44 protein-coding genes and 3 pseudogenes are annotated in these 43,444 nt (G+C 65.5%); 14 read left to right on the plus strand and 33 right to left on the minus strand.

Going from position 1 to position 43,444, the window contains the following annotated elements:
* Nucleotides 1–567, minus strand: a pseudogene (locus ACRDTL_RS01900) (hypothetical protein); the annotation flags it as partial.
* A complete protein-coding gene (locus ACRDTL_RS01905; protein WP_431505035.1) occupies nt 567–1,700 on the minus strand; it encodes a phosphotransferase family protein in 1,134 nt (377 codons plus the stop codon). The pseudogene ACRDTL_RS01900 and the gene ACRDTL_RS01905, both read right to left, overlap by 1 nt.
* 46 nt (nt 1,701–1,746) lie before the next feature.
* Here ACRDTL_RS01905 and ACRDTL_RS01910 point away from each other — a divergent pair, with 46 nt between their 5' ends.
* Genes ACRDTL_RS01910 through ACRDTL_RS01920 form a run of 3 tightly spaced genes read left to right on the plus strand, consistent with a single transcriptional unit; the run spans nt 1,747 to nt 3,901 of the window.
* Nucleotides 1,747–2,349: a TetR/AcrR family transcriptional regulator gene (locus ACRDTL_RS01910; protein WP_431505036.1), complete on the plus strand. Its 603-nt coding sequence runs from the start codon at nt 1,747–1,749 to the stop codon at nt 2,347–2,349.
* A gap of 5 nt (nt 2,350–2,354) precedes the next feature.
* Complete coding sequence (locus ACRDTL_RS01915) at nt 2,355–3,032, plus strand: PIG-L deacetylase family protein (protein WP_431505037.1); 678 nt, start codon at nt 2,355–2,357, stop codon at nt 3,030–3,032.
* Nucleotides 3,029–3,901: an SDR family NAD(P)-dependent oxidoreductase gene (locus tag ACRDTL_RS01920; protein ID WP_431505038.1), complete on the plus strand. Its 873-nt coding sequence runs from the start codon at nt 3,029–3,031 to the stop codon at nt 3,899–3,901. Before ACRDTL_RS01915 ends, ACRDTL_RS01920 begins: the two co-directional genes overlap by 4 nt.
* Here ACRDTL_RS01920 and ACRDTL_RS01925 read toward each other — a convergent pair.
* The gene (locus ACRDTL_RS01925; RefSeq protein WP_431505039.1) at nt 3,898–4,503 is read right to left on the minus strand and encodes a class I SAM-dependent methyltransferase; all 606 of its coding nucleotides are present in this window, start codon (nt 4,501–4,503) and stop codon (nt 3,898–3,900) included. The two genes, ACRDTL_RS01920 and ACRDTL_RS01925, sit on opposite strands and share 4 nt — an antisense overlap.
* A 275-nt stretch (nt 4,504–4,778) precedes the next feature.
* Nucleotides 4,779–4,928 carry a hypothetical protein gene (locus ACRDTL_RS01930; RefSeq protein WP_431505040.1) on the minus strand — a complete coding sequence of 50 codons (150 nt, stop codon included), beginning with the start codon at nt 4,926–4,928 and terminating at the stop codon, nt 4,779–4,781.
* 52 nt (nt 4,929–4,980) lie between these two features.
* Here ACRDTL_RS01930 and ACRDTL_RS01935 point away from each other — a divergent pair, with 52 nt between their 5' ends.
* Both ACRDTL_RS01935 and tnpB read left to right on the plus strand, forming a co-directional pair.
* On the plus strand, nt 4,981–5,547 hold the full coding sequence (locus tag ACRDTL_RS01935) for an IS607 family transposase (RefSeq protein ID WP_431505041.1): 567 nt from the start codon (nt 4,981–4,983) through the stop codon (nt 5,545–5,547).
* A pseudogene (tnpB, locus tag ACRDTL_RS01940) lies at nt 5,547–6,945 on the plus strand (IS607 family element RNA-guided endonuclease TnpB). Before ACRDTL_RS01935 ends, tnpB begins: the two are co-directional and overlap by 1 nt.
* A gap of 233 nt (nt 6,946–7,178) precedes the next feature.
* Here tnpB and ACRDTL_RS01945 read toward each other — a convergent pair.
* Nucleotides 7,179–8,516, minus strand: a complete 1,338-nt coding sequence (locus tag ACRDTL_RS01945) for an aminotransferase class I/II-fold pyridoxal phosphate-dependent enzyme (RefSeq protein ID WP_431505042.1) — start codon at nt 8,514–8,516, stop codon at nt 7,179–7,181.
* A 39-nt stretch (nt 8,517–8,555) separates the two neighbouring features.
* On the opposite strand from ACRDTL_RS01945, the gene ACRDTL_RS01950 reads away from it, so the two are divergent.
* Nucleotides 8,556–9,233 carry a pyridoxamine 5'-phosphate oxidase family protein gene (locus tag ACRDTL_RS01950; protein WP_431505043.1) on the plus strand — a complete coding sequence of 226 codons (678 nt, stop codon included), beginning with the start codon at nt 8,556–8,558 and terminating at the stop codon, nt 9,231–9,233.
* 22 nt (nt 9,234–9,255) lie between these two features.
* Complete coding sequence (locus ACRDTL_RS01955) at nt 9,256–9,714, plus strand: SRPBCC family protein (protein ID WP_431505044.1); 459 nt, start codon at nt 9,256–9,258, stop codon at nt 9,712–9,714.
* A gap of 62 nt (nt 9,715–9,776) precedes the next feature.
* Here the strand turns inward: ACRDTL_RS01955 and ACRDTL_RS01960 are convergent, their stop codons facing one another.
* A complete protein-coding gene (locus ACRDTL_RS01960) occupies nt 9,777–10,169 on the minus strand; it encodes a type II toxin-antitoxin system VapC family toxin (protein ID WP_431505073.1) in 393 nt (130 codons plus the stop codon).
* On the minus strand, nt 10,166–10,423 hold the full coding sequence (locus ACRDTL_RS01965) for a CopG family transcriptional regulator (protein ID WP_431505045.1): 258 nt from the start codon (nt 10,421–10,423) through the stop codon (nt 10,166–10,168). The genes ACRDTL_RS01960 and ACRDTL_RS01965 overlap by 4 nt, the downstream gene beginning before the upstream one ends.
* Before the next feature lie 238 nt (nt 10,424–10,661).
* Between ACRDTL_RS01965 and ACRDTL_RS01970 the strand changes: the two genes are divergently transcribed.
* The 5 genes from ACRDTL_RS01970 to ACRDTL_RS01990 are packed head-to-tail and all read left to right on the plus strand — an operon-like array spanning nt 10,662 to nt 14,772.
* Complete coding sequence (locus ACRDTL_RS01970; RefSeq protein WP_431505046.1) at nt 10,662–11,603, plus strand: DUF4129 domain-containing protein; 942 nt, start codon at nt 10,662–10,664, stop codon at nt 11,601–11,603.
* Nucleotides 11,600–12,082 carry a hypothetical protein gene (locus ACRDTL_RS01975; RefSeq protein ID WP_431505047.1) on the plus strand — a complete coding sequence of 161 codons (483 nt, stop codon included), beginning with the start codon at nt 11,600–11,602 and terminating at the stop codon, nt 12,080–12,082. The genes ACRDTL_RS01970 and ACRDTL_RS01975 overlap by 4 nt, the downstream gene beginning before the upstream one ends.
* Nucleotides 12,079–13,047, plus strand: coding sequence for an AAA family ATPase (locus ACRDTL_RS01980; protein WP_431505048.1), 969 nt, complete (start codon nt 12,079–12,081; stop codon nt 13,045–13,047). Before ACRDTL_RS01975 ends, ACRDTL_RS01980 begins: the two co-directional genes overlap by 4 nt.
* A gap of 13 nt (nt 13,048–13,060) precedes the next feature.
* Nucleotides 13,061–14,320: a DUF58 domain-containing protein gene (locus tag ACRDTL_RS01985; protein ID WP_431505049.1), complete on the plus strand. Its 1,260-nt coding sequence runs from the start codon at nt 13,061–13,063 to the stop codon at nt 14,318–14,320.
* Between the two features lie 47 nt (nt 14,321–14,367).
* On the plus strand, nt 14,368–14,772 hold the full coding sequence (locus tag ACRDTL_RS01990) for a hypothetical protein (RefSeq protein WP_431505074.1): 405 nt from the start codon (nt 14,368–14,370) through the stop codon (nt 14,770–14,772).
* A 15-nt stretch (nt 14,773–14,787) separates the two neighbouring features.
* On the opposite strand, the gene ACRDTL_RS01995 is transcribed toward ACRDTL_RS01990, so the two are convergent.
* The 5 genes from ACRDTL_RS01995 to ACRDTL_RS02015 all read right to left on the minus strand — a co-directional run bounded on the left by ACRDTL_RS01995 (nt 14,788) and on the right by ACRDTL_RS02015 (nt 21,098).
* Nucleotides 14,788–15,900 (minus strand): NDMA-dependent alcohol dehydrogenase, encoded by a 1,113-nt coding sequence (locus ACRDTL_RS01995; protein WP_431505050.1) that lies wholly within the window; start codon nt 15,898–15,900, stop codon nt 14,788–14,790.
* A gap of 128 nt (nt 15,901–16,028) precedes the next feature.
* Nucleotides 16,029–17,297: an amidohydrolase family protein gene (locus tag ACRDTL_RS02000; protein WP_431505051.1), complete on the minus strand. Its 1,269-nt coding sequence runs from the start codon at nt 17,295–17,297 to the stop codon at nt 16,029–16,031.
* A gap of 14 nt (nt 17,298–17,311) precedes the next feature.
* Complete coding sequence (locus tag ACRDTL_RS02005) at nt 17,312–18,085, minus strand: class II aldolase/adducin family protein (protein ID WP_431505052.1); 774 nt, start codon at nt 18,083–18,085, stop codon at nt 17,312–17,314.
* Nucleotides 18,072–19,673 (minus strand): AMP-binding protein, encoded by a 1,602-nt coding sequence (locus tag ACRDTL_RS02010; protein ID WP_431505053.1) that lies wholly within the window; start codon nt 19,671–19,673, stop codon nt 18,072–18,074. Before ACRDTL_RS02010 ends, ACRDTL_RS02005 begins: the two co-directional genes overlap by 14 nt.
* A gap of 42 nt (nt 19,674–19,715) precedes the next feature.
* Nucleotides 19,716–21,098, minus strand: coding sequence for a 13E12 repeat family protein (locus ACRDTL_RS02015; RefSeq protein WP_431505054.1), 1,383 nt, complete (start codon nt 21,096–21,098; stop codon nt 19,716–19,718).
* A 524-nt stretch (nt 21,099–21,622) separates the two neighbouring features.
* Between ACRDTL_RS02015 and ACRDTL_RS02020 the strand changes: the two genes are divergently transcribed.
* Complete coding sequence (locus ACRDTL_RS02020; RefSeq protein WP_431505055.1) at nt 21,623–22,633, plus strand: histidine phosphatase family protein; 1,011 nt, start codon at nt 21,623–21,625, stop codon at nt 22,631–22,633.
* Nucleotides 22,634–22,646: 13 nt separating this feature from the next.
* On the opposite strand, the gene ACRDTL_RS02025 is transcribed toward ACRDTL_RS02020, so the two are convergent.
* The 18 genes from ACRDTL_RS02025 to ACRDTL_RS02110 all read right to left on the minus strand — a co-directional run bounded on the left by ACRDTL_RS02025 (nt 22,647) and on the right by ACRDTL_RS02110 (nt 40,545).
* Nucleotides 22,647–23,420: an enoyl-CoA hydratase gene (locus ACRDTL_RS02025; protein ID WP_431505056.1), complete on the minus strand. Its 774-nt coding sequence runs from the start codon at nt 23,418–23,420 to the stop codon at nt 22,647–22,649.
* A 5-nt stretch (nt 23,421–23,425) separates the two neighbouring features.
* A complete protein-coding gene (gene nuoN / locus ACRDTL_RS02030) occupies nt 23,426–25,015 on the minus strand; it encodes an NADH-quinone oxidoreductase subunit NuoN (RefSeq protein ID WP_431505057.1) in 1,590 nt (529 codons plus the stop codon).
* The gene (locus tag ACRDTL_RS02035) at nt 25,012–26,565 is read right to left on the minus strand and encodes an NADH-quinone oxidoreductase subunit M (RefSeq protein WP_431505058.1); all 1,554 of its coding nucleotides are present in this window, start codon (nt 26,563–26,565) and stop codon (nt 25,012–25,014) included. Before ACRDTL_RS02035 ends, nuoN begins: the two co-directional genes overlap by 4 nt.
* On the minus strand, nt 26,559–28,454 hold the full coding sequence (gene nuoL / locus ACRDTL_RS02040; protein WP_431505059.1) for an NADH-quinone oxidoreductase subunit L: 1,896 nt from the start codon (nt 28,452–28,454) through the stop codon (nt 26,559–26,561). Before nuoL ends, ACRDTL_RS02035 begins: the two co-directional genes overlap by 7 nt.
* Before the next feature lie 10 nt (nt 28,455–28,464).
* Nucleotides 28,465–28,764, minus strand: a complete 300-nt coding sequence (gene nuoK, locus ACRDTL_RS02045) for an NADH-quinone oxidoreductase subunit NuoK (protein WP_431505060.1) — start codon at nt 28,762–28,764, stop codon at nt 28,465–28,467.
* Nucleotides 28,761–29,576 carry an NADH-quinone oxidoreductase subunit J gene (locus ACRDTL_RS02050; protein WP_431505061.1) on the minus strand — a complete coding sequence of 272 codons (816 nt, stop codon included), beginning with the start codon at nt 29,574–29,576 and terminating at the stop codon, nt 28,761–28,763. Before ACRDTL_RS02050 ends, nuoK begins: the two co-directional genes overlap by 4 nt.
* Complete coding sequence (gene nuoI / locus ACRDTL_RS02055; RefSeq protein ID WP_431505062.1) at nt 29,576–30,142, minus strand: NADH-quinone oxidoreductase subunit NuoI; 567 nt, start codon at nt 30,140–30,142, stop codon at nt 29,576–29,578. The genes ACRDTL_RS02050 and nuoI overlap by 1 nt, the downstream gene beginning before the upstream one ends.
* Entirely contained in the window at nt 30,135–31,379 is a 1,245-nt protein-coding gene (gene nuoH / locus ACRDTL_RS02060) for an NADH-quinone oxidoreductase subunit NuoH (RefSeq protein ID WP_431505063.1), read from the minus strand. The genes nuoI and nuoH overlap by 8 nt, the downstream gene beginning before the upstream one ends.
* On the minus strand, nt 31,372–33,735 hold the full coding sequence (locus tag ACRDTL_RS02065) for an NADH-quinone oxidoreductase subunit G (RefSeq protein ID WP_431505075.1): 2,364 nt from the start codon (nt 33,733–33,735) through the stop codon (nt 31,372–31,374). The genes nuoH and ACRDTL_RS02065 overlap by 8 nt, the downstream gene beginning before the upstream one ends.
* 20 nt (nt 33,736–33,755) lie before the next feature.
* Complete coding sequence (gene nuoF, locus ACRDTL_RS02070; RefSeq protein WP_431505064.1) at nt 33,756–35,087, minus strand: NADH-quinone oxidoreductase subunit NuoF; 1,332 nt, start codon at nt 35,085–35,087, stop codon at nt 33,756–33,758.
* Nucleotides 35,084–35,851 carry an NADH-quinone oxidoreductase subunit NuoE gene (nuoE, locus tag ACRDTL_RS02075; protein ID WP_431505076.1) on the minus strand — a complete coding sequence of 256 codons (768 nt, stop codon included), beginning with the start codon at nt 35,849–35,851 and terminating at the stop codon, nt 35,084–35,086. The genes nuoF and nuoE overlap by 4 nt, the downstream gene beginning before the upstream one ends.
* A gap of 35 nt (nt 35,852–35,886) precedes the next feature.
* Nucleotides 35,887–37,218, minus strand: a complete 1,332-nt coding sequence (nuoD, locus tag ACRDTL_RS02080) for an NADH dehydrogenase (quinone) subunit D (protein WP_431505065.1) — start codon at nt 37,216–37,218, stop codon at nt 35,887–35,889.
* On the minus strand, nt 37,218–37,922 hold the full coding sequence (locus ACRDTL_RS02085) for an NADH-quinone oxidoreductase subunit C (RefSeq protein ID WP_431505077.1): 705 nt from the start codon (nt 37,920–37,922) through the stop codon (nt 37,218–37,220). The genes nuoD and ACRDTL_RS02085 overlap by 1 nt, the downstream gene beginning before the upstream one ends.
* On the minus strand, nt 37,910–38,464 hold the full coding sequence (locus tag ACRDTL_RS02090) for a NuoB/complex I 20 kDa subunit family protein (protein ID WP_431505066.1): 555 nt from the start codon (nt 38,462–38,464) through the stop codon (nt 37,910–37,912). The genes ACRDTL_RS02085 and ACRDTL_RS02090 overlap by 13 nt, the downstream gene beginning before the upstream one ends.
* A gap of 8 nt (nt 38,465–38,472) precedes the next feature.
* Nucleotides 38,473–38,850, minus strand: a complete 378-nt coding sequence (locus ACRDTL_RS02095) for an NADH-quinone oxidoreductase subunit A (protein ID WP_431505067.1) — start codon at nt 38,848–38,850, stop codon at nt 38,473–38,475.
* A 212-nt stretch (nt 38,851–39,062) separates the two neighbouring features.
* Nucleotides 39,063–39,461, minus strand: a complete 399-nt coding sequence (locus ACRDTL_RS02100) for a hypothetical protein (RefSeq protein ID WP_431505068.1) — start codon at nt 39,459–39,461, stop codon at nt 39,063–39,065.
* Nucleotides 39,462–39,474: 13 nt separating this feature from the next.
* The gene (locus tag ACRDTL_RS02105; RefSeq protein ID WP_431505069.1) at nt 39,475–40,008 is read right to left on the minus strand and encodes a YceI family protein; all 534 of its coding nucleotides are present in this window, start codon (nt 40,006–40,008) and stop codon (nt 39,475–39,477) included.
* Between the two features lie 138 nt (nt 40,009–40,146).
* Nucleotides 40,147–40,545 (minus strand): nuclear transport factor 2 family protein, encoded by a 399-nt coding sequence (locus ACRDTL_RS02110; RefSeq protein WP_431505070.1) that lies wholly within the window; start codon nt 40,543–40,545, stop codon nt 40,147–40,149.
* 167 nt (nt 40,546–40,712) lie between these two features.
* Between ACRDTL_RS02110 and ACRDTL_RS02115 the strand changes: the two genes are divergently transcribed.
* On the plus strand, nt 40,713–41,402 hold the full coding sequence (locus tag ACRDTL_RS02115) for a hypothetical protein (protein ID WP_431505071.1): 690 nt from the start codon (nt 40,713–40,715) through the stop codon (nt 41,400–41,402).
* 21 nt (nt 41,403–41,423) lie between these two features.
* Here the strand turns inward: ACRDTL_RS02115 and ACRDTL_RS02120 are convergent, their stop codons facing one another.
* The 3 genes and pseudogenes from ACRDTL_RS02120 to ACRDTL_RS02130 all read right to left on the minus strand — a co-directional run.
* Nucleotides 41,424–41,774 carry a DUF6285 domain-containing protein gene (locus tag ACRDTL_RS02120; RefSeq protein WP_431505072.1) on the minus strand — a complete coding sequence of 117 codons (351 nt, stop codon included), beginning with the start codon at nt 41,772–41,774 and terminating at the stop codon, nt 41,424–41,426.
* Complete coding sequence (locus ACRDTL_RS02125) at nt 41,771–42,727, minus strand: phosphotransferase family protein (protein WP_431505078.1); 957 nt, start codon at nt 42,725–42,727, stop codon at nt 41,771–41,773. The genes ACRDTL_RS02120 and ACRDTL_RS02125 overlap by 4 nt, the downstream gene beginning before the upstream one ends.
* 17 nt (nt 42,728–42,744) lie before the next feature.
* Nucleotides 42,745–43,444 (minus strand): annotated as a pseudogene (locus ACRDTL_RS02130) (acyl-CoA dehydrogenase); the annotation flags it as partial.

A 43,444-nucleotide genomic window follows, 5' to 3' on the forward strand; every position in this document is an offset into this window, starting at 1 on the left:
CCCCCCCCCCGATTCGGGTTCGCCGACCGGCCGGATACCCCAAGATCGGTCACGACTGCCGATCCAGGTCGCCGGGTCGACGGCGATCTCCTTGCCGTCGAGCATGATTCGCCCGCGCCAGGCGCCCAGCTGAGCGAAGCGCTGCGCGTTCAGCGTCACCCGATTGCCGGACCGCAATACGTGCGGCTGCTCCTGCACCACGTCGAACAGCCCGTCCCAGGACAAGTCGACGGCAATGCCCTCGGTTTCTTCGAGGATCACCCGCAGCTTGTGCAGCGGCTCACTGACCTCGATCCGGTATCCGCCGACGTGCTGGTTCAGCCGGTCCTGGTCGATGGCGTCGGACAGGTGCACCGCGGTCTGGACATCGCCGCGGCGGATCAGCACGAACGCGTCTTTGACGCCGAGGTTGGGGTAATAGCCGATGCCGGTGATCAGGAAGATGTCGCCGGTGCGGTCGTGGGCGTTGAGGTAGGCGCGGTCGTAGAAATTGCGGTCCGACGATCCCGGCCAGGCGATCGGCTGCGGCAGCTGATGTACCGGGAACTCGTCGAGCGGTCCGAGCATCAATCTTCTCCTATAAGTCTTTTCAGCAATACGGCATGGTAGAACAGCGATCCGACGTCGTCGGGCTTCTCCAGCTCGCCGAAGTGCACCCGGCGCGCGCCGGTCCGCATGAACACGCACGCCCACATCACGCCCGAATACACGTAAAACCACTGCAGATCACCGAGTTCCACGCCGGTGAGCTCGTGGTACGTGGCGCGCACGTCGTCCTCGCGCATCACGCCGGGCAGCCCCGGCAGTGTCGCCAGGCCGGCGAGTTCCTGAAACACCATGTGCGCGAAGATGGCCCACGCCACGTCGAGTTCGCGCGGCCCCAATGTCACCATCTCCCAGTCCAGCACCGCCACCGGTTTGAAGTCGCGGTAGAGCACGTTGCCCACCCGGGCATCGCCCCAACACAGCACCGGCCGGCTGGCGTCCGCTTCGTGCGGCCAGTGCGCCTCCAGCCAGTCGAAGGTGCGTTCCAGCAGCGGGGAGCGGCCGATATCGGGGACCGCGAAGTCGTACCAGGACCGCACCCACCCGAAATGCCGGCGCAGCGCGGTGCCCCCGGCCTGCCCCTCGGACAGGAAACCAAATGTCTTTTCCGCATCAGGAATCGAGTGCAACTTGGCCAGCACCTCGATCGTGGCGTCCTGCAGTTCGCGCTGGCGTTCGGCGGGCGCATCGGCGAACCAGTTGTTGCCGAAGGTGTACGGCATGAGGTCGGGCGGTACGACGCCCTCGACGTGGTCCATCAAAAAGAACGGCTTGCCCAGCACCTCGCCGGTGGTCTCGATCCAGCGCACCGGCGGCACGGACACGTCGGTGAGTTCGCCGACCCGGCGCATCACCTCGAATTGGTGGTCGAGGCGGTACGACGGGAACACCGGCACGTCCTCGGCGGTGGGAGCGACCCGCGCCACCCAGCGCTGCTCGACCGGGTTGCCGCCGTCGTCCCAGCGGCCGGTCAGGATGATCGTCTCCGACGACATCCCGGTGGCGTCGATGCCGCTTTCCACGGTCACCTGCGGTGTCACCCCGCCGGGCAGAACGGTGGAGAGCCATCGCGACATCACCGCCGGCAAGGTGGTGATGTCCCGGCTGGAGCGTTGCAGTCGGCCGATGTCGGTGACAGCGGGTTCGGTGGCCACAGACGCCTCCTTTTCGTGAGGCAATTACGATACGTTAGGTAGCGTTATGAAAGCAGACCCGTCTTCGGTTGACAAGGCCCCCGGCGCCGGCCGGCCCCGGGATCCGCGTATCGACGCTGCCATATTGTCGGCGACCGCGGAGCTGCTGGTACAAATCGGCTATTCCAACCTCACTCTGGCCGCGGTCGCCGAACGCGCCGGGACGACGAAGACGGCGCTGTACCGCCGCTGGTCGAGCAAGGCCGAGCTGGTGCACGAGGCCGCGTTCCCGGTGGCGCCCACCGCGCTGGTTCGACCGGCCGGCGACATGGCCGCCGATGTGCGGGCGATGATCGCGGCCACCCGCGACGTGTTCACCAGTCCGGTGGTGCGCGCCGCGCTACCGGGGCTGGTCGCCGACATGACCGCCGACTGGAAGCTCAACGCCCGGGTGATGTCGCGCTTCGCGGATCTGTTCGCCGCCGTGCGATTGCGGTTGCGTGCGGCCATCGACCGCGGCGGGGTGCACCCGGATGTCGACCCGGACCGGTTGATCGAGTTGATCGGGGGAGCGACCTTGCTACGGCTGCTGTTGCGTCCGGATGAAGCACTCGACGACGCCTGGGTGGATCAGACCGCCGCGATCGTCGTGCACGGCGTGATGTCATAACAGCCATGCCCGAACCGCACTCGTTTCCGGAGGACTGGCGCAGCGCGCTGGTCCTGGTCCCGCACCCCGACGACCCCGAATACGGCATGGCCGCCGCGGTGGCGAAATGGACGGCGGCGGGCAAAACGGTGCGCTACGCGCTGGCCTGCCGCGGTCAGGCCGGTATCGCGGGCATGTCGCCAGCGGAGGCCGGGCCAGTGCGGGAGGCCGAGCAACGCCGGGCGGCGGCGATCGTCGGAGTGGTAGACGTCGACTTCTGGGACTTTCCGGACAGCAATATCCGCAACACACCTGAGCTGCGCGCCCAGATCGCGTCGGTGATCGGCGAGGTCGTTCCCGATGTGGTGGTGACGATTTATGGTGGGCCACAGTTTGCGCCGGGCGCGCCGAATCAGCGCGATCACATTGAGTTCGCGGCTGCGGTCACCGCGGCCTACGACGAACTGTCCGACCCGCCCCGCTGGCTGTTTCAAGGCGGACCCGAGCCCACCCATGTCGAGGCGGTGGACCTTTACATCGATGTCGCGGTCGACGCGCTGGCCGCCCACGAAAAGTACCTTTCGGTGCTTGACCCGCATACCTCGGTGCGCGAGCAGGCTCAGCAGGTGATCGACATGACAACGCCCACGGAGTCCGGGGGCAGGGTAGCGGGATTCATCTGTGAACGGAGCGCGGCGCGATGACGACAGCACTTGACGGCCGGGCGGCAATCGTCACCGGCGCCAGTCGCGGGCTTGGCCGGGTGATCGCGCTGGCGCTCGCCGCCGAGGGCGCGGCGGTGGCCGTGGCCGGGCGCACCGAACAGGTTTGGGACGAGCGACTGCCCGGCACCATCGGCGAGACCGTCGCCGACATCGAGGCGGCCGGCGGGCGGGCGGTGCCCATCCGCGCCGACCTTCTCGACCGCGACGACATCGTCCGGCTGGTCACCGAGACTCGAGATGCTCTGGGCCCCATCACGATTCTGGTCAACAATGCGGCGTTCACCGCACCCGGCCGGCCACCCAAACCCGGTGACGACGCGCGTGCCAAGTCGGCCAAATCAGCGTCGGGCGCGGCCAAACTGGGCTGGCCGCCGCTGCTGGGCACACCGCTGGCCGCGTATCGGCGGCACTTCGAGATCTCGGTGTTCGCCGCCTACGAGCTGATGCAACTCACCTGCCCCGACATGATCGCGGCGGGTTTCGGCTCGATCATCAACATCACCTCGGTCGCGTCGCGGCTGCCCGGCGACGGGCCGTACGCCGACCGCAGTGGCGGCGTGCTGCCCGGTTACGGCGGAGCCAAGGCAGCGCTGGAGCACCTGACCTGGTGTGCGGCCTTTGATCTGCAGGGCCACAACATCGCGGTGAACGCGCTGTCACCGTCCAAACCGATACTGACACCGGGACTTTCGTACTACGCTCGCGAGTTCGACGAGGTGTCCTCGGCCGAGGAATTCGCGAAGGCAGCGGTGGAACTGGCGTTGGTAGACGCAGGCGAGGTCACCGGGCGCACAATCGGTCATTTGCAGGTACTCGACGGCAGCTTCCGGCCAGACGATCGCCGCTAAGCCGGCTTGGTCGCGGTCACCGCGTTGATGATCGGTGTGTACAACCGATGCCACCGCGGGGAGCAAAAGCCGGCCCGCAGTAAAAGCCGAGTGGCCCGGCGCCGGGTGCGAGCTTTGCCTCGGCGGGTGGTGAGCAGCGTCGGCGTCAGCCACCGGGAGAACTGGTCGACGAGCACCAGGCTGCCGCCCGGGCGTAGTGCCCGGGCGCATTCAGCAAGTCCGGCTTGCTGATCGGACCAATGATCGAACGACGTCGTGCTGACGATGAGGTCGAACGTCTCGTCGGAGTAGTCGAGGTGTTCTGCCACCCCGTGAGCAAACGTGAGCCGATCGTCGGTTGCCGAAGCGGTTGCGGCGCTGGCCATGTGCGGAGCAGCATCGATACCGGCAAGTCGTTCTGCAGTGGGGTAACGGCCGGCCAGCTCTCGGAGCAGATAACCTGTCCCGCAGCCCACGTCGAGCAGACGGTGGGGAGCGGGAGCGGTGGCCACAGCGAGAGCGGCGGTGCGGTTGGCGATCTCGTGATGCAGCCTGCCCCGCCAGCCGCGGTCGTATCCGGCGGCACGATCGTCGAACGCGGCGACGTCCCGATATGACGGCACAGAGTCAGGGTAGTGTCGACCGACCTCCACGTCGATCACATTCCAACGATCGCCGATCACGGGATCCCCGCTGGAGTCACGGGCGTCCAACCGAGCTCCCGTTTGGCCTTGGCGTTGGATAGCGGTAGCCAGGCCTGCCCGAAAGCTGCGGCGACGTAGGGGGCGACGAGTCCGATCAGTCCGTTCGGGATCGTCAACGGCGGTGGCCGCTTCGTACGGGCAGCGAGATCGCGTGCGTAGTCGCCGAAAGACCGTGGTTGGTCGTCGACGATGCTCTAAATCTGTCCGCCGCGGCCGTGGTCGAGTGCTGCGGCAGTCGCGCGGGCGACATCGCTGATCTCCACCCACGACAACACACCGTTTCCGCTGGGCACCGGTAGCGCCCACCACTTTGCGAAGCGGGCCATCATCTCGCTATGCGGCACGCCCGGACCGATAGAAGATGCCGTATCGCAGCACGATTCCCTCGGTGTTGCTGTGCTCGCCTCGGTTGGTGTGAATCGGCATACCGCTTATCGCTGGTTTCGTGAGGGGACATTGCCGGTGCCCGCGGAGCGGGTTGGCCGGTTGATCCTGGTCAAGACGGCTGGTTCGCCATCGGGCTCGGCGGCAACGGTGGTGGTGTATGCGCGGGTGTGCAGCCATGATCAGCGCTCGGATCTGGATCGGCAGGTGGCCCGCCTGACCGCGTGGGCCACTGGGTGTGACCTGGAGGTGGGCCAGGTGGTATGCGAGGTCGGTTCCGGCTTGAACGGTAAGCGGCCCAAGCTGCGGCGCATTTTGTCGGACCCTGATGCGAGGGTGATCGTTGTGGAGCATCGCGACCGGCTGGCGCGCTTCGGGGTGGAGCATCTGGAGGCGGCGTTGTCGGCGCAGGGCCGCAGGATTGTGGTCGCTGATCCCGGTGAGACCACTGATGATCTGGTGCGCGACATGATCGAGGTGTTGACGTCGATGTGCGCGCGGTTGTATGGGCGCCGGGGTGCCCGAAGCCGGGCGATGCGTGCGGTGACGGCGATCAAGCGTGAGCCGGGGGCGGCCTGATGATTGTGGCGCTGCGCACCCGCGGGCAGGCCGCGAAGGTAGCGGAGCTGACCGGCGGTGCGCAGCTGCCGGGCACGCCGAAGCCTGATGGCGGGGTGGCGTTGTCGCGGTATGTGGATGTGGGGGCGGATTTCGAGACGCATCGGGCGGCGGTGGAGTCGGTGTCGGTGCTGTTTGAGCTGTTCGACGGGGACGCCGAGGGTTATTCCGGTAGTGGGAAGTTGGGTGCGAAACTGCCCACCGGGTGGCTAGTCACCGCGGCGAAGTTCGAGGTCGAATGGCCCTGTGATGAGGATCGAGCCGGGTTGGTGCGGTCGCATTTCGGTGCCCGCCGCAAAGCGTTTAACTGGGGCCTGGACCGGGTGAAAGCTGACCTCGACGCGAAATCGGCTGATCCGGAACATGAGTCGGTGGGCTGGGATCTCGGGTCGCTGCGAAAAGCGTGGAACCGCGCTAAGGAGGAGGTGGCGCCGTGGTGGGCCACCAACAGCAAGGAGTGCTACTCGGCGGGTTTGGCCGATCTTGCCCGGGCACTGAATAACTGGAGCGCCAGCAAGAACGGCACCCGTAAAGGCCGGCGGGTGGGTTTCCCGCAGTTCCAATCGGCGCGACGCGATCCGGGCCGGGTGCGGTTCACGACCGGCGCCATGCGGGTAGAGGATGACCGCCGCACCATTACGGTGCCGGTCATCGGCGCCCTGCGGGCCAAGGAGAACACCCACCGCGTGCAACGCCATGTCGCATCGGGGCGCGCCCGCATCCTGAACATGACCCTGTCCCAGCGGTGGGGCCGGTTGTTCGTCTCAGTCGGCTACGCACTACGCACCCCAGATACCGTAAGCACGCCGATGTGGGCGGCGGTGCGCGCTGGGGTGGATCTGGGCGTGCGCACGCTGGCCACCGTCGCCACAATCGACCCCACTACCGGCGTGGAAACGATTGTCGAGTATGAGAATCCAGCCCCGCTTAAGGCGACATTTGCCGCCAGGCGTAGGGCTGGTCGTGAACTTTCCCGCCGTATCCCCGGATCGCATGGTCATACGCTGGTTCCCGTCCAGCCAGATCCATCACGGCTGCACCACCGAAGACGGCTCCCCGTGCCGTCTGCAAGGTAAAGGCCGCATCGACAAACACCTCATCTGCCCGCAGACAGGTGAAGTCGTCGACCGTGATCACAACGCTGCTTTGAATCTCCGTGACTGGCCGGATTACGCCAGTCGTGGTCCAGTCGGGACCACGGCCCCATCGGTACCCGGGCCAACCACACCCGTGGTTGGTACAGGCCATGGCACCGACGCCGGATCAACCGGTGCCGGCGGAGCGTCTGTAAGACCCCGCCCACGCGGGGCCGGATGCGGAGAGGCCCAAACCCCAACCCCGCAAGGGGACGCCACATGAGTGCAACTCAAACACACTCAACGGCAACGGTGTCGTAGAAGGTGCCCGGCGCGCGCCGGCAGCATGAACAACCCGAGAAGGTCGAGTAAACCCCGAAGGCGATCAGGACCCCGACCACGAACCGTGAACGGGTCGGCATCGGTGTCGTCGTCATAGGGTGGCCCTAGCCGCTGACTGGCAACCGCTTACCACTTCGAGTGCGGAGCTGCCGGTGCAGCTGAATAAGCAGCCGGTTAGACGCTGGCCCGCCCGACAGCATGTACCGCATCGGCGACTGCGTCGGCGAGCGAATCGACCTCGGCAGCGGCGAGATCCGAAATGGTGATCCGAATTCCCGGCGGCGTGCTGATCCTGAATCGGGTCCCCGGGGCGGCCGCCCACCCTGCACCCAACAGCCGGGTGATCACCATTGTTTCGTCGGGCACCGGAATCCAGACGTTGAGGCCGGATCGACCGTGGGCGGTCACGCCGCGGTCGGCCAGCGCCGACTGCAGCAGCCCGCGGTTGCGAGCGTAGGTGGCTTCGGCCTTGTGTACCAGGCGCGTTGCCGCAGTGTCGCGCCACAAGCTGAGAGCCAATTCCTGGAGCAGGTGGCTAACCCAGCCCGGGCCGAGCCGCAGCCGGCCGTGCACCCGCTCGACCGTGCGGCGGTCGCCGGCGAGGACTGCCAGCCTCAGGTCGGGACCGTACGCCTTGGACGCCGACCGCACGAACGCCCAGTGGTGCGTCGACGCGGTCAAGGTGTGCAGCGGTGCCCCGGCGATACCGGCGCAGTGGTCGTCTTCGACCAGCAGCAGCTCGTCGGCACGGTCAGCCATCAGCCGGCGCAGGTCGGCTGCCCGCTCAGCGGAGATCGCCGCGCCGGTCGGATTTTGGGCGCGAGCGGTCACCACCACCGCCCGCACGCCGCGGTGCAGCGCCCGGGCCACATCAGCGGCCACCGGCCCGTCATCGTCGACCCGTACCGGCTCGGTCGAAAGCCCCAGCGCGGCAAGCAAGTCCAGGAGATTCGCCCACCCGGGGTCTTCGACCGCCACCCGGTCACCGGGCCGTAGGTGGGCAGTGAGCACGCGCTCGGTGCCATCGAGGGCCCCGGCGGTCGCAGCGAGGTGCTCAGCCGGAACACCCTCGGCGGTCAAAGACATCCGGGCGTGCTCGGCCAGCTCGGGTGACATGGCGGGTTCCCCATACAGCAGCGGGGCGCGCCGCTGCCGCGAACCGGTATGTGGAAGCCGCGCGCGGCCGATCGGCAGCAGAGCCGGATCCGGGTTGCCGGTCGAGAGGTCGCGCACCCCTTCGGGGATGGCCAGCCCGCGCAGGGATCGCGGTGTGGTCGCCGGCCGATCCCGCACCCGCGTGCCGCGCCGACCGGCGGTCTCGACCGCTCCGCGATCGCGCAGCAGCCGGTATGCGGCGGCGACAGTGTTGGGGTTGACGCCGAGTCGACCGGCGAGCTGTCGAATCGGGGGCAGTTCGGCGCCGGGTGCCAGCGCCCCCGCCGAGATGGCCTCCTCGACGTCGGTTGCTATCGCCTCGGCGCCCGCGCCCTGTATGGTGTATTGCACTGGCACGTATTAAAGTATGTACTATTACAAATCTGGAGGCAACCGTTGTATGCACCGGCGAGCCCACCGCAGGCCTACCCGGCAACAGTAGGCAGCACGCCCACCCGCCACCGCGAACGTGCCCGCTACGATCGCGCAACCGTGCACCAGATCCTCGATGAAGCGCTGATCTGTCACCTGGGCTACCTCAATGCCGGTCGCCCGGTGGTGCTGCCGACGACACATGCCCGGGTGGGCGAGACCTTGTTTCTGCACGGGTCCACGGGCAGCGGTCCGATGCTTGCCGTGTCACGCTCGGGCCTGCCCGTCTGCGTCACGGTAACCCTGGTCGACGGTCTGGTGCTGGCCCGCGCGGCCATGCACCATTCGCTGAACTACCGGTCGGTCGTCGTGCTGGGTACTGCGCACCTTGTCCAGGACCCGGCGGGGAAGCGGCGCGCTCTTGCAGCACTTCTCGACCACGTGGCACCCGGGCGGGCCGCCGACAGCAGACCACCGAATTCGCGCGAATTGGCCGCAACCGCAGTGCTGGCGCTCGATCTCGTCGAAGTCTCCGCCAAGGTGCGTGGCGGCGGACCGGTCGATGACGCCGAGGACGTCGCGTTGCCGCACTGGGCCGGTGTCGTGCCGCTGGGTCTCGCGACCGGAAGTCCGGTGTCGGCCGACGACCTTGACCCGGCCATCCCGCCGCCGGATTATCTCCGGGCCTACCGCAGGCCTTGACGGGTGATGCTTCAATTAACCCGTGGTCGACGACACCGACGTTCCTCAAGTGGTGAGCGCGAGCCGCGACATCGCCGCAGCAGCGCAACGAATCTTCGAGCTGATCGCTGACCCAGCACAACAACCGCGATGGGACGGCAACGACAATCTCGCCGAAGCTGCAGCGGGGCAACGTGTCACGAGCGTCGGTGATGTGTTCATCATGAAACTCACGCTCGGCAGCATCCGCGAAAACCACGTCGTGGAGTTCGACGAGGCCCGTCGCATCGCCTGGCGTCCGTCCGAGCCGGGTCGACGACCGCCGGGGCACCTGTGGCGCTGGGAGCTCGAACCCGTGGACGACACCCATACCAGGGTGACGCACACCTACGACTGGTCACGATTGACCGACCAGAACCGCATCCCACGCGCCCGTCGCACGACAGCGGACAGGCTACGGGCATCGCTGGATCGGCTCGCCGAGATCGCCGAGCGCGGCTGATCGCGCGAAGGGGTTGGGTCTGTAGTCCCATCGGGCCGAGAAACGAAGCGTCACAGGTCCGGTCACTGCCTTGTCGTCACCGCAAACGGTGGTTGCAAATGCTCGAACATAGGGAAATGCCCCACGTTAAGGGTTGCCAGTTGCAGCCCCTGCACGTCGGCAGTTGCAGCGATGAGATAGTCGCCAAGTCCGATCCTATTGTGGCTGCGACGATACCGACGCATCATGTCACCGGCACGGCGAGCGATTATTTCGGTTGCCGGCTCCACGCGAAAAGCTGTGAGCAGCCGCCACACTTCGCGTCGCTCGACGCTCCGCATGCCGCCGATGAGTTCGGCGATCGATACCACACTGATTGTGAGGGGTCCGTTCTTCCGGGCGCTGATAAGCCAATCGCGGGCGGCGGCGATACCCCGTAAATGTGCGATCAGCACATCGGAGTCGACAAGGATCATGAAGATTTGCGCCACGTTCGAGCGAGGTGCTCCTCACGGCCGCCCGGGCGGCGTACCGGCTCCTCGACGTCGCGAAGAGCACCGAACGAATTGTCGATCGCGATGAAGTCCGATGCCAGATTATCGTCGGCACTCGTGAGGGCACGGTTCAGCAGTTGGCGGATGAGTTCCGCGCGCGACACGCCTTGTTGTTGCGCCAACGTGTCGAGGCTTGCCGTCTGCTCCTCGGCGAGGTAGATGTTGGTGCGCTTCATACATCACAACATACATCATCAGATTAGCTTGCGTTTGCTCTAACGCGGCTGACCTGGCCCTGCACGCTTTCTCGGCCAGCCGCGCGGAGCCATGCCCGACGAGGAATACATCGCGGAGTGGACGGCAATGCTCGCCAGCCGTATCGAATCGCTGCGGTAGCGGCGCGGGAGGCCCACGTGCCAGGATGAGCAAACGAAATGCCGCGCCGGCGGCAGGCAACCGGTCGAATGGTGTGCCATGCCCGTGATCGACAAGGCGACAGGCCGCGTGGTCGCCGTGCTCGTGCTCTTGGTCGTTATTGGTGCATGTTTGCGCGGCTATCTGCCCGGGGTTGCGCGTGCGGCGCGACAGGAACCGCCTCGCAGTTCGGCGTCGCTGGTGTACGTTGTGGCGCTGCTCAGCATCTCGCTGGTGATCGTCGGCATAGCCGTCATAGCCCGGTTGCGCGATCCGCGCAGGGCGCCCGCCGCCGCTGGCCTGCCCGAACGCAGATTTGGTGGCGGCGTGGGCCGGCCGGGCTGGCGAGTGTTGCTGGTCGCAGCGGGTGTGCTCGTCGCGTGGCTGCTGCTGGTGTGGCTGCTGGCGCACTTCATCGTGCCGCACGAGATCGGCCAGCCGCCGGGCGGGACCGCACCCACGACGCCGCCACCGGGAACCGGCACCAGCCCACCACCAGAGCCGCGCGACTCGGGCGGGAACCGGGACGTGCTGGGCTATCTCATCGCTATCTCGGTGGGGCTGCTTGTGCTGATTGTCGTCGGCATCGTTACCGCTATGCGCAGACGCCGCAACGCAATCCCGCGCATCACCGCAGCCGAACCGTCCACCCCGTCGAGGCCCGCGGGCACCTCCGAAACCCTGGCGCGCGCGGCGGAAGTCGGGCTGGCCGAGATCGGGGATCTCAGCCGCGAGCCACGGGCGGCGATCATCGCCTGCTACGCGGCGATGGAGCGCGAGTTGGCGCATATTCCCGAGGCCGCCCCCCAGGACTTCGACACCCCAACCGAGGTGCTGGCCCGTGCCGTCGAGCACCGCGCGCTGCATGCGGACAACGCTGCCCGGCTGGTCAAACTGTTCACCGAAGCGCGGTTCAGTTCGCACGTGATGACCGAGGAGCATCGTGAGATCGCGGTGGGTGTGCTGCAGCTGGTCCTCGCCGAGTTGCGGAGCGTCGTATGAAAAAGCTTGTGGTCCTGAGCGTTCTTATCGTTCTCAGCGCAGAACTGGCCGCGTTGTCGCTGCACGACCGCCGCTTCGTGTTGTGGGCATCAGGTGCGGCAGCGGCGTCCGCGTTATTCAGCGTTCGCCGGTTCGTCGGCCATGACGACGAATCGGCGCCGGCCGCGACCCAGAACCCCCTGGAGGATTCGCTGCGCAGCTGGCTGTCTCGAACCGAGACGCTGATCCACTGGTCGGAATCCACCCGATCGGACTGGGACCGTCACCTGCGACCGGTTCTTGCGCGCCGGTTCGAAATAACCACGGGCCAAAGACAGGCCAAAGACCCGGTGGCGTTCTCCGCGACCGGGCGAATGCTCTTCGGCTCGCAATTATGGGCGTGGGTGGATCCGAACAATGTCGCGCAAACCGGTGGACGTGAGCCCGGGCCGGGGCGGACGGCTCTTGAGCAGATTCTGGAACGGTTGGAGCAGGTATGACGATGCCGGCTGAGGCCACCACGGCCCGCTGCGAGGCAGTACTCGACGAAATCGAACGTGTCGTGGTCGGAAAGCGGTCCGCGCTCACGTTGATCCTCACCACCGTGCTCGCGCGCGGGCATGTGCTCATCGAGGATCTGCCCGGCCTGGGCAAGACGCTGATCGCCCGATCCTTCGCGGCCGCGCTCGGACTCGGGTTCACACGTGCGCAATTCACACCGGATCTGCTGCCGGCGGATTTACTCGGCTCAACCATCTACGACATGCAATCCGGACGCTTCGAGTTCCGTCCCGGGCCGATCTTCACCAACCTGCTGCTCGCCGATGAGATCAACCGGACGCCGCCCAAAACCCAAGCGGCGCTGCTTGAGGCGATGGGTGAGAGCCAGGTGAGCATCGACGGCGAAACACACCGACTCCCAACACCTTTCATCGTGTTGGCCACCGACAATCCAATCGAGTACGAAGGTACTTACCCGCTGCCGGAGGCCCAGCTCGACCGGTTCGCGATCCGGCTCGAAATTCGCTATCTCTCCGAGCGCGACGAGACTTCCATGCTGCGCCGCCGGCTGGACCGGGGATCTACCGAGCCGACGGTGAACCAAGTCGTCGACGCCCACGACCTGCTGGCCATGCGCGAATCGGTGGAGCAGGTCAGCGTCCACGAAGACGTCCTGCACTACGTGGTCTCACTGGCCGCGGCGACCCGGCATCATCCGCAGGTCGCGGTGGGCGTCAGTCCACGGGCGGAGCTCGACCTCGTCCAGCTCGCCCGTGCCCGCGCCCTGCTCCTTGGCCGTGATTATGTGATCCCCGAAGACGTCAAGGCGCTGGCCACTCCTGCCGTGGCGCATCGGATCACCCTGCGCCCGGAGATGTGGGTGCGCAAAATCCAGGGATCTGACGTCATCGAGGAGCTGTTGCGGCGCTTGCCGGTTCCGCGGGCGCATGGAGGCGGTCAGTGAGCGGCGTAGCGGCGTGATCGAAACCCGTGAAGTCGTCCTGCATTGGCGCGCGTCAGCGTTGACGCGGGCGATAGCCACCGCTGCCGGAGTAGCGCTGGTCGCTGCGCTGATCGGGTCCCGATGGCAGCTGATCGCGTTCGCCGCGCCGCTGATCGGCGTGTTGTGTTCGATCAGCTGGCAGCGACCCCTACCGAAGGTGAACGTGCACGCAGAGCCGGGTGTGCAACGGTGCTTTGAAGGCGAGCAGACGCAACTGGCCCTGTGGGCCACTGCGGAAAACCGCGGCGTCGCAATGAAGCTGGGACTGTCGGCGGTTGACGGGATGCGGCTGGACTTTCTTGACCGGACTTCTGCTCACCGATACACCATCGCCGCTACAGCCGAGCGTTGGGGCCGTTATCCCATCCGGGCCACGGTCGATGTCGTCGCACACGGCGGGTTACTGACCGGAACGGGAACGGTCGACGCCGCTGAGATCACGGTGTTTCCGACGGCCCCACCACAATCGACGGCAATTCCGCAGACCGAGCTGCTCGATCGGTTGGGCACCCATCTCACCCGGCACATCGGCAGCGGTGTCGAGTTCGCCGATATTCGGGCCTATGTTCCCGGTGACCAGTTGCGCGCCATCAACTGGTCGGTGAGCGCCCGGCGCGGCAGCCTGCATGTGACCGAACGCTTGACCGACCGCGCCGCCGATGTGGTGGTGCTCATCGACACCTATCCGCAGCCCTCGGGTCCGGCGACGGAAGCCACCGAACGGACGGTGCGGGGTGCGGCGCAGGTGGTGCAGACGGCGCTGCGCCGCGGTGATCGGGCCGGCATCGTCGCGCTCGGCGGTCGCCAGCCCCGGTGGCTGGGCGCTGACATCGGGCAGCGGCAGTTCTATCGGGTGCTCGACACGGTGCTCGGTGCCGGCAGTCCAGAACCGGCATTCGAAACCACCACCGGGACACTGGCGCCGCGCGCAGCCGTTCCGCCAGGTGCGATCGTCGTCGCATTTTCCACGCTGCTGGACACCGAGTTCGCGCTGGCGCTGATCGACTTGCGCAAACGTGGCCACGTCGTGATGGCGGTGGATGTCCTGCAAGGCTCTCCGCTCGAGGCTCAGCAGGATCGGTTGATCGCGCGGATGTGGGCGTTGCAGAGGTCAGCCATGTATCGCGACATGGCCACCATCGGCGTCGACGTGCTGGCCTGGCAGGCGGATCGCACACTGGACCAGTCGATGCGCGTGATGCCCGACCGCCGAATGACGGGACGACGTTCGTGATTTCACTTTGGGTGACCCGCGTGGTGTCCACGGTCTGCGGGCTGCTGATGGTGGCCGCTGCCGGGACCGGATCGCAGGGTCCCGGACGGGCAGCGACAATGCTGGCCGTCGTTGCGGTGATGGCCGGCATGATCTTTCGCCTGGCCGCCACGCTTGCCCTGCTGCTCACCGTATCGGTGATTGTGCTGTCGGGTCCCGCAGCCACGTTGGCCGCGGTCTCCGGGCTGTCCGCTGCCGTCTACTTGGTGCTGCGTCATAGTGCGTCGACCCACGCCGGGCCGGATACCCTCAGCCTGCCCACCGTGGTTGGGGCCGTGAGCTTTACGTTCGCCGGTTTGGTCGCCACAGCGTTTCCGCTTCAGGCTCCCTGGCTGCCGTTGGCCGCGCCGCTGGCGGTGGTCGCCATCTACCTGCTCGCGACGTGGCCGTTCCTGGGTGAGCGAAAGTCCTAAAGCCAGACCTTGCTGTCAACTGTAGGTGATGACGCCGCGGATGATTTTGCCGTCCTGTAGATCCTGGTAGCCCTCGTTGACTTGGTCGAGGGTGTAGCGGCGGGTGATCAGTTCATCGAGTTTGAGTTGGCCGGCGTCGTAGAGCCGCAGCAGCCGCACGATGTCGTATTGCGGGTTGGCCGACCCGAACAAGGTGCCCTTGATCGTCTTGCCGAACAGCACCAGCTCATCGGCGGAGACGTGCACCGCGTGCTCGGCGAAATTGCCGGTCAACCCGACGACGACCACGGTGCCGCCCTTGCCGATGGCACTGAACGCCGCGCTGACCACGTCTTCGTGGACTTCGCCGACGGTGACTATCGCCTGATCGGCCATCTGACCCCAGGTCAGCTCGGTGATTGTGGGTGCGGCTTCTTCGGCTGTGGCGAACGCGTGGGTGGCGCCGAACTTGGTTGCGGTGTCGCGTTTGAACGCGACCGGGTCCACCACAACCACATATTTGGCGCCCGCATGCACGGCGCCCTGCACCGCGTTGATTCCGACCCCGCCAATGCCGTAGATGACCACGGTGTCGCCGGCCCGTACCCCACCGGCATAGTTCGCCGACGCCCACCCGGTGGGCACACCGCAGCCGACCAGGGCGGCGGTCTCCAGGGGCAGCCAGTCATCGACCTTGATCACCGAGTGCTGCGAGACCGTTGCCCGTTCGGCGAAGGTGCCCAGCATGCATATTGCGCCGTAGTCGACACCGCCGGCGTGGCGCCGGAAGCTACCGTCGGGCAGGCAGCCTTCCAGGATCGTCGCGCCCAGATCACACAAGCCCTGCCGCCCGGTCGAACAGTACCGGCAGGTCCCACAGTTCGGGATGAAGGAGCACACCACGTGATCGCCGGGCTTGACCTTGGTCACCCCCGGGCCGACGTCCTCGATGATCCCGGCCCCCTCGTGGCCGCCCACAATCGGATACCGCACTGGTATGTCGGGGCTGGACAGATGCAGGTCGGAGTGGCACAGCCCCGCCGCGCTGAACTTGACCAGCACCTCGCCTTCCCTGGGCCCGTCGAGATCCAGTTCGGTGACCTCGAATGGTTGACGAGGCTCGCGCATGACGGCCGCTTTGATTTTCATGATCATTCTCCTTTGGTACCGTCTGACCCCGATGAGGTGATCGTGTCACTGATGGGCACGCATCGCTTGAGATTCAGCGCGATCGCCCGACCGCTCGCCGCCCGGCTCCGCCGCGCTGGCGATCGCCACTAGAACCCGTCGGGGTTTGTCTGTAACTCGACGGGCACCGGATGCCGATACAGGCGCGAGGCGTTCTGCCAGGTGATCTTCGCGATGACGCCGTCGGGCAGCCCGCCAATTTGCTCGTGAATGGTCTGTTGGGTGTGCGGCCAGGTCGAGTCACAGTGCGGGTAGTCGGCCTCCAACATGATGTTGTCGGCGCCTATCCGTTCGTGCTGCACGAACGACGATTGGTCCTCGACCGCGCAGAACCAGAAATTCCTTGTGAAAACCTCTGCGGGAGAGAGGCTCTCACCGAGCGCTTTCCACGTGCCGTACATCTCGTGGTAGCTGAGCATATGGTCCAGGCGGTCGAGCAGGCCCGCGACCCAGCCGATTCCTCCCTCCGACAAGCAGATCTTGAGTCCTGGGAACCTGCTTGGCAGGCCGGAGTACAACCAGTCGACCGCCGCCGATATCGCGTAGGCGAAGAACAGCACCCCTTGCACGTCCGGGGGCGCGTCGTCGGTAGTGGACGGTGCGGAACCGGACGACCCGATGTGCAAGTTCACGACGGTGCCGGTATCGGCGCACGCCGCCACCATCGGATCCCAGTACCCCGAGTGAATGGTCGGCAATCCCAGCAGCGCCGGGTTTTCGCTGAATGTGATCGCATGAAATCCGCGGTTGGCGTTCTCGTAGATCATCTTTGCGCCCAGCTGGGGATCCAGCAGCCAGGGTAACTGGCAGGGGATGATCCGAGCCGGGTACGAGCCGGCCCAGACCTCGAGATGCCAGTCGTTCCATGCCCTGACGGTCGCCAGGGCAAGGTCGCGGTCTTTGGTCATCTGTTGTAGTCGCTGGCCCGCGAACCCCGGCAGAAAGGATGGGAAGTTCAGCGACGCGTATACCCCGTTCAAATCCATATCTTTGATTCGTTCGTGGATATCCCATGCACCCCGGCGCATCTCGTCAAATCGTGCCGGCTCGAATCCGTACTCGGACACCGGGCGCCCGACCACCGCGTTGAAACCCACATTGGGAAGGGCTTGCCCGTCATAGATCCAGATCTGGCCACCATCGTCGGTTTCCACAACTTGGGGTGCACGGTCTGCGAACTTCTGTTCGGTACGACCGCCGAAGGTGTCCGGTGGTTCGACGATGTGGTCGTCGACTGATATCACCGTGTATCGACGCTCGGCTCGTTTCGGCTCGGGCAGAAACGTGACACTGCGCCCGGCGCCCGTCTTGGCGGTGGTAAAACCCAGATTGCCGGCCAGCTCATCGATTGATTTCATCGGTCACGGTCTTTCTATGTGAGTACGTCGGGATCGGCTTTGATGGTCATCCGCGCCGCGCCTGCCCAGTACACGTCTGCGGCGCGTTCGATGAGCGACGCCTGCATGCCCAGCATGTCGCCGCGGTTCATCGAGGTGGGCGTTCGAGTGGTGAGCATCAGGTGATAGGCCAGTTTGCAAACCCGTTCGATCGACGCCGCCCGGTAAACGGCCTCCGGCAGGTTTCGCCCGGTGGCGATGACACCGTGATTGGCGAGGATCGCGACGTTGGCACCTCCGATCCGTGACGCGAGATCGACCGCGCGGGGCGCGGTGTCGATTTCGCCGTCGTAGGTGTCGACAAAGCACATGTCGTCAAGGAACAGCGATCCGGTTTGGTGAACCAGTTCGGGAAGCGTTCCCAGGGCGGCGACGAGACTGACGTAGTAGGGGTGGTTGTGGATGACGACCCGGGCGTCGCTGCGCACCCGATGAAGTTCGGTGTGAATGTGGATGGCCGGTGTGACATCCCACCGCCCTTCGATCACGTGCGCCTTCTCGTCCACGACGCAAATGTCGGATGCGGTGATTTCCTGCCACCACAGTCCCCAGGGATTGACCAGCATGGCCGTCTGGCCGTCAAGCTGCCAGGTGATATGTCCGGCCATATTCTCGGCGAATCCAATGACGGCCAGGTGGCGGAACGCCACCGCGAGTGCCTGTTCGTTGGTGAGATCGACGCCGATGGGCGGTACCACCGATGGCGACCATACGTCCAGGCCACCCTTACGTATCTCAGGTGCGTTCATGATCAGGCCCCAGCTTTGTTCGGATATCTTCGCGGAGCTTGCCTTTGGCAATTTTTCCGCCGGACGATCGGGGAAGCTCGTCAAGGACCACCAGTTGTTCGGGCAGCAGTTCCTTGGAGATCCCGTGCGCGAGCAGATGCTGGTTGAGCGTCGGCAGATCGATCGTGTGGGATTCGACTAGCTCGACGTAGACGCAGACTTTTTCCCCGAATATCGGATCGGGCATGGCAACCGCCGCTGCAACCGCGATCGCCGGGTGCATCGTTACCGCGTCCTCCACTTCGACGGCACTGACGTTCTTGCCGCCGCGCACGATGAAATCGGAGGTTCGGCCGGTGACACTCAGATAGCCATCGGCGTCCAGTTCGCAGATATCACCCATCCGCATCCAGCCGTCCTTGGTGAACAGCTTGTCATGGTCGATGCCGTCGAGGTAGCCCAGACTGGTGGCCGGACCGCGACAGGCGGGCTGTCCTCGCCCCGTGGCGGTGACGTCGGTGTCCCCGTCGAAAAGCCGAACCGACATTTCCGGCACGACCTGGCCGGCCGTGCGGAGTCTGTGTCGGCGAGAGTCGTGCACGGTGGTGCCGCTGAGCATTCCGGTCTCGTTGGAACCGTAGAACTGGAGAATGGTCGAGCCGGTGAGGTCTTCGAAAGCGGCCGCCGGCCGGTAGGGCAGCGATTCGCCACCCGTGAATACGATGCGCAGGGAGGTGAGGTCGTAGTCCTGCGCTGATCGGTCAGCCATGATCATCATCAATTGTGTACTCACGCAACACAGCACCGTGACCTTATGGCGGGCAATCGCTGCGCAGGCCGCAGCGGTGCTGAAACGTCCGAGGAGAATGGCGGTTGCACCGAGGTATATCGGGGTTGTGTGGGTGGTCCAGATCCCGAATCCGAAGGGTGTGGGGATGACGGGTAGGAAGACATCGTCGGCGGTCAGTTCTCCATTGGCAACTGCCTTTTGGTGGAAGTAGTGCCAGCGATTCTGGGTGTGGATTACGCATTTGGGCCGCCCGGTGGTTCCGGAGGTTGAGTTGATCAGGAACACGTCATCGGGGCCGACGGAAGTGTCGCCCAGCAACGCTCGTGGTGGCACCTGAGTATCAAGAAACACGCCGTCAGCCGTTCTGAGGGTCAGTGCCGGCAGCGACAGACTTGCCGCAGCGGCTGTCGCGGAATTCTCGTGGTGCGAATCGCAGATCAACAAACGCGGGTAGGTGCTTTGCATGATCTGCATTGCTTCGCGCGTACCGGCCCGCGCGCCGATACCAACCACAATGGCTCCGCAGCGTTCGATCGCGATGAACAGCACGTGGATCGCCGCGCTGTCACCGTGCCACACCGCGACCCGGTCGTTCTTCGTCACACCGAGGCCCGCCAGTTGTTCCGCGAGCGCGGTCGCGGAGCGATCGAATTCGAACCAGCTCAACGCGCCGCCAGGGTAGTCAAGGTACGCGGTCTTATCCGGCCGGCGCGCCGCGTTGCGCCGAATGGCTTTGGACACCGTCAGGTCGGACCACCACCCGGCGGCGCGGTAACGGGCCGCGTCGGCGTCGCCAACCGCAGGCCCGGCGAACTGCATGACCGCATCATAGGGAAAGACCGATCGGTGGAAAACGTTCCCTCATCCATCGTCTTCGGGTGGATCGGAGTCTCCGCGGAGGAGTTCTTCGGGGTGGTGGGCGTGGTTGATTTCAGGTGGGCCGCTGCCGTCGGTCCACCCGAGTCGCCCGCTGTCGGTTACCTCAGTACGGAGTTCGCCGCGGCTAGCCATGCCGTGGTCGCCGCCGCAGGCGAAGAACTGCTTGTCCGCGTCGGTCCGGCCGCCGCGCGCCCAGTCCGGTGAATGGTGAACTTCGCAGTAATAGCCGGATTTCAGGCAATTGGGGCGGGTGCAGCCGCGGTCGCGAGCATGGCAGATCAGGCGCTGGTCGGCACTGGCGACGCGTTTTTGGCGGCCCAGATACAGCGGTCGTTTGATGTGATCGTCGAACACGGCAAGGTAGTGGATCCCTTGGGCGGCCATGCGGATCAGATCCCGCATCGGCAGCCTCGATCCGCCGCCGGTACGGGCGGGCGCGGGCATCGGCACCGACGGGTCGGCTACGGCGCGGGCAGCCTGGTCGAGTTCGCCCAGGGTGGTGGTGACCACCACAGTGACCGGGTGACCGCGGTGCGTGCCGAGCCCGCCGGAAGCGAGGGCGGTGTTCAGGCCGACCTTCAACGCGTCGTGGCAGCGTTGCCCCGGCGTGCGCTCGTCGCGCGCCTCGGGATCGCTGCCGTTGGGTTGATGGCGGCCGGGCCGTACCGCGGCTTCGATGGCCTCGAAGTAGGCGCGGGCCTCCGGATCGAGCAATCCGGATAGCCGCGACATGCCGTCGGGTCCTTGCACGCCCAGCTGTAGTCGGCGCCGACGGGCCCGGTCCTCGTCGCTGAACTGGCCATCGGGATTGAGGTAATCGGCGATGCGCTGGCCCAGCCGGGTGACGATGCCGGCGTCGACTTCGGTGGCATGTGCCACCAGCCTGCGCTCAGCCTTCGCCACCTCAGTCGGTGAGACAGCAGCGGGCAGCACGTCGATAGCGTGGCACACCGCGCGGATGTGGTCGTCACCGAGCGCACCGGCCACTACCGCGTCCGCCAGCTCCGGCAGCTCCGGCGGCACCGGCGGACCGGTCAGCGACCTGCGCGGTCGAATCCGGGCCGCGAGTTTGATCCGCCGGGTGATCTCGCCAGGGGTGATGCGTAACCGCTTCCACAACGCCGCACGCATCTGCGCGGTGGACGTGGCCTCATCGGGCGGATCGGCGATCTCGCCGAAGAATCGGTACATCAACCCGCGGTTCGTGCGGTGCTGGGTTTCCAACCGTTCGGCGATGTCGACGCGAAAGCCGTTGCCTACCACATCCGACGACGTGTCACGCAGCACATCGTGGGCAGCGTCGATCGCTTCAAGAGCGGCGCTGATCTGCTCCCGTGCCTGCTCTGCGCTCAGTACTGAACCCACACTGCGACGCTAAAAAGCACCGCCGACAAACCCGCCACCGGCAAACCACGCAAAACGCGACCTGTGGATCAAATCCCAACTGTGGATAACCGATATCCGCCGGGACACGTGGACCCGGGCTTGACTCCGTTTGGTGGACACCGGGCTGCTTGGTGCACTTTTCGCCGGCCCTTCCGGCGGACGGGCGGTACGGGATAACGGCCCGCTCGGTCTGGACGCGGGTGTCGGAAACACTGCGCGCATCCGTCCTCGTCGGGTGCATCGGAATCTCCGCGGAGGAGTTCTTCCCGGTGGTGGGCGGGTTGATTTCAGGCGGGCCGGTTCCGCCGGGAAACCGGTCATTGTCTCTCTGTTCCGTCGCCGAGGAGGTGGATCGGAATATTCGCGCAGGCGCGTGTCGTTGAAGGCTTTACGTTTGGTGTGCTGGACAATCAGCGAATGCACATTGCCCGGCCATTGTCGTTGCGTGAATGTGATCGTTCACGCTCGTCGGCGGGATTACACCCGACCGGTCCGCGCGTCCATTGCTAACGAAGCAATTCCGCTATGGTGCCGCCGTGCCGCTTTCGACGGTCCTTTTGTGCATCGGATCGGCGACAGCATGGGCCGACGAGTCGATCGAAATAGACTTCGTGCGGCACGCGCAGTCGACAGCCAATGCGGCGCACCTGATCGACACGGCTGTGCCCGGAACTGAACTTACTCAGCTTGGCCAGCAACAGGCGCAGAGCATCGCCAACGTACTCGCGCCGAAGGCCCCCTTCGCCGGAATCTCCGCGTCGCAGTTGATCAGGACGCAAGAGACCGCCGCGCCGTTGGCCGGCCTGCTGGGGATGAACTTGCAGGTATCGCGCGGTCTCAACGAGATCAATGCCGGCGGTTTCAATGGCAGACCGGAGTTCAGCCTTGCGGGGCTGCTATACATACTGGGCCCGATCGCGTGGGTGATCGGACTCCCTATCGTGCCGATGCTGGTTCCGCATTCCACCGACGTCAACGGGGTGGTGTTCGACAGGCGCTTTACCGACGCGCTCCGAACGATCTATGGCAATGAACTGACCCCCACGATCCAGGGCTTTAACGACATGCTTCACACCATCTATGGCAATGCCCTGACTAACCCGGTCCGGACCCCGGACGGCAAAATCACTGCATTAGCATTCTCAAGCGAATTCGTCATCGAGGTCGGGCTGATGATGAACGTCAAAAACCCCGATCCGCTGCTCATGCTGTTCGACGCGCTGCCGAACACCGGGATTGTCGTGATCCGGGGCAATCCCCACGATGGCTGGACGCTGGTCAGCTGGAACGGGAAACCTATCGCGCCGGGTTGGGCGGGCACGAGGACCAGTCGTGAGACGGCGAGCTTATGCCTACTGCTGAAGGTGCCGGCCGAGTACGGGCCATGCGTGGCCAAACCGCCTTTGACGGCAAATGCTCCGCCTCTCGGCATAGCAACGGAAAACCCGGTCAGTGACCGGCTGCCCGCGGATTCCTGGTCTGCCCCGCCCACGGCGGTCCGGCCACGCAAGTGAAGACGGCGGTGATTCAGCCGCGGATCTGCCGGCGATTGCGTTCGCTGACCTCGGCGTACCGCGCAGCGAGATCCGTGGTGTCCGACAACTCAGCGGAGATCGTTTGTTCGGCGGCCAACGCCGGATCGGTGACCGCAGCCGCTCCGGTCGCGTAGATTTCCTTCAGCCCGGCCATGATCGGCGCCGGCACCTCGGCGATCTGACCGGCCAACTCGACGGCCCGCGCCAGCAACCGCTCATGCGGGACGACCTCGGTCACCAGCCCGATCCGTTCGGCGCGCGCGGCGTCCACGACCTCGCCGGTCATCGACAGCCGACGCGCCGTCGCCGCGCCGACCAACTGCGGCAGCCGCGCGGTCATCCCGCCGCCGGGCAGGATCCCGACGCGTGCATGGGTATCGGCGAACATCGCGCGCTCCGAAGCAATCAGGAAGTCGCAGCCCAACGCCATCTCCAAGCCTCCGGTGAACACCGGGCCGTTGATCGCGCCGACGATCGGCGTGCTCATCCGGGCTGTCCGGGTGATGCAGTTGTGGGATCGGTAACGCTCGAAATACGCCGGGCCCTCACGTTGCGCCTGCTTGAGGTCGACGCCTGCGCAAAATGCCGGGTCGATCCCGGTGAGCACGACGGCGCGCACTGACGAGTCGCAGTCGGCGTCGCACAGCGCCGCAAACAGCGTCTCGATCAGCTCGCTGTTCAACGCATTTCGCGCCTCGGGGCGGTTCATCAACAACACGCGCACGGGGCCGCAGTCGTCGACGAGGACCAATTGCCGGGTAGCCATCGTCGTCAGTGGACGAAGACCGTCGCGAGGTCGACCAGGTCGAACAACGGCTGCGGGACGATCCCCAGAATGACGGTGACCGCGGCGCATACCGCGATCGCGGCCTTGCTCAACGTGCCCGGAACCACGACGTGCGGTGTGTCGGTGGATGGCTCGGTGAAGAACATCAACAGGATCACCCGCACGTAGAAGTACGCCGCGACGCCGCTGGCGACCACACCGATGACCACCAGCGGTACCGCTCCACCCTCGGCGGCGGCCTTGAACACCGCAAACTTGCTGACGAAGCCGCTGGTCAGCGGTATGCCCGCGAAGGCCAGCAAGAACAGCGAAAACATCACTCCGACAATGGGGGAGCGTCGTCCCAGTCCGCCCCACCGCGACATGTCGGCGTCCTCCCGGCCGTCAGCGCTGCGGATCAAGCCAAGGATGGCGAATGCGCCGACCGTGCTGAAGCTGTAGGCGATCAGGTAGAACAGCGTCGATGAGACACCGGCGGGGATATCGGCGACAACCCCGGTCAGGACGAAACCGACATGGGCGACCGACGAGTACGCCAACATGCGTTTGACGTCGGTCTGATTCACCGCAGTGATGGTTGCGACCACCATTGTCAGAATCGAGATCGTCCACAACACCGGCCGCCACTGGTCGTGTAGCGGCGGCAACGCGACGTAGACCACCCGTAACAGTGCGCCGAACGCAGCGACCTTCGTTGCGGCGGCCATGAACCCGGTGATCGGAGTCGGAGCGCCGACGTAGACGTCGGGGATCCAGGAGTGGAACGGAACCGCGCCGACCTTGAACAGCAGCCCGACCGCCAGCAGGGCGACACCGACCAATGCCATCGAGTTGTTGACAGCCAGCATGGCCAGTCCATCCCGGATACCGGATAGCGCCAGCGTGCCGGTCGCACCGTAGAGCAATGCCGCGCCGTAAAGGAAGAATGCCGACGAGAACGCTCCCAGCAGGAAGTACTTGATCGCGGCTTCCTGGGACATTAGCCGACGGTGCCGGGCCAGCCCACACAAGAGATACAGCGGCAACGACAGGACTTCCAGCGCGATGAACATTGTCAGCAGGTCGTTGGCGGCCGGAAACACCATCATGCCGCCGACGGCCAGCATGGTGAGCGGAAAGACTTCGGTCTGGGCGGCGCCGGCGCGGGCCGCCTCGCGCTCGGCTATACCGCCGGGAATTGCAGATGCCTGCGGCGTAAAGGAATCCAAACCGGCGGCATGCTCGGCGACAGCGAGAGCGGCACCGGGTCCGGCGGCGTCACTTAGCGGAGCACGTTCGCCGATGAAGATGACCGCCATGATCGCAACCAGCACCACCGTGCCCTGCAAGACCAACGCCGGCCGGTCGACACCGACCGCCCCCAACACGGCGCTCTGACCCGATGGTTGGCTGTTGGCGGCGACCACGATGATCGCGATGAACGCGGCGACCAATCCACCCAGGGCCAGCGTCATCTGCGCGCCGTAGCGGAACCGCCGCGGCAGGAACGCCTCCAGCAGAACGCCGGCCACCGCGACGCCGAAGACGATCAACATCGGTAACAGCAGGAAATATTCGACGCTGGGCGTGTTCATCGGGCCGGTCCTTCGGCACTATGTGGCGTGGGATCGTACTGTCCGATCGTGGTCATAGTGTGCCCGACCGCCGGGTTGATGATGTCCAGCACCGGTTTGGGGTAGAACCCGAGGAACAGCAGCAGCGCGATGAGCGGTGCGACGACGAGAACTTCGCGTGGCACCAAGTCACGAATCCGTTCGTTGCCCTGCGTGACCGGCCCGGTCATCACTCGCTGGTAGAGCCACAGCATGTAGATCGATGACAGCACCAACGCGGTGGTACCGAACACAGCCACCAGCCAGTATCTATTGAATGTGCCCAGCAGAACCAGGAATTCGCTGATAAACGGCGCCAGCCCGGGCAGTGACAGGGTGGCCATCGCGGCGACCAGGAAGGTGCCCGCCAGCACCGGAGCCACCTTCTGCACACCGCCGAACGCACTGATCGACCGGGTGCCGCGCCGGGTGATCAGGAACCCCGCGATGAGGAATACCGCGGTGGTGGACAGGCCGTGGTTGACCATGTACAGCGTCGATCCGCTCTGGCCCTGGCTGGTCATCACGAAGATACCCAGGATGATGAAGCCGAAGTGCGAGATCGACGTATAGGCGATCAGTCGCATGATGTCGGACTGGCCGATCGCCACCATCGCGCCGTAGACCACACCGATCACGGCCAGTACGACGATCAGTGGGCGGAAATACGTTGATGCGTCGGGGAACAGCTGCAGGCAGTAACGCAGCATCCCGAAGGTGCCGACCTTGTCCATCACCGCCATCATCAGCACAGCGGTCGCCGGTGTGGCTTCTACTGCGGCGTCGGGCAGCCAGCGGTGGAACGGCCACAGCGGCGCCTTGATCGCGAATGCGAACATGAAGCCGCCGAACAGCGCCTTGAGTACTAATGGATCTACGTTGGTCGAACCCGGTGAGAACGCCGCGACGACCGCACGAAAATCGAATGTGCCGGCGCCCTGCTGCGCGGTCACCACGTATACCCCGATCACCGCGGCCAGCATGATCAGGCCACCGAACAGGTTGTACAGCAGGAACTTCAGCGCCGCCTGCGAACGCTGTGAGCCGTTGCCGAAGCCACCGATAAGGAAGTACATCGGGACGAGCATGGCCTCGAAGAACACGTAGAACAGCAGCACGTCCAGCGAGACCAGGGAGATCAGCACCATCGACTCGACCGTCAGCGTCAACGCGACGTAGGCATGCACCCCGCGGGTGCGTTCGCCGCCGTCGTTCCAGCCCGCCAGGACCAGCAGCGGCACCAGGACCGCCGTCAGCAGCACCAGCACTACCGCGATTCCGTCAACCCCGAGGGTGTAGCCGGCGCCGAACGCCGGTATCCAGGAATGGTTTTCGACGAACTGGTAAGAAGGCCCGGTGGCCGTGCTGTCAAAACCGGTGGTGACGACGATCGCGACCGCCAGCACAATCAAGCTCACCACCAGTCCGGTCCACTTGGCCAGTCGCGGCTGGCCGGCGGGCAGCACAATGACCAACCCGGCACCGATGATCGGCACCAGCCACAGCACACTCAGCCAGGGGGTGTTCACCACAGCCGCACCGCCAGGATCACCGCGACCACCAGGACCGCGCCGCCCAACATCGTCAGCGCATACGAGCGGGCGAAGCCGGTTTGCAGTCCGCGTAGCCACTGCGACGTTCGGCTCACCAGCGCCGCCAGTGCGTTGACCGAGCCGTCCACACCCCGGTCGTCGATGTCGACGAGGGTGCGGGCCAGTTGCGCACCGGGCCGCATGAGCACCTCTTCGTTGAAGGCGTCGCCGTAGAGGTCCTTGCGGGCGGCGACGGTGAGCACCGACACGTCGGTGGGTGCGGTTTCGGGTACCGGCCGGGTCGTGTACATCCGGTAAGCCACGAACACGCCCACCAGCACCACGGCCAGGGTCACGATGGCGCTGACCCAGGCCGGGATGACATGCGTGGCTTCGTGGCTGCCGGCGATCGGTTCGACAACGGGTGCAAGCCAGTGCTGTAGGGTGCCGCCGATCGCCAGCAAACCGCCGGAGAACACCGCGCCGACGGCGAGCAGGATCATCGGCCAAGTCATCACCCGGGGCGCTTCGTGCGGATGCGTGTCAGCAGCCCAACGCTTTTGGCCGTGGAAGGTCAGCATCATCACCCGGGTCATGTAGAACGCGGTGATGCCGGCGCCCAGCACCGCCGCGGCCGCCAGGATCGTGCCCTGCAATCCGCCGGCGCCCAGCGCGGCCTCGATGATGGCATCTTTGGAGTAAAAACCGGAGAACGGCGGTATCCCGATGATCGCCAGATAGCAGAACCCGAACGTGGCGAACGTGACCGGCAGGAAAGCGCGCAGGGCGCCGTAGCGGCGCATGTCCTGCTCGTCGTTCATCCCGTGCATCACCGCGCCGGATCCCAGGAACAGCCCGGCCTTGAAGAAGCCGTGGGTGAGCAGGTGCAGGATGGCGAAGGCGTAGCCGGCCGCGCCCAGGCCGGCGGCGAGCACCATATAACCGATCTGGCTGATCGTCGAAGCGGCCAGTGCGCGTTTGATGTCGTCCTTCGCACAGCCGATGATGGCGGCGAACAGCAGCGTCGCCGCACCGACCACTACCACCGCCAGCCGGGCGTCGGGGGAGAGGTCATAGAGCGGACCCGACCGAACGATCAGGTAGACCCCGGCGGTCACCATGGTCGCGGCGTGGATCAGCGCCGACACCGGGGTGGGACCCTCCATGGCGTCGAACAACCAAGCTTGCACCGGTATCTGGGCCGACTTGGCGCAGGCTCCGAGGAGCAGCAGCAACCCGATCGCGGTCAGCATGCCGCGCCCGGCGCTGTGAGCGGCGGCGAACACCCCGTCGAACTGCAGGGTGCCGAAGCTGGCGAACATGGCGAACATGGCCAGCGACAGCCCGAAGTCGCCGACGCGGTTGCTCACGAACGCCTTCTTGCCCGCCGTCGCGGCGATCGGCTTCTGGTACCAGAAGCCGATCAGCAGATAGGACGCCAGGCCCACACCTTCCCAGCCGACGTAGAGCCCCAGGTAGTTGTCGGCGACCACCAGCAGCAACATCGCGGCGATAAACAGGTTCATGTACGCGAAAAACCGTCTGCGGTCGGGGTCTTCGGCCATGTACCCGATCGAGTAGATATGGATCAGCGCCCCGACGCCGGTGATCAACAGCACGAAGCAGATCGAGAGTTGGTCTACCAGCACCCCGAAGTCGACCTGCAACCCGGCGACCGGCACCCAACTGAACAGGTTCGGGTGGATGGTCCGCTGGGAGCCGGACCGACCCAGCATGTCGGCCAGCAGCACCAGACCCAGCGCGAACGACGCCAGGACGGTGGCGCAACCGAGCAGGTGTCCCCACCGGTCGGTGCGTCGACCGCCGACTAACAGAATCAGCGCGCCCGCCGACGGTAGTGCCACCAGCAGCCAGCTCAGATGTGTCATCGCTGTGCTTTCAGCCTTTGAGTAGGTTCACGTCGTCGACCGAAGCCGACTTGCGGGCACGGAAGATCGTCATGATGATGGCCAGGCCCACCACCACTTCGCAGGCGGCGACGACCATCGTGAAGAACGCGACCATCTGGCCGTCGAGATGCCCGTGCATGCGGGCGAAAGTGACGAATGCCAGGTTGACGGCATTGAGCATCAGCTCGATGCACATGAACATCACGATCGCGTTGCGCCGCAACAACACACCGGCCGCACCGATGGTGAAGAGTAATGCCGAAAGATAAAGGTAGTTCGCGGGGTTCATTGGCGCGGACCGTCTCCTTCCGAGCTCTGCTCTGAACCGTCGCCGGAGTCGGGGCTCGAGGCGTTCCCCGCTTGGCTGACTGTTCGGTGCTGGAACACCGACGACACCGACAGCTTCGAGAAGGAGCCGTCAGGCAGCAGCGCGGCCACGTCGACGGCGTTGTGGCGGGCGTAGACCCCGGGAGTCGGCAACGGTGTGGGGTAGTGGCCATGCTGGAAGCGCTGGATGGACAACTCTCGCTGCGTCAGGCGAGGGGTGAATCGCTCACGGTGCGCCAGCACCATCGCCGCCAGCACCGCCGTGATCAACAGCGCGCTGGTCAACTCGAATGCCCATAGGTAGCGGGAGAAGATCAGAGCGGCCAGGCCTTCGACGTTGTGGGTCTTATCGACGGCTGGCAACCCGCTGAACACCGTTGTCGTAGCGCCGATTCCGGCGATCAACAGGATGCCGAATCCAACCCCGGCGACGACAGAGGCGATGCGTTGTCCCCGTAGCGTTTCCACCAGCGACTCCGCCGAATCGACACCGATCAGCATCATCACGAACAGGAACAGCATCATCACCGCGCCGGTGTAGACGACGACCTGAACCACGCCGAGAAACATTGCGTCCTGCACGAAGTAAAACACCGCCAGGATCAGCATCGTCATGGCCAAAAACATCGCCGAGTACACGGCTTTGGCCGCCATCACCACCCCGAGCGCACCGATCAGCGCCACGGCGCCCAGGACCCAGAATGTCACCGCCTCGCCGATGGTGGTGCGAACGAGAGTATCGGCGGCCAGCAGCTCGCCGCTCAGCGGGATCATCAGGCTTTACCTTGCTTCGCCCTGTCGAGCAGGGCAAAGAGATCCGGGTTGTCGCGCAAGCCATCCGGGCCGACTGACCCCAGGTAGTAGTCGGCCTGGGTGGCTCCGGGCGGCATCGCGTGCGGTGGTGTCGTCATGCCCGGCTCGAGTGGCGCCAATAGCATTTCTCGGTCGTAGATCAGATCGGCGCGGTTGTCGTCGGCCATTTCGTAAAAGTTGGTCATGGTCAACGCCCGCGTCGGGCAGGCCTCGACGCAGTACCCGCAGCCGATGCAGCGCAGGTAGTTGATCTGGTAGACGCGACCGTAGCGCTCCCCGGGAGAGAACCGTTCCTCGTCGGTGTTGTCGGCGCCCTCCACATAGATGGCATCGGCCGGGCAGGCCCATGCGCACAACTCGCAGCCGATGCACTTCTCCAGGCCGTCCGGCCACCGGTTGAGTTGATGGCGGCCGTGCCAGTGTGGCACCGGTTTCTTCTTCTCCGGATAGCCGTCGTTGATCGGCTTTTTGAACATCGTCGACAGCGTGACGCCGAATCCCGCGAGGGCATCTTTGAAGTTAGCCACTGGCATCCTCCTTGCTGACGACAACGGGCGTGCGCCCTGGTAGCGGCGGCGTCGGGAATCCACCGTCGAAGACTTTGGCGGTGCTGACCGGCGCCATCTCCGATGGATGAACGTTCACTGCGCTGAACCGTCTATGCAGGCCCACCAGCAGCACCAGGGTGGTAACGGTACTGGTGATGGCGAGCACGATCTCCCAGTGCGGGTAGCCGTCGTTGCGGATGCTGCGGACCACCGCGGCGGCCACCACCCACACCAGCGCCACCGGGATGAGGATCTTCCAGCCCAGCGCCATGAACTGGTCGTAGCGCAACCGCGGCAGCGTGGCGCGCAGCCAAATGAAGACGAACAGGAACCCCCACACCTTGACGGTGAACCAGAGCACCGGCCACCAGGCCTGGCTGGCGCCCGCCCACATGTTGATCGGCCAGGGTGCGTGCCACCCGCCGAAGAACAGGGTGACGGCCAACGCCGAAACCGTGGTCATGTTGATGTATTCGCCGAGGAAGAACAGCGCGAACTTCAGCGACGAGTATTCGGTGTGGAAGCCCCCGACCAGCTCGCCTTCGGCCTCGGGCAGATCGAACGGCGCCCGGTTGGTTTCGCCGACCATCGAGACCAGGTAGACGAAAAACGAAGGCAGCAACAAAAATACGAACCAGACCTTGTCCTGCGCGGATACGATCCCGGACGTGGACATGGTGCCGGCGTAGAGGAACACCGATGCGAACGCCAGTCCCATCGCCACCTCGTAGGAGATCACCTGGGCGGTGGACCGTATCCCGCCCAGCAGCGGGTAGGTGGAGCCGGACGACCAGCCGGCCAGGATGATTCCGTACACCCCAATGGACGACATCGCCAGGATGAACAGCACCGCGATCGGCAGATCGGTCGTCTGCAACGCGGTGCGATGACCGAACACGCTCACCTCGGGGCCGAACGGGATCACGACGAACGCGGTGATCGCCGGCACCACCGAGATGATCGGGGCCAGCAGGTAGACGATCTTGTCGACGTCGGTGGGAGTGATGTCCTCCTTGAGGGCCAGCTTGATCCCGTCGGCCAGGCTCTGCAGCCATCCCTTCGGCCCGACCCGGTTGGGGCCGGGTCGCATCTGCATGTGGCCCAATACTTTTCGCTCGATGACGATCGCCAGGAGCACGGTCAGCACCAGGAACCCGAAAACGGCGATGGCCTTGGCGATGATCAACCACCAGACATCTTGTCCGAAGCTATTCATGAGCGCCGCTTCCAATCTGCACCACCGCACCCGAGGCGACTCCCAGTTGCTGGTGTACCGCCGAGCCGGCCGAGTTCATCGGCAGCCACACCACGCGATCCGGCATATCGGTGATCACCAGTGGCAGGCAGATCGAGCCGCGCGAGGTGCGCACGCTCACCGAATCGCCTTCGGCTGCGCCGATCTCGGTGGCTGTGTCGGCCGACAGCCGCACCACGGGCTTACGCGCCGTGCCGGCCAGGTTCGGTTCGCCGTCCTGCAGTCGGCCCGCGTCCAGCAGCATCCGCCAACTCGCCAGCAAAGCTTCACCCCGGCCCGGCTGCGGTGGTTCACCGGCTGTCACATCGGGATCACTGACCCGCCCGCCATCCCAGGCGCCGAGCCGTTGCAGCTCTTCGTGAGCCGCGGCAGGCGTGGGCAGACCCAGCGCAACACCCATTTCGTCGGCCAGCCAGTCGAGCACCCGCAGGTCGGCGATAGCACCGGTATCGCGCAAGGCGGCCTCGAAGTTGCGGTGGCGTCCTTCCCAGTTCACGAACGTGCCCGACTTCTCCACTGCCGGCGCGATCGGGAACACCACGTCGGCGCGTTCGGTGACGTCGCTGGGCCGCAACTCCAGGCTGACCAGGAAATCCACGTTATCCAGGGCGGCCAGCGCGAGGGCGGGATCGGCCAGATCGGCCGCTTCTAACCCACCGACCAGCAGTGCGTCCAGCGTGCCATCGGCGGCCGCAGCCAGAATCGCGTCGGTGTCGCGGCCCGGCGCCGACGGTAATGCCTCGATATGCCACTGCTCGCAAATCTGTGCCCGGGCGGCGGCGTCGCCCACCGGGCGGCCACCAGGCAGCAGCCCGGCCAGCGCGCCGGCATCCAGCGCACCCCGCTCGCCCGCGCGCCGGGGCACCCACGCCACCCGGGCGCCGGTGGCGTCGGCCAGCCGAACCGCCGCCGACAGGCCACCCGGCACGGTCGCAAGCCGTTCCCCGACCATGACCACCGCGCCGGGTTGTCGCAGCAGCTCACCGATTTCGCCGTTGTGCAGACCGTCCAGCGCGGTCGCCTCCGCGCCCGGCGTTGTCTGTATCAGCGTTCCCCGCATCTTCTCCAAGCCGCGGTCCGCGTACGGGGCGACTGCATAGATCCGGGTCTGATGTTTGCGGGCTGCTTTGCGCAGTCGCAGGAAGACGATCGGCGACTCCTCCTCGGGTTCGAACCCGACCAGCAGCACAACCGGCGCGGCTTCCAACGCGGTGTAGCTGACGTCGACCGGCTTCCCGGCGACCCGGGCTGCCAGGAAGGCCGCCTCTTCGGTCGAATGGGGCCGCGTACGAAAGTCAATGTCGTTGCTGTCCAGTGCTACTCGGGCGAATTTGGCGTAGGCGTAGGCATCTTCGGTCGTCACTCGCCCACCGACCAGTACACCGGTGCGTCCCTGAGCGGCGGCCAGTCCACGCGCCGCCGTCGCCAGCGCATTCGGCCACGCGGTGGGCACCAGCGCGCCGTTCGTGTCACGGACCAGCGGAGTGGTGATCCGGTCGCGTTCGGTCGCGTAGGTGAACGCCCACCGGCCTTTGTCGCAGTTCCACTCCTCGTTGACCTGCGGGTCGTCGCCGGCCATCCGGCGCATCACCTTGCCACGGCGGTGATCGGTGCGCTGCGCACACCCGGACGCGCAGTGTTCGCACACGCTGGCGCTGGAGACCAGGTCGAACGGTCGCGCCCGGAACCGGTAGGAGGCCCCGGTCAGCGCACCCACCGGACAGATCTGCACGACGTTGCCGGAGAAGTAGGAATCGAACGGTTCGTCGGTGTAGATGCCCACCTGCTGCAGCGCACCGCGCTCGAACATCTCGATGAAGACATCGCCGGCGATCTCGTTGGCAACCCGGGTGCAGCGAGCGCACATTATGCAACGGTCCCGGTCCAGCAGCACTTGCTGCGAGATGTTGATCGGTTTGGGAAACACCCGTTTGGCATCCTCGAACCGGGTCTCCGTGCGCCCGTTGCTCATGGCCTGGTTCTGCAATGGGCACTCGCCACCCTTGTCACACACCGGGCAATCCAGCGGATGGTTGATCAGCAGCAGCTCCATCACCAGGTGTTGTGCTTTGTCGGCGGCTTCCGAGGTGTGCTGGGTCCGCACCACCATGCCGTCGGTTCCAGCGACTGCACATGACGGCTGCGGCTTGCGCTGGCCCTCGACCTCGACCATGCATTGCCGGCACCAGGCCACCGGATCCAGCAGCGGGTGATCACAGAACCGCGGGATCTGGATGCCGATCTGCTCTGCCGCCCGAATGATCAACGTGCCCTTGGGAACTGTCACCTTCTGGTCGTCGATGGTGAACGTCACCATCTCCGGGCGCGCGGGCTGGATCACGCCGCACCCCCCTTCGATCCATTGGGCATGAAAATGCTGGCATTCGGGTCGAACGGGCAGCTGCCCTGCTCGACGTGTGCGACGTACTCGTCACGGAAGTACTGGATCGATGACTGCACCGGCATGGCTGCGCCATCTCCTAACGCGCAGAACGACTTTCCGAACAGAACGTCAGCGATGTCGAGCAAGGTGTCCAGATCCTCACGGGTGCCACGGCCGGTTTCCAGCCGCTCGTAGATCGGCACCAGCCAGTAAGTACCCTCCCGGCACGGCGTGCACTTGCCGCAGGACTCATGTTTGTAGAACTCCGACCAGCGCATGGCCGCGCGCACCACGCAGGTGGTCTCGTCGAAAATCTGCAAGGCCTTGGTGCCCAGCATCGATCCGGCCGACGCCATGCCCTCGTAGTCCAGCGGGATGTCGAGGTGCTCCTCGGTCAGTATCGGTGTCGACGACCCGCCGGGTGTCCAGAACTTCAGCCGGTGCCGGTCGCGAATCCCGCCCGCGTAGTCGAGCAGTTCGCGCAGCGTGATACCCAGCGGGGCCTCATACTGGCCGGGGCGGTTGACGTGCCCGGACAGCGAATACAAGGTGAAGCCGCGTGATTTGTCGGTGCCCATCGAGCTGAACCAGTCCGCGCCGTTGAGCATGATCGGCGGCACGCTGGCAATGGATTCGACGTTGTTGACCACCGTCGGGCACCCGTAGAGCCCGGACACCGCCGGGAAGGGTGGCCGCAGCCGCGGCTGACCGCGGTTGCCTTCCAGGGAGTCGATCAGCGCGGTCTCCTCGCCGCAGATGTAGGCGCCCGCACCCGCGTGCACCACGACGTCGAGGTCGTAGCCGGAACCGCCGATGTTGCGTCCCAGGAAACCGGCGGCGTAGGCCTCGGCCACCGCGGCCTGCATCCGCCGCACCACCGACAGCACCTCGCCGCGTACATAGATGAACGCGTGGCTGGCCCGGATCGCGTAGCAGCAGATGATGACGCCCTCGATGAGCAGATGTGGCGTCGCCAGCATCAGCGGCATGTCCTTGCACGTTCCGGGTTCGGATTCGTCTGCGTTGACAAGCAAGTAGTGCGGCTTAGCGGCCGCGCCTTCAGTGCCCTGCGGGACGAACGACCACTTGGTTCCGGTGGAGAATCCCGCGCCGCCACGCCCGCGCAGACCGGAGGCTTTGACCGTCTCGATGACCGCGTCCGGTTCCATGGCGAGGGCCTTCTGCAGCCCGAGATAGCCGTCGTGACGGCGATACGTCGGAAGCGTCCACGACTCGGGCTCGTCCCAGTAGCGGCTCAGCACTGGCGTCAGCGGGGTGGCCGTCATTGACCGTCTCCGGGCTCCGGGGCCTGCATCCCGTTTTCGCGGGCGATCCGAAGTCCGGCCAACGTGGGCGCCCCGGGGCCACCCTGGCCGTCGTCGGGGCGTTCGTCGGGGAAGCCGGCCAGGATCCGCTCGGTCTGGCGGAAGCTGCACAGTGGCAACCCGCGGGTGGGTGTGGGAATTTCACCGGACCGCAGGGCATCGACGAGCGCACGTGCCGATTCGGGTGTCTGGTTGTCGAAGAACTCCCAGTTGACCACCATCACGGGCGCGTAGTCGCAGGCGGCGTTGCATTCGACGTGTTGCAGGGTGATCGAGCCGTCCGGCGTGGTCTGGTCGTTGTCGATGCCCAGATGTTCTTTGAGGGCCGCGAAGATGGCGTCGCCGCCCATCACCGCACACAGCGTGTTGGTGCAGACGCCCACCAGGTATTCGCCGGTGGGGTCGCGCCGGTACATCGTGTAAAAGGACGCCACGGCGGCAACCTGGGCGCTGGTCAGCCCGAGCTGATCGCCGCAGAATGCCAGGCCCGCCGGGGTGAGATAGGTGTCTTGCGCCTGCACCAGGTGCAGTAGTGGCAGGATCGCCGACCGCGGTTGCGGATAGCGGGCGATGATCTCCTTGGCGTCAGCCTCCAGTCGGGTCCGCACCTCGTCCGGATACGACCGCGGGGCATCGGGGTCGCTCTCGAACTGACCCGGTTCCTCGGGCGGGCGGCCGAGCTGGATGAACCGCCGCTCGCCGCCTTTGCCTGCGGTCGGCGGCATCAGCCGCCCCCGGCCGGTGTCCTGTCCCGTCGCGGTCACCGGTCGACCCCGCCCATGACCGGATCGATGCTGGCGACCGATGCGATCACGTCGGCGACCAATCCGCCCTCACACATCGCGGCGACAGCCTGCAAATTGGTGAACGACGGATCCCGGTAGTGCACGCGATAGGGGCGAGTGCCGCCGTCGCTGACCATGTGCACCCCGAGCTCGCCGCGCGGCGACTCCACCGAGATAAAAACCTGGCCGGGCGGCACCCAGATGTCTTCGGTGACCCGTTTGAAATGGTGGATCAGACCTTCCATCGAGTGACCCATGATCCAGGCGATGTGCTCGGGTGAGTTGCCCAGCCCGTCGGGGCCGAGTTTCAGGTCGGCGGGCCAGGCGATTTTGCGGTCTTGGATCATGACCGGACCGGGCCGTAACTTGTCCAGACATTGTTCGATGATCTTCAGCGACTCCTTGATCTCGTTGATGCGAATCAGGTAGCGGCCGTACGCATCACAGCCATCGTCGGTGATCACGTCGAATTCGTAGTCCTGGTAGCCGCAGTACGGCTCGTCGCGGCGCAGATCGTGAGGCAGCCCGGTGGACCGCAGAATCGGGCCGGTGATACCCAACGCCATGCATCCGGCTAGGTCGAGGTAGCCCACGCCCTTGGTACGGGCCTTCCAGATGTAGTTCTCGGTGAGGAGATCCTCGATGTCTTTGAGCCGCTTCGGCATCAGCTTGAGGAAGTCTCGGATTTGGGGGATCGCCTCGTCCGGCAAGTCCTGCGACACTCCGCCGGGCCGGATGTATTGGTGGTTCATCCGCAAGCCGGTGATCGTCTCGAAGATGTCGAGCACCAGTTCGCGTTCGCGGAAGCCGAACAACATCACGGTCAGCGCGCCCAATTCCATGCCGCCGGTGGCCAGCGCGACCAGATGCGAGGAGATCCGGTTCAGTTCCATCATCAGCACCCGAATCACGTTGACCCGCTCCGGGATCTGCTCGGCGATGTCGAGCAGCTTCTCCACACCCAGACAGAAGGCGACCTCGTTGAAGAACGGTGCCAGATAGTCCATCCGGGTCACGAACGTCGGGCCCTGGGTCCAGTAGCGGAATTCGAGGTTTTTCTCGATGCCGGTGTGCAGGTAGCCGATTCCGCAGCGGGCTTCGGTGACCGTTTCGCCCTCGAGTTCGAGGATCAGGCGCAGCACCCCGTGTGTCGACGGGTGCTGGGGCCCCATGTTGACGACGATGCGCTCGCCGGGATCCGCGGTGTGAGCTGCTTCGATGATTTGTTCCCAGTCCTGCCCGCCGACGGTCAGGACAGTCTCGCGCTTGCCGCCGGTGCCCGGGGGCGACGTGGTGGGCTCGCTCATCAGGTGTATGCCCTCCGCTGGTCGGGCGGGGGAATCTGCGCACCCTTGTATTCGACCGGGATACCGCCGAGCGGGTAGTCCTTGCGCTGCGGGTGACCCTGCCAGTCGTCGGGCATCTGGATACGTGTCAGCGACGGGTGGCCGTCGAAAATGATGCCGAAAAAGTCATAGGTCTCACGCTCGTGCCAGTCCGTGGTGGGGTACACGGCGAATAGCGACGGGATGTGTGGATCAGCGTCGGGCACAGCCACTTCCAGGCGGACGCGGCGGTTGTGGGTGATCGACTTCAGCGGGTACACCGCATGCAGCTCACGGTCGGTGTCGTGCGGGTAGTGCACTCCGCTCACACCCAGGCTCAGCTCGAAACGCAGGTCTGGTTCGTCGCGTAGCAGCTGGGCGACCGTTGGTAGCAACTCGCGGCCGACATGGAGCGTCAGTTCGCCACGAAACACCACGACTTTCTCGACGGCGTCGGCGAATTCGACGTCGTTTCGCTCGAGAGCTTCGGTCAAGTTGTCGACCACCTCGTCGAAATATCCGCCATAGGGCCGTGGGCTCCGGTCCGGGAACGCGACCTCGCGCACCAGTCGCCCGTATCCGGACGTGTCGCCGGTGCCCCGCGCACCGAACATGCCGCGACGGACCCCGATCACCTCACCGGCTTCGCCACCGGGGCCGTTACTCGGCTGGCTCACCGCAACAATCCCTTCATCTCCCAGGTGGACGGGGCCGACAGTGCCGCCTCTTCGGCCGCGGCGATTGCATGCTCACGGTTGACGCCCAGCGGCATCTCCTGAATCTTGTCGTGCAGCTTGAGCATTGCGTACATCAACATCTCCGGTCGGGGCGGGCAGCCCGGCAGGTAGATGTCGACCGGGACGACGTGGTCCACCCCCTGCAGGATGGCGTAGTTGTTGAACATGCCGCCCGAGGATGCACAAACCCCCATGGACAGCACCCATTTGGGCTCGACCATCTGGTCGTAGATCTGACGGAGCACCGGAGCCATCTTCTGGCTTACCCGGCCGGCCACGATCATCAGATCCGCCTGCCGCGGCGACGCCCGGAACACCTCCATCCCGAACCGGGACAGGTCGTAGTCCGGTGCCATCGTCGACATCATCTCGATCGCGCAGCAAGCCAAACCGAAGGTCGCCGGCCACAACGAACCCTTACGGAAATACCCGGCCAGAGACTCAACGGTGGACAGCAGCAGACCGCTGGGCAATTGCTCTTCGAGGCCCACGTGCCACCTCAATCCCAATTCAGGCCGCCGCGACGCCAGACGTAGGCGTAGGCGACGAATACGGCGGCGACGAACAACACCATCTCGACGAGTGCGAACACCCCCAGCCCGTCATAGGCGACCGCCCACGGGTAGAGAAAAACGATTTCGATGTCGAAAACGATGAACAGCATCGCGGTCAGGTAGTACTTCACCGGGAAACGCTGACCCGCCGCGGCGTGTGGGCCGCTGACCGGCTGGTCGGTGGGTTCGATGCCGCACTCGTAGGCTTCCAGCTTGGCCCGGTTATAGCGGGACGGCCCGGCGATCGATGCGGCGACGACCGAGAACACCGCGAACGCGGCCGCGAGCGCCCCGAGCACCAGGATGGGTAGGTAGAGATTCATCCCGGGTGGCACTCCCTCGTGGCAGTCGGTGTGAGCTCAAGCACAGCCTAGCGATCGTGTGCGCCGCTTTGCTCACGGGTCCGGTTGTGAGCTCGAACACAGCGTGGTGAGGGTGATGAGGCGGTTCGCGGTGTTTTTATCGAGACCAGTTACGAGCGTCAACGCGCGGCGCAAGGTCAGCGAATTACCAATGGCGGCAAGGTAGTCCGGGATTATGGTACCGACGTGCGCAGCAGCTCGAGCACCGCACGACCCAGCCGAATGGGGTCGATCGGATGTGGGACGGCGGCCTCGGCGCGTGACCACTTGGCCAGCCAGGCGTCGTCGGCGCGCCCGGTGAGCACTAGCACCGGCGGGCACTCCGCGACTTCGTCCTTTAGTTGTTTGGCGACGCCCATCCCGCCGGCCGGGGTGGCCTCGCCGTCGAGGATGGCCAGGTCGATGCCACCGGCGTCCACCTGCTGTATCACCATCGGTTCGGTCGCGACTTCGACATAGCTCACCTCGGGCAGATCCGGGTGGATGCGTTTGCCCAACGCCCGCATCACCTGTCGGCGGGTGTTCGCGTCATCGCTGTACACAAGGATCCGAAGCGGGTCGGTGGCAGGCACGGTGGAGATCGTATTACTGCCCTCGGACGAAGATTGCGTCGGCCGAGGCGGTCGCCGTCTTGCCGATCACGCCGAGCCGGTTCCAGTCCAGGTTGAACTGGGCGCGGTCAATCTTGGTTTTCGCCAAGACCCGCACCGAGCCGTCGCCGAGCACGGTGATCTTGACCGGCAACGGCAGCGCCGCATCGACCCCTTTGATGGTGAAGGTGGCTCGCAGGTCGGCGGCATTGCCGGTGGTCGGCTCCACGGCGGTGACGACGACGCTGATCTCCGGGAAGCGCTCGACGTCGAAGAAGTCAGCCGAGCGCAGGTGCTCGTCACGTTTGCGGATGCCGGTGCGCAACGATGCGGCCTTGATGTCGAGGCGGCCGAAGACGGCGCCCTTGCCGGTGATCTGGCCGTCGCCGTTGGCGTCGGTGAACCGGCCTTTGACGTTGATCAGGCCCCACATGTTGCGGATCTTGAAGCCCAACGTCGAGCGGTCGGGGACCAGGGTCCACACCCCGGCGGTGTCCGGGTCGCTCAGCAGTGTTTGCACAGTGGTCATCAGCACCTCCGTCGACCCGGCTCAGGTCTAATGGCCGGGCTTCTACTCATCGCGCTGCGCGCTCTGCATCGTCGCCCGGCTCAAGCTGAATTGCCGGGCTCCTCCTCATCGCGCTGCGCGCTCTGCATCGTCGCCCGGCTAGCTCATCAGCGGGGCAATTCCGGCCGGGTCGAAGTACTCGTCGATACGGCTGATCAGGGTATTGACACCCAACTTAATCACGATGCACACCCGCATGGCGATTGATTCCCCATTGTGGCCCGAGGCGTGCAGGATGTGCTGCTGGACGAACCCCGTGACGGGTCCGGAAAACAGCTGGCGGTCGAGGATCTCATAACGCCGGTCTGCGGTGACGTCGATGAACCAGCGCAACACTCGCAACGCGCGTTCTTTGTCGTCGTCGCTGCGCGCACCGGTCCGCCACACCGCGATGTCGTCGCTGAACAGGCGGCCCACGGTCGCCATATCGCTGTTCTCGATGGCCGTGAACAGCTGATCGGCCACGCGGGTGACGGCGTCGGCCTCTGCTGCGGACATGGCAGCTCCTCGGTGTCTTCGGGTCGTGCGTCCAGGCGCGGCCGCTGACGGGGCACCGACCAAGATGCGCCGGAAAGACGCTACATCCTCAGCGGCGCCTAGCCGGGCTTGACGCGTTGATCGATAATGTGCTGAGCCACACCCCCAAAATTTGTGGTAGAGGACCAGTGACCGATATCGGTAGCAAACGGCGAGGCCGCGACCAGATCAGTGCGGTGGTGACGGCGCATGGCGCCTTTACCCAGGCAGCCGTAGAGGCATCACAGTTGATGACCGCCAAGGGGCGGGGCAAATTCGCCGCGCATCTCGACCGTCATCGGGCCGAGCTGAACGTTGCGATTGGTGAATTCGGCTTGTGGGCGGAGAGTTTCGGCGACTGGGCGCGCGTTGACGTCGGCCACGCGATACGTCCGCCGGTGAGGAGCCAACCACCTGCGGTGGTGACCACTGATCGAATTGGCGCCGACTTGCTCTTCTCACGTGAGAACCTGAAGAAAAAGCGCTCAGCGCTGCTGGCCGAGTTAGGCAGGGCGCGTCGCGTTTTCGGCAGCGTTGGACTGCCAGCCGAAGAAATCTACGCCTATCGCCGCATGGTGCGGGTCTGGGCCGGTGAAGTAATCGACCTGGTGACCGGAGTCCATCGGCTAGCGCTTGCTGACCAATACATCCACTCCTTCGGCCGTTTGCGTGCTGCTCCGCAACTCCCCCCGGAGACACGGCGGATCGGGGCCCTACTGGTGGAGCAATGGATGGAAGACCTCGAGGCGACGGACCGCGAAGGTGAACTCGAGTTGGCCGAAACGTGTGGGTACGGCGACTTTGTCGAGTCTTACCGTGCCAATGTAGCTGCTTCGTAAGTCAATCCACTCCAGTTGTTATCACTGGCCGTCTTCGGCGCGATCGTATCCGGGGTGCGCGGCCGCTAACCGATGTTGTACCAGGGTGCGCAGACATGACGTCACGTCCCGGGCACTCTCATCAAGATCGCCGGCCCGGATGGCGGCGGCCAGCTGCGCCTCGTCCTCGAAGCCCAGCTGGGCCAGCGCCGCGCGTGCCATGTCGGCCTCAGTGTCGAGTAGTTCGCGCTCCACCATGCGCAGCGCATTGGCGGCGACCCGGGCGTGGAAGTTGACCGGCCCGCTGGTGGCCGCCCGGACATCGGTCTCGAGGAATTCGGCGGCCGCCGCGACGAGCTCGGCAGCGGTCGGCCGACCGAAAAAGCCCGTCACGGGCCGCTCCCGTCCAGCAAGGTGAGCAGGTCCCATTCCGTCTCGCAAACCCGTCGGCCGATCGTTGCCAGCTCGACCGACCGGCTCTGTCCGCTCAGGTGGCGCTCCGCCTGGTAGCGGCAGATAATGCCCCAACGCAGCGTGGCCAGCACCAGCCACCAGTGAAACGTCACCCGGTCGACCGTCGTCCCGCCGGCCTGCTCGTAGACGCCGAGAAAGCTTTCGATGCTGCCCAGGCCGCCGGCCCCGCGGCTGGCCGGCGCGCCGAAGCGCCAGGCCCGGATGCAGAACCAGGCCAGGTCTTCGTACACCTCGCCGATGTGCACCAGCTCCCAGTCGAGCACTGCCGCCAATGTGGATCCGTCGACGATCAGGTTGCCCATCCGGTAATCCCCGTGCACCAGGCGGACGGGCGACGGTGCCGGCCGGTGCGCGCCGAGCCAGCGAAACGCCCACTCGAACGTGGCGGTGGTATCGCCCATGACATCCAACCGGTCGCGCCACTCGCCGAGCTGGGTCTGGGTTTGCAGCTCCATGTTGCGCGGATCGGCCAGGTGGATGGCCGCCAGCGCCTGCGCGCACTGGCGCAGCAGGCTTTCCCGACCCGTGCGGTCAAGCTGGCGGTCGATGCGACGGACGATCGTCTCACCTTTGACCTCGTCACAGATCAGGAATGGATTACCAAGGGCCGCGGTGGAATTATCGGCGACCAGGATATGCGGGACCGGTGCGCCGACGACCGCGGCGGCCACCTGAACGCGGGCCTCGAGCTCCATCGGTGCGTGCACGTCGTCAGGCGGCCCGATGCGCAGGATCAGCGATCGCCGCCCCTTGGGTGTGACGGCGTCGAACGCCCAGGTGCTGCGGCTGGCCCCGCCGGTCAGCGCGTGTAGGTTGTCGATCGTGACGGGTCCCAGTGCCGGGTGCAGCACCGCCGGTAGGCTGTCGCGCAACCGCTCGACGGCTGCGGTCACCGGCGGCCCTTGTCGAACTTGAAGAGCCGCTGCGCGACCCGCCGGATCTGAATCTCCTCGGCGCCCTCGGTGATTCGGTAGCGGCGGTGGTGGCGGTAGATGTGCTCGAACGGTTCGTGGCGACTGTAACCGAGGCCGCCGAAGACCTGCATGGCCCGGTCGGCGGCGTCGCACACCAACCGGTTGGCGCGGTAATTGGCCATCGAGACCTTGTCGGAGACCTCCATGTGGTGGTCACGGTCCAAGTGCCAGGCCGCATACTGCACCAGCAGCCGAACCATCTGGGCTTCGGTCTGCAATTCGGCCAGCGGCCACTGGACAGCCTGGTTGACCGACAGCGGCTTGCCGAAAACCGTGCGGTGCCCCGCGTAGTCGGCGGCGCGGTCGATTCAGTAATGCGCCGCGCCGAGGCTGCTGGCCGCTTGCCGAATACGGTTCTCGTGCAGGAACGTCTGGGCGACCTCCAGGCCACGGTCCACCTCGCCGAGTACCGCGTCGGCAGGCACCCGCACATCTTTGAGCTCGACTTCGCCGTGATCGGTAGGCATGTTGAAGGTCCACCAGTAGTCCGGGACGACAAATCCGGGCGCATCGGTCGGGACCATAAACGCCGTGATGCCCCGGGGCTGCCCCGGCTCACCGGAGGTGCGGGCGAAGATCAGGTCGTGGGTGGCGCGGTGTACGCCGGTGTTGAAC

This window comes from Mycobacterium sp., assembly GCF_050700595.1.
Taxonomy (GTDB): Bacteria; Actinomycetota; Actinomycetes; order Mycobacteriales; family Mycobacteriaceae; genus Mycobacterium.

Coding starts and splice junctions, on each gene's coding strand:
- ACRDTL_RS01910 (WP_431505036.1), top strand. CDS start 1,747: ATGAAAGCAGACCCGTCTTCGGTTGACAAGGCCCCCGGCGCCGGCCGG.
- ACRDTL_RS01915 (WP_431505037.1), top strand. CDS start 2,355: ATGCCCGAACCGCACTCGTTTCCGGAGGACTGGCGCAGCGCGCTGGTC.
- ACRDTL_RS01920 (WP_431505038.1), top strand. CDS start 3,029: ATGACGACAGCACTTGACGGCCGGGCGGCAATCGTCACCGGCGCCAGT.
- ACRDTL_RS01960 (WP_431505073.1), bottom strand. CDS start 10,169: ATGATCCTTGTCGACTCCGATGTGCTGATCGCACATTTACGGGGTATC.
- ACRDTL_RS01965 (WP_431505045.1), bottom strand. CDS start 10,423: ATGAAGCGCACCAACATCTACCTCGCCGAGGAGCAGACGGCAAGCCTC.
- ACRDTL_RS01970 (WP_431505046.1), top strand. CDS start 10,662: ATGCCCGTGATCGACAAGGCGACAGGCCGCGTGGTCGCCGTGCTCGTG.
- ACRDTL_RS01975 (WP_431505047.1), top strand. CDS start 11,600: ATGAAAAAGCTTGTGGTCCTGAGCGTTCTTATCGTTCTCAGCGCAGAA.
- ACRDTL_RS01980 (WP_431505048.1), top strand. CDS start 12,079: ATGACGATGCCGGCTGAGGCCACCACGGCCCGCTGCGAGGCAGTACTC.
- ACRDTL_RS01990 (WP_431505074.1), top strand. CDS start 14,368: ATGGTGGCCGCTGCCGGGACCGGATCGCAGGGTCCCGGACGGGCAGCG.
- ACRDTL_RS01995 (WP_431505050.1), bottom strand. CDS start 15,900: ATGAAAATCAAAGCGGCCGTCATGCGCGAGCCTCGTCAACCATTCGAG.
- ACRDTL_RS02000 (WP_431505051.1), bottom strand. CDS start 17,297: ATGAAATCAATCGATGAGCTGGCCGGCAATCTGGGTTTTACCACCGCC.
- ACRDTL_RS02005 (WP_431505052.1), bottom strand. CDS start 18,085: ATGAACGCACCTGAGATACGTAAGGGTGGCCTGGACGTATGGTCGCCA.
- ACRDTL_RS02010 (WP_431505053.1), bottom strand. CDS start 19,673: ATGCAGTTCGCCGGGCCTGCGGTTGGCGACGCCGACGCGGCCCGTTAC.
- ACRDTL_RS02025 (WP_431505056.1), bottom strand. CDS start 23,420: ATGGCTACCCGGCAATTGGTCCTCGTCGACGACTGCGGCCCCGTGCGC.
- nuoN (WP_431505057.1), bottom strand. CDS start 25,015: ATGAACACGCCCAGCGTCGAATATTTCCTGCTGTTACCGATGTTGATC.
- nuoL (WP_431505059.1), bottom strand. CDS start 28,454: ATGACACATCTGAGCTGGCTGCTGGTGGCACTACCGTCGGCGGGCGCG.
- nuoK (WP_431505060.1), bottom strand. CDS start 28,764: ATGAACCCCGCGAACTACCTTTATCTTTCGGCATTACTCTTCACCATC.
- ACRDTL_RS02050 (WP_431505061.1), bottom strand. CDS start 29,576: ATGATCCCGCTGAGCGGCGAGCTGCTGGCCGCCGATACTCTCGTTCGC.
- nuoH (WP_431505063.1), bottom strand. CDS start 31,379: ATGAATAGCTTCGGACAAGATGTCTGGTGGTTGATCATCGCCAAGGCC.
- ACRDTL_RS02065 (WP_431505075.1), bottom strand. CDS start 33,735: ATGGTGACGTTCACCATCGACGACCAGAAGGTGACAGTTCCCAAGGGC.
- nuoF (WP_431505064.1), bottom strand. CDS start 35,087: ATGACGGCCACCCCGCTGACGCCAGTGCTGAGCCGCTACTGGGACGAG.
- nuoE (WP_431505076.1), bottom strand. CDS start 35,851: ATGCCGCCGACCGCAGGCAAAGGCGGCGAGCGGCGGTTCATCCAGCTC.
- nuoD (WP_431505065.1), bottom strand. CDS start 37,218: ATGAGCGAGCCCACCACGTCGCCCCCGGGCACCGGCGGCAAGCGCGAG.
- ACRDTL_RS02095 (WP_431505067.1), bottom strand. CDS start 38,850: ATGAATCTCTACCTACCCATCCTGGTGCTCGGGGCGCTCGCGGCCGCG.
- ACRDTL_RS02105 (WP_431505069.1), bottom strand. CDS start 40,008: ATGACCACTGTGCAAACACTGCTGAGCGACCCGGACACCGCCGGGGTG.
- ACRDTL_RS02110 (WP_431505070.1), bottom strand. CDS start 40,545: ATGTCCGCAGCAGAGGCCGACGCCGTCACCCGCGTGGCCGATCAGCTG.